The 52,531-nt window shown below is 68.6% G+C and carries 39 protein-coding genes and 2 pseudogenes; 27 read left to right on the top strand and 14 right to left on the bottom strand.

The genetic code is table 11. The annotated features are described in order from the left end of the window. Positions 1-175: 175 nt before the first annotated feature. Positions 176-619: an ester cyclase gene (locus B0E53_RS04525; protein ID WP_107074809.1), complete on the top strand. Its 444-nt coding sequence runs from the start codon at positions 176-178 to the stop codon at positions 617-619. A 47-nt stretch (positions 620-666) separates the two neighbouring features. Here the strand turns inward: B0E53_RS04525 and B0E53_RS04520 are convergent, their stop codons facing one another. Beyond that, complete coding sequence (locus B0E53_RS04520; protein ID WP_107074806.1) at positions 667-1,635, bottom strand: FAD-dependent oxidoreductase; 969 nt, start codon at positions 1,633-1,635, stop codon at positions 667-669. Between the two features lie 112 nt (positions 1,636-1,747). On the opposite strand from B0E53_RS04520, the gene B0E53_RS04515 reads away from it, so the two are divergent. The 4 genes from B0E53_RS04515 to B0E53_RS04500 all read left to right on the top strand — a co-directional run bounded on the left by B0E53_RS04515 (position 1,748) and on the right by B0E53_RS04500 (position 7,598). Beyond that, a complete protein-coding gene (locus B0E53_RS04515) occupies positions 1,748-3,388 on the top strand; it encodes a RecQ family ATP-dependent DNA helicase (protein ID WP_107074805.1) in 1,641 nt (546 codons plus the stop codon). Positions 3,389-3,740: 352 nt separating this feature from the next. Next, positions 3,741-5,057 (top strand): serine/threonine-protein kinase, encoded by a 1,317-nt coding sequence (locus B0E53_RS04510; RefSeq protein WP_107074804.1) that lies wholly within the window; start codon positions 3,741-3,743, stop codon positions 5,055-5,057. Between the two features lie 247 nt (positions 5,058-5,304). Further along, positions 5,305-6,909, top strand: coding sequence for an extracellular solute-binding protein (locus B0E53_RS04505; protein WP_246835233.1), 1,605 nt, complete (start codon positions 5,305-5,307; stop codon positions 6,907-6,909). Positions 6,910-7,028: 119 nt separating this feature from the next. Next, positions 7,029-7,598, top strand: coding sequence for a hypothetical protein (locus B0E53_RS04500; RefSeq protein ID WP_107074802.1), 570 nt, complete (start codon positions 7,029-7,031; stop codon positions 7,596-7,598). A gap of 580 nt (positions 7,599-8,178) precedes the next feature. On the opposite strand, the gene B0E53_RS04495 is transcribed toward B0E53_RS04500, so the two are convergent. The 7 genes from B0E53_RS04495 to B0E53_RS04465 are packed head-to-tail and all read right to left on the bottom strand — an operon-like array spanning position 8,179 to position 15,200. Continuing rightward, positions 8,179-9,108 (bottom strand): ribokinase, encoded by a 930-nt coding sequence (locus tag B0E53_RS04495; protein ID WP_107074801.1) that lies wholly within the window; start codon positions 9,106-9,108, stop codon positions 8,179-8,181. Beyond that, entirely contained in the window at positions 9,101-10,120 is a 1,020-nt protein-coding gene (locus B0E53_RS04490; RefSeq protein WP_107074800.1) for a nucleoside hydrolase, read from the bottom strand. The genes B0E53_RS04495 and B0E53_RS04490 overlap by 8 nt, the downstream gene beginning before the upstream one ends. After that, the gene (locus tag B0E53_RS04485; RefSeq protein WP_168215220.1) at positions 10,117-11,013 is read right to left on the bottom strand and encodes a dihydrodipicolinate synthase family protein; all 897 of its coding nucleotides are present in this window, start codon (positions 11,011-11,013) and stop codon (positions 10,117-10,119) included. The genes B0E53_RS04490 and B0E53_RS04485 overlap by 4 nt, the downstream gene beginning before the upstream one ends. After that, positions 11,013-11,873, bottom strand: a complete 861-nt coding sequence (locus tag B0E53_RS04480; RefSeq protein ID WP_107074798.1) for a carbohydrate ABC transporter permease — start codon at positions 11,871-11,873, stop codon at positions 11,013-11,015. Before B0E53_RS04480 ends, B0E53_RS04485 begins: the two co-directional genes overlap by 1 nt. A 1-nt stretch (position 11,874) precedes the next feature. Further along, positions 11,875-12,786, bottom strand: a complete 912-nt coding sequence (locus B0E53_RS04475) for a sugar ABC transporter permease (protein WP_107074797.1) — start codon at positions 12,784-12,786, stop codon at positions 11,875-11,877. Next, entirely contained in the window at positions 12,783-14,081 is a 1,299-nt protein-coding gene (locus tag B0E53_RS04470; RefSeq protein ID WP_146167588.1) for a sugar ABC transporter substrate-binding protein, read from the bottom strand. Before B0E53_RS04470 ends, B0E53_RS04475 begins: the two co-directional genes overlap by 4 nt. Positions 14,082-14,129: 48 nt before the next feature. Further along, on the bottom strand, positions 14,130-15,200 hold the full coding sequence (locus B0E53_RS04465) for a LacI family DNA-binding transcriptional regulator (RefSeq protein ID WP_146167587.1): 1,071 nt from the start codon (positions 15,198-15,200) through the stop codon (positions 14,130-14,132). 67 nt (positions 15,201-15,267) lie between these two features. Here B0E53_RS04465 and B0E53_RS39050 point away from each other — a divergent pair, with 67 nt between their 5' ends. Beyond that, complete coding sequence (locus B0E53_RS39050; RefSeq protein ID WP_246835232.1) at positions 15,268-15,966, top strand: transposase; 699 nt, start codon at positions 15,268-15,270, stop codon at positions 15,964-15,966. Next, positions 15,852-16,199, top strand: coding sequence for a cyclase family protein (locus B0E53_RS39045; RefSeq protein WP_246835235.1), 348 nt, complete (start codon positions 15,852-15,854; stop codon positions 16,197-16,199). Before B0E53_RS39050 ends, B0E53_RS39045 begins: the two co-directional genes overlap by 115 nt. A gap of 43 nt (positions 16,200-16,242) precedes the next feature. On the opposite strand, the gene B0E53_RS04450 is transcribed toward B0E53_RS39045, so the two are convergent. Next, positions 16,243-18,660, bottom strand: a complete 2,418-nt coding sequence (locus B0E53_RS04450) for a beta-galactosidase (RefSeq protein ID WP_107074794.1) — start codon at positions 18,658-18,660, stop codon at positions 16,243-16,245. Positions 18,661-18,777: 117 nt separating this feature from the next. On the opposite strand from B0E53_RS04450, the gene B0E53_RS04445 reads away from it, so the two are divergent. From B0E53_RS04445 to B0E53_RS04425, 5 genes are read left to right on the top strand one after another with little or no spacing between them, the layout of a single operon-like run. Next, positions 18,778-19,809, top strand: a complete 1,032-nt coding sequence (locus B0E53_RS04445; RefSeq protein ID WP_107074793.1) for a LacI family DNA-binding transcriptional regulator — start codon at positions 18,778-18,780, stop codon at positions 19,807-19,809. A 34-nt stretch (positions 19,810-19,843) separates the two neighbouring features. Beyond that, positions 19,844-21,112 (top strand): sugar ABC transporter substrate-binding protein, encoded by a 1,269-nt coding sequence (locus B0E53_RS04440; protein ID WP_107074792.1) that lies wholly within the window; start codon positions 19,844-19,846, stop codon positions 21,110-21,112. Position 21,113: 1 nt separating this feature from the next. Beyond that, complete coding sequence (locus B0E53_RS04435; RefSeq protein ID WP_107074791.1) at positions 21,114-22,076, top strand: sugar ABC transporter permease; 963 nt, start codon at positions 21,114-21,116, stop codon at positions 22,074-22,076. Between the two features lie 2 nt (positions 22,077-22,078). Then, positions 22,079-22,927 carry a carbohydrate ABC transporter permease gene (locus tag B0E53_RS04430; protein WP_107074790.1) on the top strand — a complete coding sequence of 283 codons (849 nt, stop codon included), beginning with the start codon at positions 22,079-22,081 and terminating at the stop codon, positions 22,925-22,927. Between the two features lie 29 nt (positions 22,928-22,956). Then, entirely contained in the window at positions 22,957-24,501 is a 1,545-nt protein-coding gene (locus B0E53_RS04425; RefSeq protein WP_107074789.1) for a glucoamylase family protein, read from the top strand. Between the two features lie 221 nt (positions 24,502-24,722). On the opposite strand, the gene B0E53_RS04420 is transcribed toward B0E53_RS04425, so the two are convergent. Beyond that, positions 24,723-26,576, bottom strand: a complete 1,854-nt coding sequence (locus tag B0E53_RS04420; RefSeq protein ID WP_210405920.1) for a xylan 1,4-beta-xylosidase — start codon at positions 26,574-26,576, stop codon at positions 24,723-24,725. A gap of 660 nt (positions 26,577-27,236) precedes the next feature. Between B0E53_RS04420 and B0E53_RS04415 the strand changes: the two genes are divergently transcribed. The 3 genes from B0E53_RS04415 (at position 27,237) to B0E53_RS04405 (ending at position 31,988) form a co-directional block, all read left to right on the top strand. Then, a complete protein-coding gene (locus B0E53_RS04415; RefSeq protein WP_168215219.1) occupies positions 27,237-29,426 on the top strand; it encodes a S8 family serine peptidase in 2,190 nt (729 codons plus the stop codon). A 195-nt stretch (positions 29,427-29,621) separates the two neighbouring features. Then, the gene (locus B0E53_RS04410) at positions 29,622-30,083 is read left to right on the top strand and encodes a YdeI/OmpD-associated family protein (RefSeq protein WP_107074808.1); all 462 of its coding nucleotides are present in this window, start codon (positions 29,622-29,624) and stop codon (positions 30,081-30,083) included. A 525-nt stretch (positions 30,084-30,608) separates the two neighbouring features. Beyond that, positions 30,609-31,988: an FAD-binding protein gene (locus B0E53_RS04405; RefSeq protein WP_107074786.1), complete on the top strand. Its 1,380-nt coding sequence runs from the start codon at positions 30,609-30,611 to the stop codon at positions 31,986-31,988. 81 nt (positions 31,989-32,069) lie between these two features. On the opposite strand, the gene B0E53_RS04400 is transcribed toward B0E53_RS04405, so the two are convergent. The 4 genes and pseudogenes from B0E53_RS04400 to B0E53_RS39040 all read right to left on the bottom strand — a co-directional run. Further along, a complete protein-coding gene (locus B0E53_RS04400; protein ID WP_107074785.1) occupies positions 32,070-33,146 on the bottom strand; it encodes a glycosyltransferase family 2 protein in 1,077 nt (358 codons plus the stop codon). A gap of 35 nt (positions 33,147-33,181) precedes the next feature. Further along, positions 33,182-34,969 carry a hypothetical protein gene (locus B0E53_RS04395; RefSeq protein WP_348639644.1) on the bottom strand — a complete coding sequence of 596 codons (1,788 nt, stop codon included), beginning with the start codon at positions 34,967-34,969 and terminating at the stop codon, positions 33,182-33,184. Positions 34,970-35,541: 572 nt separating this feature from the next. Next, positions 35,542-36,012, bottom strand: a pseudogene (locus B0E53_RS04390) (transposase); the annotation flags it as partial. Between the two features lie 1,079 nt (positions 36,013-37,091). Further along, a pseudogene (locus tag B0E53_RS39040) lies at positions 37,092-37,311 on the bottom strand (IS5/IS1182 family transposase); the annotation flags it as partial. Between the two features lie 234 nt (positions 37,312-37,545). Between B0E53_RS39040 and B0E53_RS04380 the strand changes: the two are divergent. The 12 genes from B0E53_RS04380 to B0E53_RS04320 all read left to right on the top strand — a co-directional run bounded on the left by B0E53_RS04380 (position 37,546) and on the right by B0E53_RS04320 (position 52,233). After that, positions 37,546-38,397 carry a class I SAM-dependent methyltransferase gene (locus B0E53_RS04380; protein ID WP_168215217.1) on the top strand — a complete coding sequence of 284 codons (852 nt, stop codon included), beginning with the start codon at positions 37,546-37,548 and terminating at the stop codon, positions 38,395-38,397. Positions 38,398-38,486: 89 nt separating this feature from the next. Then, positions 38,487-39,269 carry an SDR family oxidoreductase gene (locus B0E53_RS04375; RefSeq protein WP_107074783.1) on the top strand — a complete coding sequence of 261 codons (783 nt, stop codon included), beginning with the start codon at positions 38,487-38,489 and terminating at the stop codon, positions 39,267-39,269. Between the two features lie 567 nt (positions 39,270-39,836). Continuing rightward, positions 39,837-41,204 carry a cytochrome P450 gene (locus B0E53_RS04370; protein ID WP_107074782.1) on the top strand — a complete coding sequence of 456 codons (1,368 nt, stop codon included), beginning with the start codon at positions 39,837-39,839 and terminating at the stop codon, positions 41,202-41,204. Positions 41,205-41,775: 571 nt separating this feature from the next. Further along, positions 41,776-43,215 carry a cytochrome P450 gene (locus tag B0E53_RS04365; RefSeq protein ID WP_107074781.1) on the top strand — a complete coding sequence of 480 codons (1,440 nt, stop codon included), beginning with the start codon at positions 41,776-41,778 and terminating at the stop codon, positions 43,213-43,215. 74 nt (positions 43,216-43,289) lie between these two features. Then, on the top strand, positions 43,290-44,036 hold the full coding sequence (gene uppS, locus B0E53_RS04360; protein ID WP_107074780.1) for a polyprenyl diphosphate synthase: 747 nt from the start codon (positions 43,290-43,292) through the stop codon (positions 44,034-44,036). Next, on the top strand, positions 44,033-45,148 hold the full coding sequence (locus tag B0E53_RS04355; RefSeq protein WP_146167586.1) for a hypothetical protein: 1,116 nt from the start codon (positions 44,033-44,035) through the stop codon (positions 45,146-45,148). The genes uppS and B0E53_RS04355 overlap by 4 nt, the downstream gene beginning before the upstream one ends. Before the next feature lie 535 nt (positions 45,149-45,683). Continuing rightward, positions 45,684-46,220 (top strand): ISAs1 family transposase, encoded by a 537-nt coding sequence (locus tag B0E53_RS38485; protein WP_210405917.1) that lies wholly within the window; start codon positions 45,684-45,686, stop codon positions 46,218-46,220. Positions 46,221-46,404: 184 nt separating this feature from the next. After that, positions 46,405-46,746, top strand: coding sequence for a hypothetical protein (locus B0E53_RS04340; RefSeq protein ID WP_107074778.1), 342 nt, complete (start codon positions 46,405-46,407; stop codon positions 46,744-46,746). Between the two features lie 281 nt (positions 46,747-47,027). Continuing rightward, entirely contained in the window at positions 47,028-48,845 is a 1,818-nt protein-coding gene (locus B0E53_RS04335; protein ID WP_107074777.1) for a non-ribosomal peptide synthetase, read from the top strand. Between the two features lie 510 nt (positions 48,846-49,355). After that, the gene (locus tag B0E53_RS04330) at positions 49,356-50,147 is read left to right on the top strand and encodes a cytochrome P450 (protein ID WP_168215215.1); all 792 of its coding nucleotides are present in this window, start codon (positions 49,356-49,358) and stop codon (positions 50,145-50,147) included. Continuing rightward, entirely contained in the window at positions 50,144-51,205 is a 1,062-nt protein-coding gene (locus tag B0E53_RS04325; RefSeq protein WP_107074775.1) for an NAD(P)-dependent alcohol dehydrogenase, read from the top strand. The genes B0E53_RS04330 and B0E53_RS04325 overlap by 4 nt, the downstream gene beginning before the upstream one ends. After that, positions 51,202-52,233: a GntG family PLP-dependent aldolase gene (locus tag B0E53_RS04320; RefSeq protein WP_281492831.1), complete on the top strand. Its 1,032-nt coding sequence runs from the start codon at positions 51,202-51,204 to the stop codon at positions 52,231-52,233. The genes B0E53_RS04325 and B0E53_RS04320 overlap by 4 nt, the downstream gene beginning before the upstream one ends. The last annotated feature ends 298 nt before the right edge of the window (positions 52,234-52,531 follow it).

The raw sequence follows: 52,531 nt of genomic DNA, 5'->3' as shown, positions 1-52,531 counted from the left end.
GCCGGCCGGGCGCTGGCCCACCAGCAGGCCGGCCCCGTCGGGCGGCTGCGGCAGCGGCTCGCCGCAGCGGTCGCCCCGCTGGCACCGGCCGCCGGTCGATGGCTCGACGAAGCGCCGTACGGCCCGCGCCGCACCGGCCCTTCCGGACGTTACTGAAACGAAAGGAGTGATCGACATGACCGAAGACCTGAAAGCCCGCTACCGACGGTATCTGGAGCAGGCGTGGACAGCCGACGGGGAGCGGCTCGACGCGCTCGCCGCGGAGCTGGTCACCCCGGACTTCGTCATCCACCAGGCCCGCTCCGACGGCGCGCCGGCCGAGCAGGTCCGCGGCCCGGCGGCCCTGGCACAGCTGATCCGGGAGAGCTGCTCCCTGTTCCGCGACGTGTCCACCGTCATCGAGGTCGGCCCCATGGTGGACGGGGATCTGGTTGCCGCGCACTGGCGGTTCCACGGCACGTACGCCGGCGGCCTGCCCGGCGCGACCGCCGAGCCGGGTACGAAGGTGCAGTTCGCCGGCACCGACATCCTGCGCAGCAGCGGCGACCGATTCGCCGAGTACTGGGTGGTCTCCGAGGGGATGAGCCTGATGGCACAGCTCGGGGTCGGCCACGGCTGACCGTACCCGGGCGGGCCCGGTCGCCGGACGGGCCCGCCCCACCGGGATCAGCCGGTGACCAGCGCGGCGACCTCCCGCGCGCAGCCCCAGGAGAGGGTGACACCGACCGCACCGTGGCCGTAGTTGTGCACGCACCGGGCACCGCCCAGGGGCTCCTCCTCCAGCCGCACCGACGGCCGGACCGGACGGAAGCCGACCTCGTGGCGCAGCACCCGGGCACCGGCCAGACGAGGCTCGACCTCGGCGCAGCGGGCCAGGATCCGCTCCGCCAGCGCCGGGTCCGGCGTCGGGTCCCGATTATCGGGCAGGGCCACCCCGCCCAGCACCACCCGGTCGCCATGGGGGAAGAAACAGCACCAGTGTTCGGCGGCGCCCCCCTCGTAGAAGAACTCCGTCAGGCCGGGGTTCGCCACCAGCACGTGCTGCCCCTTCACCGGGCGGACGCTGTCGTCACCGGCCAGCCCGGCGGCGGCCACCCCGGTGCAGTTGACCACCACCGGCGCCTCGGCGGCGGCATCAGCCAGCGCGGTCACCGGCCGCACCTGCACCTGCCCGCCTGCCGCGCGCAGCCGGTCCGTCAGGTACGCCAGGTAGCGCGGCATGTCGGCGAACGGCAGCTCGGCCCAGAACCCGCTGCGGTAGCCGGCCCGCTCCCGCTCGGTGCACGGCGCGAACCCGGCCAGCCCAGCCGCCCACGGTGGCGGCGCGTCGCCCAAGTCGCTGACCAGCCGGCCCCGCCTGATGCGCACCCCCGAGCGGGGATCCTCGGCGAGAGCGGCGAACTCGGCCTCGCCGGCCCGGCTCCACCGGGTGGCCGGGTCGTCCGGGCCGGTGATCGTCGGTCCGCACATGGCGCCAGCCACCGCCGAGGTGGTCCGCTCGACCGGATCGGCGGTCCGGACCAGCACCGCCAGGCCGGCCTCAGCCAGGCAGACGGCGGTGGTGAGGCCGATGACGCCGCCACCGACGACGACGGCGTCGGGACGGGCCGTACGTTGCGTCAGATCTGCACCCATCCCGACAGTGCAGCACAGCGGGAAACGGTGTGCAGCGCACGCGCCGATGAGGCGTACGACGGGCCCTGGGATGATCGAAGCCCGTGTGTGCGGTTGGTTAGCATGCCCGGCGATGATGTTTCTTCTTCGCTCCCTGCGGCTACGCCGCGCCGCCCGTAGGCACTTCGGCTGGCAGAAGCTGCGCCCCACCCAGATGCGCGCGATGCGCACGCTGCTGGCCGGCCGTGACACGCTGGTCGTGCTGCCCACCGGGGGCGGAAAATCTGCTGTGTATCAGGTCCCCGCCACCCTGTTGCGCGGCCCCACGGTAGTGATCTCACCGCTGCTGGCATTGCAGCAGGATCAGATCGCCAACCTCAACGAACGGGGTGATCCGGCGTTGCGGGCGGTTCGGATCAGCTCCGCGGAGAGCCCGAGCAAGCAGGCGGCGGCGCTGGCCGAGCTGCGCTCGGGTGCCGCGAAGTTCCTGTTCATCACGCCCGAGCAGCTCAGCTCGCCGGAGCGGCTGGCCGAGGTCCGCGCGCTGCGTCCGGCGCTGGTGGCGGTTGACGAGGCGCACTGCATTTCGTCGTGGGGCCACGATTTCCGCCCTGACTACCTCACCCTCGGCCACCTCATCCGCGACCTGGGCCGCCCGCCGGTGGTGGCGCTGACCGCCACGGCCTCGCCGCCGGTGCGCGAAGACATCACCGCGCGGCTCGGCATGCGCAAACCGCGGCTGGTTCTATCCGGATTGGACCGGCCGAACCTTTTCGTCGCCGCCGCGCATTGTCCCAGCGAGGATTACCGCTGGCGGAGGCTGCTTACTCTGCTCAAGGAGGCCGACCCGCCCGGCATCGTGTACGTGCCGACCCGGCGTGCCGCCGAGGACCTCGCGCAACGGCTGTCCGACGCGGGTCTTCCCGCGCAGGCCTACCACGGCGGCATGACGGCCGGGACGCGTCACCGTCGCCACGAAGACTTCCTCGCTGACCGGGTGCCGATCATGGTCGCCACCTCGGCGTTCGGCATGGGCATCGACAAGCGAAACATTCGCTGGGTGGCGCATGTGGCGCTGCCCGATTCACCGGACAGCTACCTGCAGGAAATCGGGCGCGCAGGGCGCGATGGCGAGCCGGCCCGGACGTTGCTGCTCTACCGGGCCGAGGACGTTGCCCTACAACGCTTCTTCACCGGCGGCGCGCCTGACCTGCAGGAGCTGCGAACGGTCGCCGCCGCCCTGTACCGCGGCCCGGTGACCCGCACCGCTCTGGCAAGGGCTACCGGCTTGGGCCCCCGCAAGGTCGCCAGTCACGTCAGTCTGCTCGAGCAGGTCGGCGCGGTAGCGACGGGGCCCAAGGGCGAGCTCAGCGTCGCGCGGTATGCGCCCCTGCCCGACCAGGCGGCTCGGGAGGCGCTGGCCGAGTACGCCTGCTATCAGGCCGGGCAGCGTTCCCGCACCGACATGATGCGCCGCTTCGCCGAGAGCCCGGGCTGCCGGATGCAGTCGCTGCTGGGCTACTTCGGAGAGCAGTTGAGCCGCCCATGCGGGCACTGCGACAACTGCCACGGTGGCACCTCGGAGGTGCTCCCGGACGACGGGCCGTACCCACTGCACAGCACCGTGCGGCACGCCAAATGGGGATCAGGCATGGTCCTCGGCTACGAAAGGGACCGCATGACTGTGCTCTTCGACGACGTCGGCTACAAGACCCTGTCAGTCTCCGTCGTGCAAGCACAGAATCTGCTGGCACTCGAGACGAACCGCCGCTGACCGGCGAACCTCTTCGCCCGCCACCGATGGCGCAGCTATCACTACACGAAGGAGGTGCCCGCGCCAACGGCCGGCGGTTGTCGGAGGCCGCCGCGAGCCGACGGTACCGACGTGATCTTGCGGGACGTGGGGCAAGGCGCAGATTAGCGCGCCACCTGTCCGACCTGCGCCGTCAGTTTCGAGACCTCGGATTCTTGGCAACATGGACATCGCCGCTCAGTCGAACCGCGAGACGACTCGACACGCCGAAAGGCGAGTGGTCTTTGTGTTGGCGCGGCCGTGACACCATTACCTCCGTCGTCCGTCGTCCGTCGCATCGGCACGGCTCGTCAAGGGTTTCGGTGGAGCCGCAATGGCCGGGCTGACAGGGGGCAGGATGCCGGGTACCACGCCGCTGAGTTCGCATGATCCGCGCACGGCGGGCCCCTACCAGCTGATCGGGCGGCTGGGTGCGGGCGGCCAGGGCGTCGTCTACCTGGGCAGAGACGGGAACGGTAACCGGGTGGCAGTCAAGATGATCAATGTTGACCTGCGGCAGAGCCCCCGGATCAAATCTCAGTTCGCGAAGGAGATCGACGCCGCGCGACGGGTCGCCCCCTTCTGTACGGCTCAGATCCTGTTCGCCGAGGTAGACGCGGACCCCCCGTACGTGGTCAGCGAGTTCATCGAGGGCCCGACCCTGCAGCGGCACGTCCGTGAGCAGGGTCCGATCTCCGGGAACGCGTTGCACCGACTGGCCGTGGGCACCGCCACTGCGCTGACCGCGATCCACCAGTCCGACGTGGTTCATCGCGACCTGAAGCCGGACAACGTCATTCTCGGGCAGGACGGTCCACGCGTGATCGACTTCGGCATCGCCCGCGCGCTCGACGTCACCGAGACGATGACCAGGCAGGTCATGGGAACGGCGCCATACATGGCACCGGAGCGGTTCCATAACCGCCGGGTGGGCCCGGCCTGTGACGTGTTCGCGTGGGCGGCGACCATCGCCTTCGCGGCCGCGGGCCGGCCACCGTTCGGCAACGATTCGATCGTCGCGGTGATGAACCGCGTCCTGCACGAGCCACCGGACCTGCATGGCCTCTCCGACGCGCTGGACGACCTGATACGGCAATGTCTGCAGAAGGAACAGGATGCGCGGCCGAACGCCGAACAGGTCCTGCTGCGGCTGCTCGGGCACACCGCACGGCCCTCGACGGACCTGCTGCTGGAGACCGTCCTCAAGCAGGGCAACGAAGCCGCCACCGCGCCGGCGCCGTCGTACCCGGCGCCCGGATCCCCGCCCCTGGGCCATGCGGCCAGGCCAACCCTGCCCGACATCCCCGAGCACGCGCCGGTCACGCGCGTGACCGGCGCCCCGGCGCCGCGGGAGAACCGCGAGCCCACCGCCCCGGTACGGCGGGGCCCCTGGTCGGGTCGGCTCCGCCGGGAGCTCGGGGACCCGTGGGGGGTCTCGATCGCGATCTTCCTCGGTGCGGTCGGCATCGCGTCCGGCTACGTCGCGTCGACCGCGGTCGACGCCGCGGCACTCACCGGCGTAGTGACCTTCGTCGTGGTCTACGTCGTCCGCCTGCTGGTCGCCGCCGCGCTGGCCCCAAGCACCGGGCCGGATCCCGGCGAGGCGTCGACAGCCGACCAGACTACGACCGTGCTCCGGTCGCGGCCCTGATTCACGAACACGATCCGGTCGGTCCGCACCGCGGCTCGGCCGGGCTGGTGGCTGATGTCGACGCCGTCAGCTGACACCCTGGAGGGACCAAATGGTTTCAGGTCGACCGACTGCCCGGCCGTGGTTGCCGTACACCGCGGCCATCATGGCCGGAGTCGCGGTCGTCACCGCGGCCTACCTGATCGTCCGGCCCGCGGCGGACGTCGGGTGCACGCCGCTGGAGGTCAGCTCGTCGACGGAGAAGGACGTGCTGCTCGGCGAGCTGGCAGAACGCTACAACAAGAGCGATCGGCGGGTCGGTGGCCGGTGCGCCGTGGTGACCGTACATGGCCTCACCTCCGGTGCGGCGACGGACGCGCTGGCCGGCGACTGGGCAGTCAAGCAGCCCGGCCTGCCACGGCCGCAGGTGTGGTTGCCGACGTCGACCCTGTGGACCGGGCAGTTGAAGTTGCTGGACGAGGCCGCCGGGCACCCGGCGCAGACCCCCGGCCGGTACCCGTCGATCGCGAACAGCCCGCTGGTCATCGCCATGCCGCAGCCGAAGGGCGAGCTGCTCCAACAGCAGGGTCGACTCGGCTGGGGTGAGATCCTGGGCTTGTCCGGGCGCACGGGCTGGGCCACCTTCGGTCGCCCCGAGTGGGGGCGGTTCACCTTCGGCAAGGTCAACCCGTACCTTTCGACCTCTGGGCTGGCGGCCACGATAGCGACGTACTACGCGGCCATCAACCGGGCCAGCGACCTCACCGAGAGCGATCTCGCGGATCCGGCGGTGACCCAGTTCGTCCGCCGCATCGAGGCCAACGTGTCCCACTACAGCGACGACATCGTGGATCTGCTGAAGAACCGCGCCGAGGCGGACCTGTCCGGCGCCGGCACGGCTGCCCCGACCGACATGAGCGCGGTTGTGACGCAGGAGGAGTTGGTCTACCAGTACAACGAGGGGCACCTGAGCCCGACCCGGGGCGAGAAGCCGAGGGTCCCGCTGGTCGCGGTGTATCCGAAGGAGGGCACGTTCAACCTCGATCACCCGTACGTGGTCCTCCCCTCGGCCAGCCCGGAGCAACGTGACGCCGCTGCCGACTTCCTGGCGTTCCTTCAGGAGCCGCCGCAGCAGCGGAGTTTCAGCCGCCTCGGGTTCCGCGATCACGAGCGGAACGCGTCCGACGCGCTGATCACTTCCGTCCGCGGGCGCGGCGCCCAGGATCTCACCTACTTCGACCCGCCCGATCCCACCGTGGTCAAGGCGATCCTCACCGGTTGGGGCACGTTGCGTAAGAAGGCGAACATCCTCGTGGCAGTCGACACTTCCGGTTCGATGAAGGCAAAGATCGGTGACCAGACCAGGTTCCAGGTGGCGACCAGGGCCGCCGCCAAAGGCTTCGGCCTCTTGAACGCCGAGGATCAGGTCGCGCTCTGGTCCTTCTCGTCCGAGACGGAACAGCGGCCGAGGTCGCCGTACAGCGAGGAGGTCCGGCTGTCGGCGTTCGATCCAAAGGCGCTCACCAATGAGATCAACAATCTCCATGTCGAAGGCGGCACCGCTCTGTACGCCACAGTACGGGCGGCACACCGTCACATGCTCGACCACTATGACCAGTCCCGGATCAACGCGGTGGTCGTACTGACGGACGGCAAGAACGAGTACAACAAGGACAACAATCTCGCCCGGCTGCTCCAGGATGTCGCGTTGGATCCGGACCGGCCGGTCAAGATCTTCTGCATCGCCTTTGATGAGCAGTCCGATTTCGGGACGCTGGACCGGATCGCCAAGGCGTCCGCGGGCAAGGCGTTCGACGCCCGCGACCCGGCGAAGATCGACGACGCGTTCGTCAAGCTGGTCAGCAGCTTCTAGGGTCGGGTTATTCGGGCCTTGCGGTGAGGCAGGCAGTCTCGCGGCTGGCCTTCCCGTCGGTGATGGTGGGGGTGGGATGATCCGGATGGCCTTCCGGGCGTGGGGGAAGGTGCCGCCCGATGGAGACCGCTGCCCATGGCGCCCTCCCACTCGACTGCTTGAATGAGTGCGTGACTGATTCGCGCGTGGTGGAATTCCTGAGCTTTGGATACTCGTTCGACGCCGAAGACGCGCGCCGGCTGCGGTTGCTCGACGAGCGCGGTGCTGAGCTCACGATCGTCGAACCTCGCCGTGGCACAGAGAAGGCGGCGTGGCCGCCCCGATCACGGGTTCTGGCTTTCCAGGCCGACACCGTCACGGTCACGTTGACCAACGGTGAACGGTTCGAGTTCGTGAACGGCAGGAAAGCGCCCTGCCGCCGACGCAATGCCGGCACCACATGGACGTTGCAGGGACGCAAGTACGAGGTCGTCCACACGAGCTCACGTCAGGCACAGCTCCGCCGAGACGAGGTGGTCCTCGCCTCAGCGCGCTCATCCTCCCGCCGGTACGGCCCTGTCCGCACGAGAATCGAAGCAGAGTGCGACGTCGCTGACCGCATCGGGATCGCCCTCCTCGAACAGGTCATCCGCCCCGGCCGGCCGATGGCATTCTTCGCAGCTCTCGACATGCTCTTGATGGCAGGGTGACGCCGCTGCCCTCCGTCGAACCGACCGTCACCGTCCCGCTGCCGCCGCGCCTGGCGTTTGCCGTGTCTCGGCCGGGATCCGGATACGGCGCGCCACCACCCCGAAGCCGGTCGCCAGCCCGCCCACTGGCGAGGGGCCAGTGACCTCTACTGGTTCGGCGCGGTGCTGTATTCGATGCTCACCGGCGGCCCGCCGTTCGGGCGGGACGGCCCGTTCAACGAGTACGCCGAGCGGCTGGTCAATGACCTGCTCGCGCCCTGCACAGGCGATGCATCTGGGCGAGGGGACGGATCGGTACCCTACCCACCACCTACGTCGGGGCCACGTTGCCGGGCCATTGCTGGTGAACAATCGATCGGGCGGTCACGTGCCGGGGTGTCCACGCTGTCAAACGATCTGCCGAAATGCGCAAGGCGGATAGGCCCGCACCCCTGGGCATCGCTAGCTTTCGATGCGATGGCCTCGGAGTGAGGTCACCCTGTCGGAGCAGGATGTAGGAGGAACCATGAACGGTCCAAGCAATAGCCCGACCGCCGGGAAGAGATGGCCCAACGGTAGGAGCGCACCCGCCGCGCGCCGGTCACCTTGGGATGACGGTCCGCCGTACGGTGGATCGGAGCTTGTCTAGCTCCGTGTCATCGACGAGCCGGGTCCACCGGGCCCCCGGCTCGGTGGTGGACAGGCTGGCCACGCAAACCGCGGTCTCCGCCGCCGCGACCAGCTCCGCACCGGCCGCGAGCTCGGCGGCCAGCACGCCGCACAGGCAGTCGCCCGCGCCCGTCGTGTCCAGCACCGGCACTTCCGGCGGGGCGATGTGCGTGACGAGGTCGCGCTCCCGCTCGTACACGTAGGCGCCGGTACCGCCGAAGGTCGCGACGACATCGCCGCTCCCTGGGGCCTCCCGCACCGCGGCGGCGGCCTCGTCGGGGCGGATCAGGGTGTCCCGGCGGAGCAGGCTGCGCAGCTCGAACTCGTTCGGTACCAGCACGTCGACCCGGTCCAGCAGCTCGACCACCCCGTCGACCATCGGCGCCGGGTTGAGCACCACGAGTCCGGCGGCCCGCGCGGCGACCACGCGGGCCGTCTTCAGCGGGATCTCCAGTTGCAGGAGTACGACCCGGGCCGCCGCCAGCGGCCCGGGCGGGACGTCGGCGGTGTCCAGCAGCAGGTTCGCGCCCTGGTCAACCACGATCGAGTTGTCGCCCGAGCCCTGCTCGACGAGCACGACCGCCGTGCCCGACGCCGCGGGCTTGACCACGAGGTGGGTGGTGTCGACGCCGGCGGCGGCCAGGTCCGCCCGCAGGAACTCGCCGATGTCGTCGTTGCCGACGGCTCCGACGAAGGTGACCCTGGTCCGGGTGGCGGCCGCGACGGCCTGGTTGCCTCCCTTGCCGCCGGAGTGCCGCGAGCGCGACGACGTCGACAGCACCGTCTCGCCCCGGATCGGTAGCTCCGGCACCGGATAGACCTCGTCCAGGTTGACGCTCCCCACGACCAGGAGGTCACTCACCGCGCGCCTCTTTCTCCATCGGTTGCCCTGGCTGTCCGGTGCCTGCGGCCCGGATCCCGTCCACGAAACATGCCAGCAGCGGGTCCACGTTCAGCCGGGTCGCGACCTCGATCGGCGGGTGCGGGGGCGCGGGCTTGCCGGCGACGAACGGCCGCCGGTCGGCCACCGTCGCGCCCCGGGTCAGGCCACGCGCCAACTCCACCTGGACGCTCCACCGCGAGTACTCCCCGTACTCGGGGTGCAGCAACAGGATCGCGGCGGTCGGGTCGTGGATGGGACAGCTCTGCCGCCCGTAGGCCACCGAGAAGTACGCGGAGAACTTCGCGATGATCTGCTGGGCGAGCCGGCCGCCGGGGGTGGCCAGGGCGTCGATCGCGGCCAGCTCCGTGGGCCGCAGCCAGGTGGTGAGGGTGACGTCCAGCCCGACCAGTACGCAGCGCCGCCAGCCGGCCGAGAAGACCAGGCTCGCCGCCTCGGGGTCGTGTGCGATGTTGGACTCGGCCCAGGGGGTGTTGTTCCCGGGCACGGTCACCGCGCCGCCCATCACGGAGATTCCGGCGATCAGGTTCGGCAGCTCTGGCTCGATCATGAGCGCCAGCGCGATGTTGGTGAGCGGCCCGATGGCGACGATCTCCAGCTCGCCCGGGTGTCGCCGGGCGAGCTGGACGAGCTGCTCGGCGGCGGAGATGTCGGTGCGTACCTGCACCTCCCGGTCGATGGGGATCTCGCCGAGCCCGTCGGAGCCGTGCACCTTGGCGCTGTACTGGACCGGCTGGGCCAGTGGCCGCCGGGCTCCGACGGTCACCGGCACGTCCGTGCGGCCGAGGGCCTTGAGCACGGCGGCCGAGTTGTGCGCCCCCTGCACGGCGGAGACGTTGCCGTGCACCGAGCCCACCGCGACCAGTTCCACGTCGGGCCGTCCGGACAGGAAGATCAGGGTCAGGGTGTCGTCGAGGCCGGTGTCGCAGTCCAGCACGATCCGGCGCCGAGCGGTTACCGTTTCCGGCATCATGCCGCCCCCTGTTCCGTCAGCCGGGTCAGGTCAGCGCGGATCAGGGCCACCTCGGCTGGGCCGAGCGGCGCGAGCGGCGGTACGGGCTGCCCCACGTCGATCCCCAGCGCGGCGAAGAGTCCCTTGACGCCGCGGCCGGGTCCCAGGCTGCGGAACACGTTCAGCGCCGAGTCGAGCCGGTGTTCCCTCGCCTGCGCCGCCGCCCACTCACCCCGGGCGGCGAGGTCGTAGATCTCCACCGATTCGGCGGGGAAGGCGGCTGCCGGGCCGGACATCCAGCCGCACGCTCCGGACAACATCGCGGCGGTGGGGGGTACGGCCGTCGCGGAGAAGTACCGGATCCCGCCCGAGGTGGCGTCCAACCACCGGGCCACGTTGGTGATCCGCCCGGACGCGTCCTTGACATGGTTCACGCCGTGGTCGCGGTGCGCCGCCGCGATGACGTCCGCGGAGAACTCGACGTGGGTGAGATGCGGGTGGTGGTACAGCACCACCGGCACCTCCACGGCGGCGGTGACGGCGCCGATCATGCCGAGGATCTCCGCCGGCCGCAGCGGGAAGTAGGCGAGGAGCACCAGCAAGATGCCGTCGCTGCCGGCGGCCACCGCGGCGCGCACGTCCCGCACCACGGACGCGGTGTCGAAGCCCCCGACCCCGGGCACGACCGGAACGCGGCCGGCCGCGGCGGCGACGGTGCCCTCGATCACTGCCAGCCGCTGGTCGCCGGTCAGGTAGGGCAGCTCGCCGCTGCTGCCCAACGGGGTCAGTCCGTGCACGCCGGCGGTGAGGCAGCGCTCGACGATGTCGGCCAGCGTCGCCCGGCGTACCGTGCCGTCGGCGTCCAGCGGCGTGGGCAGGTACGGGAAGACACCCGACCAGGATTGCTTTGTCACTATTTCACTCCGCTTCTGGCGATCGACGCCACGAAGTACTTCTGCGCATAGAGCAGCAGGCAGAGCGGGATAGCCGCGGTGATGACGGTGCCTGCGAAGATCGCGCCGAAGTCCACGAACGTCTCCTGGGAGAACTGCGCGATAGCCACGGGGGCGACCTGGATCGCCGGGTCCGGCGCGATCAGCAGCGGCCACAGGAAGGCGTGCCACTGGAAGACGAACAGGATGAGCGCCGCGCTGATCAGGGCGGGCTTGGAGAGCGGCAGGTAGATCCGGAACAGGATCCGCCACCAGCCGAGTCCGTCCATCTGCGCGGCCTCGAGCAGCTCACGCGGGATGTTTCGGAAGAACTGCCGCAGTGCGAAGATCGCCAACCCGTTCCCGAGCGCCGGCAGGATCAACCCGTCGTAGGTGTTCTGGAATCCGGCGCCGGAGAGCACCTGGCTGAGGGGGATCGCCAGCGCGTCGAAGGGCATGAGGAACCCCACCAGGGTGAGTCCGAACAGGAACTTCTGCCCCCGGAACTGCAGCACGCCGAGCGCGAAGGCCGCCGCGGAGCAGAGGATCAGCCCGATGACGATGGTGAGCAGCGCGACGATGACGGAGTTCAGCACGGGCGAGCCGAATCCGGTGTTCATGAGGGTCCGGAAGCTGGACCCGGTCAACGTGGTCGGCCAGATCGACTTGACCGACAGCGGGGAGAGGTAGCGGAAGATGTCCCCTTCCGGGCGCACCGAACTGACCAGCGCGAACCACAGGGGAATCACGGAGTAGAGCGTCGCGCCGATCGCCAGGGCCAGCAGGACGCCACGCTTCAGCCGGTTCCCCGACCTCGCCCGACGTTGGTCTGCGGTCGACATGTCAGTCCTCCGAGGGGAGCAGTTTGAACTGGATCGAGACCACCGCGAGGATGATGCACAGCAGGATGAAGGTCTCCGCCGACGCCGCCGGCAGGTCACCGGTGACGTAGGCGCGTTCGTAGATGTCGAACATGATCAGGTTCGTGGAGTGGTCCGGGCCGCCGGCGGTCAGGGTCTCGACCGGCGCGAACACCAGGAAGTTGGCGATCGTGTCGGCCACCAGCACGAACAGCAGCGGCCGCTTCAGTTGCGGCAGGGTCACCTGGAAGAACGTGCGGAGCGGCCCGGCTCCGTCGATCTTCGCCGCCTCCAGCGTGTCGCCGGGGATGTCCTTCAGACCGGCGACGAGAAACATCATCCAGTACCCCACGCCCACCCAGGAGACCAGGATGATGATCCCGGGCAGGGCCTGGAACTTCGAGGTGAGGAACGGTTGGTGAGGCAGGCCCAGCGCGCCCAGCACCGCATTGAGCGGCCCGTCCGGGCGGAACAGCACGCCCCAGATGATCGCGCTGACCACCTGCGGGAGCGCCGCCGGCAGGAAGATCAGCGTCCGCCAGAGCCCGACCAGGGGCAGCCGCTGGGTGAGCAGCACGGCCAGGCCGAGGGCCAGCAGGATCTGGAACGGATTCACCAGGACCGTGAACAACAGGGTCTGCCGTACCGAGGCGTGGAATGCCGGGTCGGCGAAGACCCGGGCGTAGCTGGCGAAGAGCCCCTGCGGGTCGGACAGGCTGGTCCGGATGGCCTCGACCGCTGGTGCGAGCCGGAAGAACAGGATCGCGACCAGTGCCGGCCCCAGCATCAGGAGCGCGGCCAGGCCGGTACCGCGCACCTTCGGGGGACGCCTGCGAGGGGCCGCCCCGCCGGCGCGCCTGGGCGGCGCGCCGGCGGGCTTGACAGACGTCGTCATTTGCCGAACCGTCCCAGCGTGCTGACCAGCTGTGCCTGGCTTTCGGCCAGCGAGCTGTCCACGTTCGCACCGTTGCCGATGTTGTCGATCATCTTGTTCACCACGCTCTCGAAGTCGGTGTAGCCGATGCTGGAGGGGCGCTTCACCGCGGTCTTCGACAGCTCGTCGGCGATCAGCTGCGAGGTGCCGGCCAGTTCGGGCCCGGCGGCGTCGATGAGCTTGGCCCATTCGGCGTACGCGTGGTTGTTGGCCGGGATCCGGGCGATGTCCTGACCGGAGAGCACGGCGCCCTCGTCGTTCAGGGCCAGGAACGAGATGAACTTCTTGGTCTCGGCCTGGTGCTTGGAGTACGGGCTGACGGCGAGGGCCCACGAGTCGGTCGGAGTGGCAGGCTTGCCGCCCTCGAAGGTCGGCGACGGCGCGATGCCGAACTTCAGGTTCGGGCTCTTCTTGAACGTCGCGACGGCCGGGGTGTTCGCCAGGAAGTACGCGATTTTGCCGTTGGCGAAAAGCGCGGGCAGCTGGGTGTACTGGATGCCCTTCGGGGTGATGCCCTGGTTGAACAGCCCCTGGTAGAAGGTCAGTGCCTTCTTCCAGCCCTGGTCCTGGATCGCCGGGGTCAGGTTTTTGTCACCGGACAGCCCGGTGCCGCCGCCTGCCGACAGGATCAGCGGCTCCAGTTGGTAGTAGCGGCCGGGCTGCTCGAAGGCGAAACCGTACTGGGCCCCGGCGGCCTGGGCCTTCTTGGCGTCGGCGGTGAGCTGTTCCCAGCTGAGTCGCTTGTCCGCAGTGTTGGCGGGCTCGGCGATGTTGGCCTTCTTGAGCAGGTCCTTGTTGTAGTAGAGCAACATGGTGGACGTCCACAGCGGCAGGGCGTACAGCTTGCTGTTGAAGGTGGTTGCCTGGACCGCCTCGGCGCTGGCCTGCTTGCTGGCCTCGCCCTTCAGGTCGTCGAGCGGCAGCAGGAAGCCCCGGTCGACCATCGAGGGGATCTTCGGCTCGTCCGCGGTGAACGCGTCGATCGAGCTGTCCTTGCCGCCGAGGCGGGCCTGCAGCACCTGGGAGAGCTGGCTAGCCGGGTTGGACACGTACTTCACCTTGATGCCCGGGTTCGCCTGCTCGAACGCCGCAATCGCCTTGTCGTAGTAGCCGTCGGGCTGGCCGCCGACGAACTGGAGGGTGACGTCACCGCCGCCGCTGCCGCCGCCGGAGACGGGACCGACGCACGCCGTCGCGGTCAGGCCGAGCAGCAAGGGGACCAGATATAGGATCTTTTTTCCGGCACGCCAATTCATGGTGGTGTCCAACTCCCTGTTTCTCGAACCGAGGGGTTTGTTGAAGAGTCAGGCCGCCGGGGCGGCGGTGGAGTCCCGTATCCGGAGCTGTACTGGAATGCACACCTCCCGCGCGTCGGTCGCCGAGCTCGACCGGACGGCATCCATCGCCGCTGCCGCGATCGCCCGTACGTCCTGCCGCACCGTCGTGATTCCGGGTGTGGTGTACGAGGCCACCGGCACGTCGTCGAAGCCCACCAGCGAGAAGTCCCGCGGAATCCGCAGGCCGTGATCGCGCGCGGCGCAGTGCACGCCGATCGCGATGAGGTCGTTCGAGGCGAAGACCGCGGTGAATGGCGACTCCCGCCGGAGCAGGGTGTCCAGCCCGGCACGACCACCCGCCTCGTCGAAGGTGCTGGTGACCACCAGCCGTCGGTCGTAGCGGATCTTGTGCGCCTTGAGCGCCGCCCGGTAGCCCTCGTACCGTTCCAGTGCGACGTCGCAGAACTCCGGACCGCGCAGGTGCGCGATCCGCCGGTGCCCCAGCTCGATCAGGTGCTCGGTCACCGCCCGCGCGCCGGCGAAGTTGTCCGAGTGGATCCGCACCGCGTGGGTGGACGGAACCGCCCGGTCGAGCGCGATGAACCGCAGGCCGGCATCCTCGTACGCCTGGACCTCTCCGGAGTCGGCCCGCAGCCCCATCACCAGTACGTGTTTGATCTTCTTGGACAGCAGCACGTCGAGGTTTCGCTGTTCGATCCGCTCGTCGTCCCGAGTGCTGCACAGCAGGACCGCGAATCCCGACCGCTCGGCCAGGATCTGGATCTCCTTGACGAGACTGGAGAAGAACGGGTTCGAGATGTCCGGTAGGAGCACCGCGACCGTGTTCGACGCCCGGCGGGCCAGATCGCTGGCCAGGCTGTTGCGCCGGTAGCCCAGCCGGTCCGCCGCCGCCAGCACACGCGCCTTGGTCTCCGGCGCGATGCCGTTCGCACCGGCCAGCACCCGACTCACGGTAGAGGCGGAAACGCCAACCGCCTGGGCGACCTGGTAGATCGTCGGCGGTGAACCGGTGGTCACGTCGTCCTCCTGGCAAGATCCTCGCAACCGGTTGCGCAACCGGTTGCGAGGATCGTTCACCTGGTCAGGGGGGATTGTCAAGACCCTGGCGCTGAGGACGTGAGCGGGGCATTCAAAACGCCTCTGGGTGAATCCCAAGCCCGCCAGCTACGGGGTGCACCACCGCATCCGCGACCGTAAGCGCTGGCGGGAGTTCCTCAGCTTCTTCAAGACTCTGCGCCGCCGCTGGCCCGACCAGCGCCTCTACCTGATCCTGGACAACTTCTCCCCGCACAAGCATCCCGAGGTCCGCGCCTGGTGCGCCGCCAACGACGTCGACCTCGTCTTCCTGCCGACCTACGCGTCCCGGCTGAACTGGATCGAGGCCGAGTTCGCCGCGGTGCGGTACTTCGCTCTCAACGGCACCGACCACCGCACCCATGCCGAGCAGGACACGGCAATCGGCGACTACATCCGCTGGCGCAACCAACGCGCCCGACCGAAATCCGGATTCGCGATCAACTCCAAGATCCGCCACCCGGATTACCCGTTCGGTCCGGCTGGCGGCGGCGCGGGCCGTGCGCCACGGCAGGAGCGTGTCGTGCGCATGGGAGGTTGCCGTACCGGAAGACATGGACCGTTCGACGACGACGTGCCCGTGCGCCGCCGACATGCCGGGTGCCGAGAACATGCCGGTGCCCGGCTTCCACGCCGACCGGCGATGCGGTACTCCTGCGGACCGGCCATGGCCGGGTCCGGCACGAGGCCGGTGAGGCCAGCGGTTTCACGCAGGCCGGCTGGCACGCGTCCTGCCTGCCGTGGCTGCATGAACGGGAGGTCGCGCTGATCGGCGCTGACACCCCCCAGGACGTTCAGCCGTCGGGGTACGAGGACTTGTTGATGCCGGTTCACGCCGTGAGCCTCGTTGCGATGGGTCTGTGGCTGCTCGACAACTGCGACCTGGAGGTGTGCGCGACGACGGCGGCCGAGCTCGGCCAGTGGGACTTCCACCTCGCAGTCGCGCCGGTCCGCTTCGCCGGTACGTCGGGCAGCCCGGTCAACCCGATCGCGACATTCTGACCGGGATTCGCAAAGATCTGTCGGGCGTCGCCTCGTACGGCGGTCAGTCAATGCTGACCCGGACCGGTTCGCCATCTGAGGCCTGGACGGTCAGAGTCGCCCTTCCCTCGGCCAGGGTCACCTCACCCCGGTCCGCGCGTACCGGCCGGTCGGTGGCGAAGACCGCGACATCCTCGGTCTGGGTCGGCCGGAGCAGCACCTCCGAGCCGCTCCGGGCTACCAGTTCGCAACTGCTCTCCAGCAGCGTGGCCGGTCCGACGCGGATGCCGGCGGGCAGCATCAGCCCGGCGCGTGCGCCGATGCGCAGGCGCCGGCCGGACAGTACCGGCTTGTCCCGGTGCCACAGGCCGAACTCGATCGCCGACGGCGCGACGTTGACCAGGTGAAGCAGCCGCTGGCCGGACCGGTCCACGGTCGAGGTGAGCACCAGCCCGGGGTCGCCTGCGTCGTGCCGGAGCCGGGGCCGCACCCCGAGCCGCTCCAGCGCTGCTCGCCAGAAGTCCAGGTGGCACGGGTAGTCGGTGGCGATCACCACGGCCCGGCCGGCGCCCGCGGTCACCTCGGCGCCGCACGGCCGGCCGGAGCCGACCTCGGTGAGCAGGCGTTCACCGGCCCCGGCCAGCAATTGGGCGTAACCGACCCGGACCTCGGCGGGGCCGGCCGCCCACTCGCGGCCCACCACCGACGGGAAGTAATGTGGCCCGCCCTCCAGCCAGCCGTCCGGCCGGAGCCCGAGTGCGTCGGCCAGCAGGGTGCACGGCGTGCCGTCGTGGTCGCGAGTGGGCAGCGGTCCGTGCAGCAGCAGCCGGCCCCCGGCCCGCAGGTGGTTGACCAGCCGCTGCTGGACGTCCGAACCGAGGGTGGGGGCGGTGGCCAGCACCAGCACCGGCGGCGTGCCGCCCGGCACCTGTCCTGCGCCGCCTGGGGCCTGCAGGTCCGCTGCGGGAAACGAGTAGCCGGCGAGCAGCAGCGCTCGCGCCAGCACGTCCCGCGCGCCCATGCCGCGGAACCGTTCCAGCTCGGCGACCTGCTCCGCCCGCTTGGTGGACGCCGGGTGGCGGTACTCGGTCAGGTAGTGGTCGGGAACGAATCCGAGGGCGAAGCCGTCGTGTTCCTCGTCGCCGTCGGCGAGCAGGTCGGCCACCCCACGTACGGCGTGCAGTGCCCGCCTTGCCGCGGCGTACGTCGGGTTGAGCCGCCCCTGAGGGCCGACCGGGGCGGCGAAGCCGTGCCGCTCGCCGGTGAACGCGATCCGGTCGTTGCCGTCGCCGACTGGCTCGGCCAACGGCGGGTTGTGGCCGCCGGCGAACAGGTAGAGGTTGAGCAGCCGGTTGCCCTGCGCCACGCAGAGCCGGGTCTTCAGGTCGATCCCCTCCGGCGGGTAGAGCGTCGACAGGTCCTCGTCGTAGTCGCCGTTGCCGGCCTCGAACTCCAGGCAGGTGAGCGGCTGGTCGCGGTCGTGGGTGGCGGCCAGGAAGGCGTTGGACACGTACAGGTCGGCGACGTTACCGACGGTCAGGTCGCCGAGGTAGTAGTCCGAGCCGGAGGTGAGCTGCGGCTGCCCCCGGTACGCCTCGAACAGCTGGCTGATCCCGATCGGGAAGGTGCGGCCCCGTCGGCCGGCGGTGCCGTGCACGTTGACCAGGAACGGCACCCCTGTCACCCCGTGCCGCTCGGCGCTGTGCCGCAGCGCCGCCACGAACCGGCGGTAGCGGTCGCGCATGTAGCGACCCAGGTCGTCGTGCAGCGCCAGCGACCGCTCCTCAGCCGGGGTACGCAGGGCGGCAGACCACGCCGTCGGATCGGCCGGATCGGCACCGATCCGCGCCGCGGCGGTGTCCTTGCCGTACCGCTGGACGGCCCAGCGGGCCAGGTCGCCGCAGAGGCCGTCGGTGAGGTCGGGGGAGTTGGTCACCCACGAGAGCATCCCGATCTCGTTGTCGAGTTGGACCGCCACCACCGGTCCGCCGCGCGGCGCGAGTCGCTGCGCGATAAGTGGCATCACCTGGGCGTACCAGCCGTCGGCTGCGGCGAGGAACTCGGGCGCGAGGTAGTCGATGGTGCGCGTGCTGATCGGCGCGCCGTCCCAGGTGGTGGGGAGCAGATGCGGGTGCTCGTCGTACACGCGGTAGGGGAGGCCCTCGTTCTTCAGCTCGGCCATGACGAACGGGCCGGGGCGGACCACGGCCCGCAGCCCGCGCTGGTGGGCGAGGTCGAGGAAGCCGGCCAGGTCGCGCTGCTCGTGGGTGCGCCCGGTCAGGTCGACCGAGCCGTCCGGCAGTTCGTGCCACAGCCACGGCACGTAGGTGGCGACGGTGTCGCCGCCGCAGTCCTGGAGCTGGTCGAGCCGGTCTGCCCAGTCGGCCCGGGCGAGGCGGAAGTAGTGCACCTCACCGGCGAGCAGCAGCTCGGGCCGGCCGTCGATGAGGATCCGGCGATCCCGGAGTAGTACTTCTGGCATGTGGGGCAGACCTCCCTACGCAGGAGATTGTGGACCCGAGGGTTGTGAAGTTCGTCCCGGCTGCTTATGGTCGCCTGAAACCGGTTTCTGTGATGCACGTTACGGATCGAGGAAGCGATGGGCAACAGCCGCATGAACGTTCGCGAGATCGCCAAGCTCGCCGGCGTCTCCGTGGCCACCGTCTCCCGGGTCTCCAACGGCACCGGACAGGTCTCCGAGGAGATGCGCCGCCGGGTGTTGGAGGCGATCGAGAAGCACGGATACCGGCCCGACCACCTCGGTCGGGCGCTGGCCGCCGGCCGGCACGGCGCCCTCGGCCTGGTCTTCCCCGGCCTGTCCGGCCCCTACTTCACCGAGCTGATCCAGGGCTTCGAGTCCGAGGCGGTGCCCTCCCGGGCCAGCGTGCACATCCTCTGCACGCACCTGCGCTCCGACTCCGACGACCAGGTGCTGGAGATGGGCCGCCGGGTGGACGGCGTCGCCGTCATGGGCGGCACCATCTCCGACGAGGCGCTGCTCCAGCTCGCCAGGATGGTTCCCGTGGTGGTGGTCGCCGGCGAGGGACCCGGCGACATCCTCTCGGTACGCGCCGACAACGCCGGCAGCATGCTGGCGCTCACCCGACACCTGCTCGCCGACCACGAGCTACGCGACCTGGCCTTCGTCGGCAACCCGGCAGGCTCGCCCGACGTCAGCGAACGCTGGACCGCCTTCCGGCGGGCGCACCGTGACCTCGGCGTCGAACCGCCCGCCGAGCCGGTTGCGGTCAGCATGCAGCAGGCCGACGGGGTGCTCGCGGCCGACCAGTTGCTGGCCGGCGACACGCCCCGGCCCGCCGGGGTGGTCTGCGCCAACGACGAGATCGCCCTCGGCGTGCTGGTCGGCGCGCTCGGCCGGGGCCTGCGAGTGCCGCAGGACCTGGTGATCACCGGCTTCGACGACATGCCGGCCGCCGCCCTCCTCACCCCCTCCCTCACCACCGTCCGGCAACCCGTACGCGAGCTCGCCGCCGAGGCGGCCAGGCTGATCCTGCATGCCGCCGACCAGCCCGGCAACGCCTCCACGGGCGGTCTCGTGCTGCCCACCGAACTCGTCCTGCGCCGCAGTTGCGGCTGCCCGGTGCCCCCGACTGGAGATACCGGCAGGTGAACCAGGTCCCACCACCAACCCCTGGAGGTACGACATGAGAAGTAGGCGGTTAGCCGCCGCGGCCGCGGTCGCCTTGGCCGCGTCGGTCGCGCTGGCCGGTTGCGGCCGTGACTCGGGCGGCAGCCAGGAAGAGGCGAAGTCCGTCGGCGCAGGCAAGGCGAGCGGAGACATCACCGTCTGGGCGATGGGCACCGAAGGCGAGAAGCTCGCCGAGTTCGCCAAGGAGTTCTCCACCGAGAACCCCGACGCCAAGGTCTCCGTGACGGCGGTGCCCTGGGACGCGGCGCACCAGAAGATCGCAAGCGCGATCGCCGCGAAGCAGACGCCCGACGTGTCGATGATCGGTACCACCTGGCAGGGCGAGTTCGCCAAGTCCGGTGCGCTCGACCCGACCCCGCCGGAGCTGATCAAGAAAGACGACTTCTTCCCCGGCGCCTGGGACACCACGATCGTCGACAGCACCTCGTACGGCGTCCCGTGGTACGTCGAGACCCGGCTGATCTACTACCGCAAGGACATGGCCGCCAAGGCCGGGTTCCCGGACGGCCCGAAGACGTGGGACGACCTCAAGGCCATGGCCAAGGGCATGAAGGACAAGGCCGGCGCCAAGTGGGGCCTCAACCTCCAGCCCGGCAAGACCGGCAGTTGGCAGTCGGTCATGCCGTTCGCCTGGTCCAACGGCGCCGACGTGGCCAGCGCAGACCAGCTCAACTTCGACTCCCCGGAGATGACCGAGGCGCTCAGCTACTACCAGTCCTTCTTCAAGGAGGGCCTGTCCCCGACGGCCCTGCCGGACGGCTCGCTCGAGCCCGGCTTCGTCAAGGGTGAGATCGGCGCGTTCATCTCCGGACCGTGGCACATGGGCATCGTCGAGGAGCAGGGCGGGGCCGGCTTCAAGGACAAGTACGCGGTCGCGCAGATGCCGATGAAGAAGTCGTCGACGTCGTTCATCGGCGGCAGCAATCTCGCGGTCTTCAAGGACGCCAAGAACCGTGACGGCGCCTGGAAGTTCGTGCAGTGGCTGAGCAAGCCCGAGGTGCAGGTCAAGTGGTACCAGGCGGTCAAGGACCTGCCCGCGGTGCAGTCGGCCTGGAACGACTCGACGCTCTCCGGCGACACCTTCCTGGCCACGTTCGGCCAGCAGCTCAAGAGCGCCAAGGCGCCGCCGGCGATCACGACCTGGGAGCAGATCGCGGCCGCGTTCGACCTCGAGGTCGAGAAGCTGTGCAAGCAGAACGCGGACCCGGCCGCGACCGCCAAGGCGATCCAGGAGAAGGCGAGCGCCATCGGGACCGGGAGCTGACATGGTCGACGCCTCCGCGGCGACGGCACCGGCGCGACCGGTCGGGGCGCCCAGCCCCGACCGGCCCGCCGGGTCGGTCCGGCGGCGGCAGCGCCTGCGGCGGGCGCTGACCGGCTGGGCCTTCTCCGCGCCGTTCACCGTGCTGTTCACCGTGTTCATGGCGCTGCCGGTGGTGGTCTCGCTTGCCATGAGCTTCACCGACCTGCGCTCCACCGACCTGCGCAACCCGCTCGCCGTCAACGTCGTCGGCATCGACAACTACACCCGCCTGTTCTCCGATCAACTGTTCCTGCGGTCGTCGGTCAACACGCTCGTGTTCGTCGTCATCGGCGTGCCGCTGACGATGGTGCTGGCCCTGGCCGCCGCGACGGCGCTCAACTCCGGGCTCGTACGCTTCCGCGCGCTGTTCCGGGTCGGTTTCTACCTGCCGGTCGTGACCAGCATCGTGGCGATCGCGGTGGTCTGGCGCTTCCTGCTCGACCCCGAGATCGGGCTGGTCAACAACCTGCTGCGACTCATCGGGATCGACGGGCCGAACTGGCTGTACGACAGCAAGCTCGCGCTGCCGTCGCTGATCGTCATGGCGGCGTGGCGCAACTTCGGCTTCCTGATGGTGATCTTCCTGGCCGGACTCCAGGCGGTGCCGGCCGACCTCTACGAGGCGGCGACGCTCGACGGCGCGACGCGGTGGCAGCAGTTCCGCAACGTCACCCTGCCGATGCTGCGGCCGACGCTGCTCTTCGGCGGGGTGGTCACCGGCATCGGCTATCTCCAGTTCTTCGAGGAACCGCTTGTCATGACGCAGGGCGGCCCGCTCTCCTCGACGCTGTCGGTGTCGTTCCACATCTACAACCAGTTCGGCTTCGGCAACTACGGCTACGCGGCCGCCGGCAGCTACGTGCTTTTCCTGGCGATCGTGGCGCTGTCGGTGGTGCAGTTCCGCCTGCTGGGGGAGAGGAACTGACGATGGCCACGAAGGACACCGCCCTGCGTACCCGCGACCGGGTCGCCAGGACCATGCTCTACGTCGTCCTGGTCCTCGGGCTGCTCGCCGTGGCCGGACCATTCGTCTGGATGGCCCTCTCGTCGCTCAAGCCGGAGCGGGAGATCCGCGACGTGCCGCCGACCTGGTGGCCCGAGACGGTCACGCTCGACAACTTCCGTGGGCTGTTCTCCCGGCTCGACTTCCCGCTCTACTTCTTCAACTCGGCACTGGTCGCGACCCTGGTCATGGTCGGCAACCTGCTGTTCTGCTCGCTCGTCGGGTACGCGTTGGCCAAGCTGCGGTACCCCGGCAAGCGGGTGCTCTTCCTCGCCGTGCTCGGCATGCTCATGGTGCCCGGCATGGTGACGTTCGTCCCGCAGTTCGTGCTGGTCAGCAACATGGGCCTGACCAACACGTACGCCGGCCTGATCCTGCCGTTCCTCGTCGGACCGTTCGGCGTGTTCCTCATGCGGCAGTTCCTCCAGTCGATCCCCGACGAACTCATCGAGGCGGCCCGGGTCGACGGGGCCGGCGAGTTCCGGATCTTCTGGCGGGTGGTGCTGCCGCTGTGCCGGCCGGCACTTGCCACCCTCGGGATCCTCACGTTCCTCGCGTCTTGGAACAACTTCCTGTGGCCCCTCGTGGTCGCCACCACGGAGGACAAGTACACGTTGCCGGTCGCCCTCGCGCTCTACAGCGTCGGCGAGAACGAACGCAACTACGGCCTGCTCCTCGCCGGCGCGGTCGTCGTCGTGCTCCCGGTGCTTCTCGTGTTCCTGGTCCTCCAGCGGCACTTCCTGCGCGGCATCGCGACCACCGGAATCAAGTGATCCGTCCCCGGAACCAGACAAGGAGACCCATGCGACGCCTTCTCGCACCGCTCCTCGCGCTGGCGCTCGTGCTGACAGGCGGCTCGGCCGCCGGCGCGGCACCCGACGAGCGCGACCCTGACACCACCCTGCTCCGCTATGCCCAGGACACATGGCGGTCGATGGCCGCCATGACCGACCCCGGCACCGGCCTCATCGCCGACAACATCACCGGCGACCTCGCCGCCGACGGCCGCGCCACCTACACGTCCCCCACCAACATCGGCGGCTACATGTGGTCCGCGGTGGTCGCCAGCAGGCTCGGCATCATCTCGCGTCCGGAAGCCCGCGAACGGATCGCCAAGACCCTCGACACGCTCGCCCGGCTCAAGCACCACACCCCGTCGGGTATGTACTACAACTGGTACGACCCGCGGAACGGCTCGGTTGTCACGGTCTGGCCCGACAACGGCGACACCGTCTACCCGTTTCTGTCCAGCGTGGACAACGGCTGGCTCGCCGCCGCGCTGAACGTGGTCAAGGGCGCCGTGCCGGAACTGCGCGGCAAGGCCGACGCGATCCTGCGCAAGATGAACTTCGGCTTCTACTACAACCCGACGGCGACAACACCGTTCGGGGCCAGCGGCCTGATCGCCGGCGGCTTCTGGGACGCGCCACCCCCGGGATGCTCGCGGCAGCGCGACGGCGTGTGGTTCACCTGCAACCACTACGACATCACGGTCACCGAACCGCGCATAGCGACGTACCTCGGCATCGCGATGGGCCAGATCCCGCCGAAGGCCTACTACAACACCATGCGCACCCTGCCGGCCACCTGCGACTGGAGCTGGCACGAGATGCAGCCCGTCGGCTTCGACACCAGCTACGAAGGCGTTGCGGTGTACGAGGGCGCGTACCGGTACCGCGGCATCCAGTTCGTACCCAGCTGGGGTGGCGACATGTTCGAGGCCCTGATGCCCGACCTGTTCGTGCCCGAAGCGAGGTGGGCGCCCAACAGTTGGGGCCGCAACCATCCCGCGACGGTCGCCGGCCAGATCGAGCACGGGATGAATGACGCCGGGTACGGCTACTGGGGCTTCTCCCCGGCCAGCGACCCGGCCGGCGGTTACATGGCCTGGGGTGTCGACGCGATGGGCATGGACACCGACGGCTACCCGTCCGACGTCGAGCGCTCGAAGTATGACGCGGGATTCGGCGACTGCCGCCCGGCCGGCCCGGACCCCGACTACGGCGACGGCGTGGTGACCCCGCACGCGGCCTTCCTCGCCCTCCCGTACGCCAAGGCGCCGGTCGTCGACAACCTCGCCCGCCTCAGGGCCAACTTCGACTCGTACGGCCCCGGCGGCTTCTATGATGCGATCGCGGTCGGCAGCGGCACCGTGGCCAAGCGTTACCTGTCGCTCGACCAGGCCATGATCATGGGTGCGCTCGGCAACGAACTCGCCAACGATCTCGTCCGCCGCGCGTTCGTCTCGCCGGAGTTCGAACGCCGGATCCGTCCACTGATCGCGAAGGAGACGTTCAACGTGCCGGCCAACCAGCACCTTCCGCAGCTGCGCGGGGCCGCTTCATGACATGAGCTACCTCGCGACGCAGGCGCCGGCCCGTTGACCCGGCGGCGCCGCCGGAGCTGGTGTATCCCGTAGATCAGGGAAGTAGGGCCCTCGGCCGCCCGCCGAGGGCCCTACCTCCCTGATCGAGCACGATCTTGCGCCGTGGTGCGAGCGCGCGGAACCGCGCGGCCGCAGACACATCCCGGCGTCGGTGGGACGGCGCCGGCCGGGGAAGACCCGCCTCAGGCCCCGCGGACCTGGACCAGCACCGCCCCGGGCTGCGGCACGTCCAGCTCGATCACCGCGGCCCCGGCCTCGGCAGCCGGCTGCACCTTCTCCACCGGCAGTTGGTCGGCGGCACGCAACGCGACCCACTGCTCGTCGGTCGGCCACTCGGCAACCCCCAGCCGGTCGGCGAGGGCGGTGATGTCACCGTGCTCCCGGTCGAGCCGGGAAACCAGGGCGAGCCGGCCGGCCGCGCCGTCGATGACCAACCGGATCCGCCGGGCCAGCGCCGGGTCCCCGTCCCGCTTGTCCTGGTCGAGGGTGGCCACCCAGACCAGGATCGCCAGGCTGCCGTCGGCGCGCCGGCTGGCCCACGTCTGCACCAAGCCGTCGGCACCGTCGCCAGCGGCCCGTACCGGCAGTTCGATCTCGCCGAGCTGGGCGAGCATCCGCAGGGCGTGGTAGCGCGGCTTGGCGATGCCGCCGACGGTGAGCAGGCCGAACCCGCCGTGCAGCAGCCTCGGCGGCCGGCCGAGTTCCTCGAAGTGGTCGCTGGCCACCCAGTAGGACAGCGCGTCGACCCTGCCGGCGGCCGACCGCATGCCGGTGAGCAGGAAGGTGCCGGCCGAAACGCCGTCGTTGACCGGGTGGAAGTGGGTGGGGGTGACACCCCACTCGGTCCACAGGATCCGCGCATCGGGAAAGCCGAGGCGGGCCAGGGTGGGCCGCAGGTCCAGCGGCGGGCTGCCGTACGTGTGGGTGGAGACAAAGTCCACCGGTGTCCCGGACCGCGCGGCATGCTCCAGCAGCGCGTCCACCCAGCCGGCGGCGGCCGACGAGGGTCCACCGACCGGGATCCGCGGGTCGACGTCCTTGACCGCGCGGGCCGTCACGTCGTACAGCCGCATCCATTCATCGCGGCTACCCGACCAGAAGACCTCCAGATTGGCCTCGTTCCACACCTCGAAGTCCCAACCGAGCACCTGCTCGCCGTACCGGTCCAGCAGGTGGGCCACCAGCGCCCGAACCAGCCCGGACCAGCGGTCCCAGTCGCGCGGCGGGGAGATGATGCCGCGGTAGGTGAAGACGGTGCGGTCCGGGTCGCTGGCCAAGTCGTGGGGCATGAACCCGATCTCCACCACCGGCGTCATTCCGATGCCCAGGAGCAGGTCGTAGATCTCGTCCACCCGGCCGAAGTCGTACACCGGCTCGCCGTCGACCTCGCGATAGACGCCGAGGTCGTCGTGCAGGATCGAGTGCGCCCGCACGGTGCTCACGCCGATCTCCTCGCGTACCCGGCGCAGCGCGGCCAGCAGTTCGGCGCCGATCTCCCGGCCGCCGGAGCGTTCCCGGCAGAGCAGTTGGGACAGTCGCTCACTGCCGATCATCAGCTGCCAGGGCCGGTGCAGGGTGGTGCCCGCGGCGTCCGCGTCGAGGCGCAGCGTGACGGTGGGCGGTTCAGGGGCGGCCGGCAGGGCGGCCGCCGAGACCGGATCGCTCAGCGCGCCGGTCACGGTCACCTCGGGTACGGCGGCCACCGCGTACGCGTACCGCTCGCCCGGGGTGCCGGTGGTGTCGACGTACCAGGTGTCGGGAACGGAGAGGACGTCTCCGCCGAGGTGATCCACCGGGGTGAACGGCCCGGACACCCGGTCGCCGTCCAGCGGTGCACGATGCACCAGGTAGCCGACCGCGCCGTCGACGGGCTCCCAGGAGAGGCGGACGTGTCCGTGGCCGGGGGTGGCGGTGAGCCCGGCCGGCGGTGGCAGGTCGGGTAGCGCGGCCGTGCCGCCCTCATCGCTGCGGCGAGCGATCCGGGCTTCCCAATCGGTCCGGGCGTCGGACGGCTCGGGTCCGCTGGCGTTCCTCACCGGGTACCTCCTGACGGTCGTGAGTGAGCCGGTTCGAGGACTGTAACCGGTTACCGCCGGTCGTGCGATCCGCTGTCGTCGGCGGCTGACTCGCGCCGCGCACCCCATAGCCGACAGTGGAACGCCAGCGAGACGTCGCGAGCGGCCAACGTTGAGAGCGACCGGCAACAAGGGCCGCCGACCGAAGAGCATCAGGTGCTCCCGGTCAGATCCGGACGGCAAATCTGTTTGATCGTTCCTCGCCACGTTCGCCCTGTTTCTGGGCGGCGCCGGCCTCTACGCGCTGCGCCGGTGGCGGGCCCAGCGTCACTGGATCTGCCCGGCATCGGCACCGAAAATCGGGCGAAAATTGTTCTGCCGCACACCGCCGAATTTCGCGGCCGGCAATATTGCCCCGGTTGACCGCCTTCTCGCCGACCCCCCGGGCCGGTGGCCGTCCTGCGCGGGTTCCGCCTGCTCGGCGTCGGCTCGATCCGATCTCGCGGGCACCGCCCGAGGCGTCGCGCAGAGCTGCCGCGTCAGGAGCGGATGGCTGCCCGGCGATTACCCGGGAGGTAGATGGAATTGTGCCCGACGGCGCCTTGCTCCGATGTGGGGGGAGGGATAGTATCCGCGAAAATCGATCTTGCAAAGGGGCTGAATGTGTCGACCGGGAAACGAATGAGAGCGGGGCTGACCGCGGCGCTCACACCGATAGTGGTGCTCGGCGTCGTCGCGCAGCCGGCCCGGGCGGAGGTGGCCGCACCCCTGCCGATCACGTCCTACGAGGGGGATCCCGGCCGGCTCGGCGATCCCGCGAGCTGGCGCACCCCCGAGTTCAACCGGGACCCCGGCCTGCTGTCGATGGGAGCGGAGTTCGCCTACGCCGCCGGGTATTCCGGCACCGGGATGAACATCGGTGTCATCGACTCGGGCGTCTTCGCCGGGCACGTCCGGGAGCACGGCAGCCTCGCCACGGACTACGCGACCGGGGACCGCTACTTCTCGGTCGAGGCCGCAGGTGGCGACACCGGCCCCACACCCGGGTTCTACGACCCCGCGTTCAACGACAGCCACGGCACGCACGTCAGCGGGACCGTCGGCGCAAGCCGCGACGGCGTCGGCCAGACCCAGCCCGGGGGACCTGCCGCGAACATGCACGGGGTCGCGTTCAACAGCAACGTGTACGCCGGCAACACCCACAAGACGGACGGCGTGCTCTACGGTCTCCTGCCGGCGACCGCGACCCCCGCGCAGCGCCCGGACAACGCCTACCTCGGCAACGTCTACCGGGCTGTGAACTCGGCCCAGACGAAGAACGGCCAGCCCGTCAGGATCATCACCAGCAGCTGGGGCAGCCAGCCCAACACCGAGAACTACAACACGTACGACACGCCCCCCGGCAGCCCGGCCGGCTTCGGCTTGAACACGGCCTGGCGCCTCTGGTCCACCCCGGACGGCGTCGTCGACGCCAACGGCAGCACCGTCCGCTGGCTGAACGGCGCCATCGAGGCCGGGCGCACCGGCACCATCATCCAGTTCACCGCCGGCAACAGTGGCTACGTGAACCCCTCGCCGCGAGGCGCCGCGCCGTACTTCATGCCGGAGCTGGAGGGCCGCTGGTACACGACGTCGGGGATCAACCCGAGCATCGGGCGGACGCTCAACCCGGACGGTTCCGTCCTGGTCCCCGGCCAGCAGGCGTTCAACCAGTGCGGTGTGGCGAAGTGGTCCTGTGTGACGGCACCGAGCAACGGCATCAACAGCACGACCGTGTCGGTGGTCAACGGGGTGCCGGAGGCCCGCTACGGCAGCTCGTCCGGCACGTCGATGGCCGGGCCGCACTCGGCGGCGGCACTGGCATTGATCATGCAGCGCTTCCCGTACATGACGAACGAGCAGGCGCTGTACACGATGTTCACCACCGGCCGGCAGAACAGCACGATCAACGACGCGGCGGGCAGCGCCGTGCCGAACCCCACCCGGGGCCAGATCGTGCAGGTTCCCGACAGCCGCAACGGCTGGCACACGGTCAGCCTGCGTGAGGCCATGAAGGGCCCGGGCCAGTTCCTGGGGCCGTTCGTGGCCAACCTGCAGGGGCAGGATGACGTCTGGTCGAACGACATCTCCGATGTCGCAATCCGGGCGCGGCAGCAGGAGGACGTCGCGGAGGCGGCCGCCTGGCAGGCCACCAAGGCCGCCAAGGGCTGGACGAACGGGCTGCCCGCCGACGCGAGCGACGTCGACAAGTCGGACTACGCCATCGGCGTCCGCCGCGAGCAGGCCCGCAACGCCCGCGTCTACGAGGGAAGCCTCACCAAGCGGGGCGGCGGCACGCTGTTCCTCACCGGCGCCAACACCTGGCACGGGACGAGCACTGTCCAAGCCGGCAAGATGTCGATCGTCGGCTCGCACGCCAGCACGATCGACGTGGTCGGCGGCGTCCTCGGCGGCAGCGGCAGCGTGGCGGGCGGCATCGATGTCACCGGCGGGGTGCTGCAGCCCGGCCTCTCGTCGGACGAGGCGGCGCGGATCACCGACGTGCCCGCCACCGCCGGCAACGTCCTGGCCGTGGGCGGGGACGTGACCATCGGCCGGGCGGGCCGCCTCGCCGTGACCATCTCGGGCCAGCATGACTACACCAGCGTCCGGGCCGCTGGTGCGCTGGCGCTGGCCGGCGAGCTGGACCTGGACGTCCGCGGGCGGCTGACCCCGGGCACCGTGCTGACCATCATGAGCGGCAGCTCGATCAGCGGCAGCTTCCACGCCCTGCCGGAGAATCGCGTCCTGAACGCGGGCGGTCACCTGTTCCGGGTGTCGTACCGCAACAACAGCGTGACCCTGACCGTCCTGCGCGGCCTGCCCGGCTAGGCAGAGCAAACCGTCGGCAGGGAATCGGTGGGCCGCGGCGCCGGAATCGGCGTCGCGGCCCACCGCCGTGCAGGACCCTGCCGGCGCCGGACGTCATCTGGCCGTCACCAGGACCGCCGTGGAGCAGCAACTTCAGGCCGACCGTAGGTGATCCGGCGGGGATTCGGCCGGACACCTGAGGACTACGATGGCGTCATGGCCGAGACCCTCACGTTGACGTTGACGTTGGAGCAGCGTGGTCCGGCGGGGGCGTTCGTGCTGTCCGACGAGCAGGTAGCCGTCGTGGGGGAGGGACGCAGGACGTTCCCGGTGCGGGTCAGCGTCAACGGGGTGACGTTGCCGCTGCGGGTGGCTCGGATGGGTGGCGAGAACCTGGTCGGGTTGTCCCGCGCGGCCCGGGAACGGGCTGGGGTCAGCATCGGGTCGGCGTACGAGGTCGGCATCGCCCCCGACGTGGGGACGCGTGCTGTCGAGGTGCCTGAGGACCTGGCCGGCGCTCTGGTCGGCGACGCCGAAGCGCAGGTGGCGTTCGAGGCGCTGGCCCCCTCGCATCGGAAGGAGTTCGTCCGCTGGATCACCGAGGCCAAGCGGGAGGCCACCCGGGCGCAGCGCGTCACCAAGACCATCGAGATGTTACGTGCCGGCACGCACCGCTGAGGCCACCGGATCCCGGCGCCGTTCAGTCGCCGGTGAACAGCGCCGGCTTGGCCGACACGCCCTTCGTCATATCGATGATGGAGTGCGTGCCTGAGTGGGGTTGCGCCGCGAACAGCGTGTCCCGGTCGATCGGTTGGGTCGCCGCTGGGCGGCGCGCCAGTCGTCGAGTAGGCACTCGTTGATCCCGCTGTCGTCATCGGCGGGATCGAGCCGCGCAGGGAACTCGTCCTCGGTGACGTGCATCCTTTCCCGCCCCTGACCACCGTGGTCCGCCCAGAGCCGGCGGCCCGGGGGACGACTGACCGCTAGTCGACTGAGATGTCGGTCACCGCCGCACCGGCCGAGCCTGAAGACAGGGCCTGACCAGGGGTTTCACCCACCTTCGGGTGATCGGCGGACGGTCGGAGCGGGCGGCGCTCCTGACCGGAACTTCACTGTCAGCTAGTCGTCCGCCAATTCGCTTCCCTTCCGGACACGGCGTGCCGCTGACTGGAGGCATCCATTGAAAACGAAACGGAGTCAGCCGTGTCCACCACCAACCAGACCGGGCGGGCGATCGTCCTCGGCGGCAGCATCGGCGGCTTGCTCGTCGCCCGGGTGCTGAGCAATTCGTACGCGACGGTGACCGTCTTCGACCGGGACGAGCTGCCGGCGGAAGCCGCCGACCGCAAGGGTGTGCCGCAGAGCGAGCACTCGCACGGCCTGCTCGCCCGGGGTCGCCAGATCCTCGACGAATTGTTCCCCGGCCTGACCGCCGACCTGACCGCCCACGGTGCCGTCCCCGTCGACATCCAACGGGACTGCCTCTGGATCAACGACGGCCACCGGATCCCCCGGGTCGCCTCCGGTTTGGCGGGGCTCTGTGTCAGCCGACGTGCCCTGGAGGCGTACGTCCGGGATCGGGTCCGTGCGCTGCCCAACGTGGAGATCCGGGACCGGTGCGAGGCGGTGGGGCTGCTCGCCGACGGCGGCGCGGTGACCGGCGCGCGGGTCCTTCCCCGGGGCGGCCGGGAGGAGCGCCACGACGCCGACCTCGTCGTGGACGCGACCGGCCGCGGCAACCGCGGTCCCACCTGGCTCGCCGAACTCGGCTACCAGCCGCCCGCTGAGGAGCGGGTGGACCCCCGGACGGTGTACGTCTCCCGCGACTACCGTCGCGTCCCGGGGGACACCGACTTCGCCGCCGTCATCAATAGCCCGTCGCCGGCAGCCCCGTACGGCGGGGTGGCCATCTCCGCGGAAGGCGACCGGTGGATGGTGACGCTCCTCGGTGTCGGCCCGGACCACGCCCCGCCGGTCGACTCCGAGGGCTACCTCGCCTTCGCCGGTCGGCTGCCCGCGCCGGAGCTGCACGCGCTGTTGAGCCGGGCCGAGCCGCTCGGCCCGCCGAAGCGGATGCGGCTGCCCACGAGCCTGCGCCGCCGCTACGAGCGCCTCGCCCGTCTCCCGGAGGGGTTCATCGCGGTCGCCGATGCGGTGTGCAGCTTCAATCCCGCGTACGGGCAGGGCATGACGGTGGCCGCGGCGGAGGCGATCGTGCTGCGTGACTGCCTCCGCCGAGGCCGGCGGGACCTGCCCCGCCGTTTCTTCGCGGCAGCGGCGAAGGTGGTGGACGTGCCGTGGGACATGGCCGTCGGCGCCGACCTGCGCCATCCGGCCGTGGTCGGGCCGCGCAGCGGCCGGACACGCTTCCTCAACGGGTACGTCGCCCGGCTGCACGCCGCCGCCGCACGGCACCCCGTCGTCGGGCGGCGTTTCCTGAGCGTCGCCAACCTGATGACGCCGCCGCCGGGGCTCTTCGCGCCGGGGATCGTCGCCCGGGTGCTCTGGTCCGGCCGGCGCACCACGCCGGCGCCGGGCCACCGGCCGCTGGTGCCGCAGGTCGAGGAGTTGGTCGCCCGGTAGGTCGGCCCGCGCGGGTCGGCGGCCGGGGAGGGCCGCCCACCTGGCACGGCCGCCGCGCCACCACGTCCTCGTCGGAGGCGGCTACGGCCCGTCGCCCCGCACGGACCGGTCGGCGGCGCGACGAAGGTGGTCGTGCCGGGAGGAGACCTCCCGGGCCGGCATCCCTTGCCGGACCCGGTCCGCCGACCGCACCGCCGGCTGAGCCGGCACACGCGGTGCCTGCCCGCTCTCCGTGAGCAGGTTCTCCGTCTCCTGGACCAGGTAGTGCGGCCGGCGTTTGGCCTCGTAGTAGATCCGGCCGATGTACTCCCCGATGACGCCGAGGATCATCATCTGGATCCCGCCGAGACCGATCACGCTGACGATGATGGTCGTGTAGCCGGGAACGTCGATGCCCTTCTCGACGGCGTCGGCGACCACCCAGATCATGTAGCCCAGCGCGATCAGGGTGAGGAACAGGCCGCCGTAGATGGCCAGCCGCAGCGGCCGGTTGTTGAACGACAGGAGACCGTCGAAGGCGTAGTTGAAGAGCTTCCCGAACGTCCACCGGCTCCGGCTGGCCTGACGGGTCTCGTTGCGGTGCGCGACCACGACCGTCCGGAACCCGATCCACGAGAACAAGCCCTTGGAAAACCGGTTGTATTCGGGCATGGCCAGCACGGCGTCCACCGCGAGCCGGGACAGCAGCCGGAAGTCACCCGCCCCGTCCAGCAGCCGTACGTCGATCCACCAGTTGACCACGCGGTAGAAGGACCGCGAGGCCAGCATCCGCAGGAACCGGTCACCGTGCCGGTCCCGGCGGGCGATCACCTGGTCGAACCCCTGGCGGTACAGCGCCACCATGTCGGGCAGCAATCGCGGCGGGTGCTGCAGGTCGGCGTCCATGATGACCACGGCGTCCCCGGTGGCGCGCTCCAGGCCGGCCAGCATCGCCGCCTCCTTGCCGAAGTTCCGGCTCAGCGAGGTGTACCGCACCGTCGGGTCCGCGGCGGCCAGCCGGCGCAGCGCCACGAGGGTGCCGTCCGCGCTCCCGTCGTCGACGTAGACCACCTCGACATCGACGTCGGACAGTTCGGCCAGCGCGGCGGTCACCGCCCGGTGCAGCCCTTCCACCGACGCTTCCTCGTTGAAGCAGGGCACCACTACCGACAGCCGCACGTCGTCACCCCGTCCGACCCGTACCCGGAGAGCCGTTACCCGAGGTGGTAGACCAGCACACCATCGAGCTCCTCCCGGGTGATGCCCAGACCGTCGACCGGCCGGGCCGCGATGCCCTCCCACGGCGTCCCGACGGCCCGGTCGGGGATGGCCACCACCGACCGGATCCCGATGTTGCGCAGGTAGGCCACGCTGCCGGGATCGGGGAAGGAGGCTGCCGCCGCCCGGGTCTGCGCCTGGGTGGCGGGCTCGAAGCCGGCCAGCCCGTTCGCCACCCGGGGGAAGCCGTCGGTCGTCCACAGCATGTAGTGCAGGTCGTTCGTGCCGCCGATCGGCAGCAGCAGGACCGGCTCCTCCGCCACCCGCATCGCCGCCGGTGGCCGCGGCACCACCGGGTGCGGCGTCCGGTTGACCCCCTCCAGCCCGACCAGGGCCAGCGGTATCAGGAGAACCGCCGGCGCCAGCAGCCGCGTCCGCCTCCGGGTGGGCGACCGTCCCGCCGACTCGGCGATAGCCGTCACCAGCCCGGCCGCCAGCACTGCCAGCAGCAGGCTGGTCCAGTGCATCATCCGGCCCGGCGTCCGCAGCGCGTCCCAGCCGGGCAGGTGCCGGGACAGCGTGAGGTAGCCGGGGTCACCGTCGCCACCCAGCGTGGAACCGAGACCCAGCAGCACCGTCCCGAGGACGCCCAGCCCCAACGCGACCCGCTGCCGGACCGGATACACCGACACGAACAGGCCGGCCATGGCCATCCCGATCAGGGCCATCCCGGGCAGCAACGCCATCTCGGGGGGCCAGGACAGCTGTTCCCGGGCCGCCGCGTGCGGCTCACCCCACAACCAGGAGTCCGCCGGGGCGGTGACGAAGCCGATCAGCGGCGGCGAGAACATCTCCGTCCAGTCCAGGGAGCGCACGGCCTGCGGATTGAGGTCCACGACCCGCAGGTAGACCAGCCCCAGGAGCAGCGTCACGGCGCCGAAGACGAGCCCACCGGCCAGATCGGCCAGCAGCAACCGACGGCCGAACGGGGCTCTCTCCCTCCGCCGCCACCACGACCAGCCGTAGCAGCCGGCGGCCACCAGCACCGCGGCGAGCAGGAAGTAGACCAGTGGCAGCCCGATGCCGAAGCCCAGGGTGACTTGCCAGGCGGCGACCATCCACCCGGCCAACGCCCACCCCGGCCGGCGTCGCTCCGGCCGGTACCCGTGCCGCAACGACCAGCCGTGCCCGCGCGCCAGCATCGCCAGGGACAACGCGATCCCACCGCTGGAGAGGATGTTCAGGTGACCCGCGTGCGCCAGCCGCCACGGCGCGTACGCCCACGCGACCCCGGCGACCGTGCCGCCCCACCGGCCCGCCCCGAGCTGTCGGACCAGCGCGTACGCCCCGACGAACGCCAACGCGTGTACCAGCACGTACATGACGTTGTAGTGGACCAGGGCGGCCTTGAAGCCCGAGCCGAGCGCGCCCATCGGGGCGTATCCGAGGAGGGTGTCGCTGTAGGCGAACGTATACCTCTCCGGGTAGAACGTGTTCGAGTGCCAGAGGTCGAAGGGCTGGCTCAGCAGGGCGTGGCCCGACCAGGCGATCTGCCACGCCTGCAACGTCGGATCGCCGAGGTCGCCGGGCACCGTGCTCGCCGGATGCCGCATCGTTGGCCAGGTCAGCGCCACCGCGAGCAGCAGACCACCAACCATTGCGCCGGTCCATTCGTGGCGCAACCAGCGCCACCGCGCCCAGCGGTCTGGGCTCGGGGCGGCGGGGGTCGGGCTGTGGCCGTCGCTCGCGGCGACCGGCGGGCCGTCGGCGGCTCGGGTAGGCATAGATATGCATGATCCTCGATGCTGGGAGCGTTGTCGACGGGCGGTCCGAATTGTGGACTCGGCACGTCGACGCAGGCGGGGTGAGGGTCCGGGCCACCCTCAGCCGTCCGCGGGCACTGGCCGGTATCGGGGTAGCGGTCGCCGAACTGGACGCGCTCTTCTGCGTCGCCCTGTCACAGTTGGACGACGTTGGTGTAAAACCGGAGATCGAGACACGCAACCTTGACGGAATGTCAGCTGCCTGTCCTCGGTGTGCTCCTGCAGTGTCAGGTGGTCCTGCCGTCCATGAGACGGCGTAGTGCCTCCCCGGCGGTGGGGAACGCGAGTCGCAGTGTGTGGCCGGTGAGCCGAACTGCCCACCAGGTGAGGGCGACGAGGTATCCGACGGTGAGCGCGCCGCTGGTGTCGTTGGTGAGGACGATGGCGTAGCCGATTCCGAGGCCGGGTGCGGTGATGGTGCGGATGGTGTGGCTTCGGCTTGCGGTGAGGGCGGTGGCGACGCCGAGGAGCGCGGCTCCGGCGCTGCCGACGAGGCCGGGCACGCCGGTCAGGTCGACGGGTGCGGTGATCGTGAGTGCTTGTTTCCAGCCTTGGACGGCGACGCCTCGACGAGCCGGCCCTGGGCCCGTCGCTGTCCGGCAGGCAGGCCTATCTCCTTGGCGCGGGCCCGCGCGCGTTTGTCCTCGATGTCGCGGATGGCGAGCCAGAGCAGCATGATCGCGGCGTCGTCGGACGGGAAGTGCCAGCGGTTCTTGATGACTTTGCGGAGCTGGTAGTTCAGCGGCCCAGATCGCGTTGGTCGTGTAGATGATCTTCCTTGGTTCGGGCGGGAAGGCCAGAAACGGGATGAACCGTTCCCACGCGTTCTCCCAGGTCGCCACCGCGGCCGGACACCGTTTGCCGAAGTCGGACTCGGCGAAGACGAGCAGCTCGCTCTCGGCGGCCTCGACGGTCGGCGCGGTGTAGATCGGTTTGAGCGCGGCGGCGACGTTCTTGCGGTCGGCGTAGGAGACGAACCGCATCGCGGCCCGGATAAGGTGGACCCGCCCAGATGGCCGGGTAGCTCCGCCGCCAGTCCGCGTTTCAGGACCGCCTTGACCAGCTCCGCCAGCAGGCCGCCCTCACCGGTCAGCGCCAGTCCGCCCGTTTCGACTCGATCCATCAGGTCATCGAGCAGGCCGGCCTCGATCATGCCGTTCAGCGCGTCCCGCGCTGCTCCGCCCGGCCCGGCCACCGCGAGTTCAACGGCCCGGCCCAACTGATCGTGGGTCATGGTCACTTGGGTGTCCGCGACATGGAAGACTATCAATTACACAAACCAGCTGACACGCCCCCGCCCCGCCGCAGCGCCATCCACGCATGGCGCGGTCGCCACGCTGGTGAGCTCTCGCGTTGCTAATAGGTATTAGCGTCTTGACGCCGCCGAGGCCACGCGCGCAGACTCGTCAACCAACGAAACCGTCCACACCAGACAGCCGCCCAACAACGTCGAACACCACCCGCTGACCCGTCACAGCCCGCCCCGCTTCCGCTACCCTCTTCGGCCCGTCTCACGAACGGAGGAACCGTGATGGCGCGTGTCCCGGAAGGCTCCTGCACCCGACGCGCCCTGCTACGCGGCGCCGCCGCCGGCCCCGCAGCGACCGGCACCGCCCTCACCGCCACACCCACACCCACACCCGCACTCGTCGCACCAGCCGCCTTCCCGAACTGGCGATACGTCCGCGACGCCTTCACCGGACCAGTAGTGCGCTACAACCGCCACCGGCGAATTCATCTTTCTCGGCGTCCGTGGCGTCTACGACAAAGTCGACACCTGCCTCGGCCGCTGGGCCTGCACACCATCGGACCCGGCGCACGCAACATCCTCTGGGGCTGGTCACCCAACGGCTGTAGCGGCTGGCAGTTCGACCCGAACCTCCTCGTCTCGCCATCCGGCGACGGACTCACCGACATCTCTGCAGCACACCTGCTGAAGCGCAACGACACCGCCTACCTCGCCTACCACGGCAATAGCGGCAACATGTACCTGACCGAAATCGGGTGGGGCTTCATCGCTGAGGCGTTTGGTGAGGAGAACCCTCTGGCCTGGGGATTCTCGGCGACAACTTCGACGTCGATGCACGGCGAGGAGCAGGCCGAGGGTGTCGGTGACGATGCCGTGTTTGCGTCCGACGATCTGCTTGCCGGCGTCAACGCCCTGCGTGGCCGCGGGTGCGTTGGTGGAGGTCTTCACGCTCTGGATGTCGATCACGCAGGCCGACAGATGTGGAGCGCGTCCGGCCTTGGCGCGGGCCGGGCCGGGCCGGGCCGGTGAGGTGGTAGTTGAGTTGGGTGAAGATCGATGCAATATCAGTCGGGGCAAATGGTTGCCGGATACGCAGCGGTTGCGCGCCGCGCGAAACCGCACGATGAGACGAGGGTCTATTCCGTTGATCGTCTCTGGGGTATGGTGAGGCAACAAGCGTTGCTGCTCTTCGTGTTTTCCACTAAGGATGTCCAGCCCTATCGCTAGGGCGGACTGCGCCTGCCTACTAACCCGTTGGTCACTATCCGTAGAAGGTGGTGCGGCGACAATGGTCGACTTGAGCACGTTTAAGGATCTGGATTTAACCTCAACGCCTTATGGTCATCTTCTTTTCATGCACAGCAACAATGCGGAGGCGGAGCGGTTGACCGCCCTGGCTGGAGCGTTCGACCAGGACACCATTCACCGGCTCGAACGCTTCGGCATCCAGCCCGGCTGGAACTGTTTGGAGATCGGATCTGGCGTCGGCACCATCGCACACTGGCTGGCGACCCAGTGTCCTCACGGCGAGGTAATCGCAACCGATCTCGATACCAGCTTGATCTCCGAGGTGGGACGTCCGTCGAACCTGCGAGTCATTGCGCACGATGTGACTGTCGACGACTTCCCGGAGGGCAGCTTCGATCTGATCTGTTCCAGGTTTGTGTTCGAGCACCTCATCGACCGTGACGCCGTGCTCGCCAAGGTGGTGCGCTGGCTGGCCCCAGGTGGCTGGCTGCTCCTCGAAGACACGGGGCCGTTCCCGTTCGACTCATCGCCGAACCCGCTGTACCGCAAGGTCAGCAAGGCGATCATGGCGGTCGCCACCGAACGGATGGGAAGTGACTACGGCTGGTCTCGGTCGTTCCCCGCGCAGTTGCGTGCGAATGGGCTGATCCATACGGGAGTCCACGCCTCCAGCCATGGTGTTGGAGGCACGCCGATGGGACGAGCGTGGCGGCTGACCGCCGAGCACATCGCGGCCGACCTGGGTGCGCAGTTCGGGATCACCGCAGCCGATTTTGCGGAGTTCGCCGACCAGGTTGAGAGTCCTTCGTTCGATGACCTGTGCATCGCAAGTGTCGCGGCATGGGGGCAGCGTCCCTCCGTACCGACCATGCCCGCGCCGCGACAAAACTGATTTTACAGACATCGCCGGTGACCAGTCGGGCGGTCACCCTCGTAACACGTCAGTCCACGTGCTCACGTGCTCTATCGCGGAGAAGATTTATGGACCTCCAGCTGAAGGATCGAGTGATACTCGTCACCGGAGCATCCACAGGCATCGGGCGCGCCACTGCGGAACTGCTCGCCGCGGAAGGCGCCACGGCAGTCGGCGTGAGCCGCAACCCTGCGCCGGGAATCTCTGATCCGCAGGTCGACTACATATCCGCCGATCTAACCGCGCGGGGAGCAGGTGATCGTATTGTCGAGACAATACTGGAACGCCATGGCCGCCTCGACGGGCTGGTCAACAACCTAGGCGGCCCAGATCTCCGAAACGGCTTCCTTGGCATCACCGAAGAACAATGGCTCGACATGTTCGACCTGAACTTTCATGTCGCACGACGCATGAGCAAGGCCGCATTGCCGGCACTGCTCGCCGCTGGTGACAGCGCGATCGTCCATGTTTCCAGCTCCTCAGCCCACCTCGGCACAAGGCTGAACCCCGACTACGCCGCCGCGAAGCTCGCGCTGCTCTCCCTGTCGAAAACCTTGGCGGCCGAATTCACCAGCAAGGGGACGAGATCGAACGTCGTCACCCCGGGACTGACCAGGACGGCGATCTATGAAGCACCTGGTGGTTTCGGCGAGAAGGTGGCAGAACTTCACGGAGTCGAGTTCGACGAAGTCGTCGAACACATGAGCACTTCCGTGCGCCCACAACTAGCCAAGCGGGTAAGCGAACCCGAGGACGTCGCGAGAGTGATCGCCTACCTCATCTCCCCGCTGGCCAGTCAGGTCACCGGTGCGGAGTGGGTGGTGGATTCCGGCGTCCTCATGCAGGTCTGAACCCGAAGAGAGCAAATTTCGACACTCAGCTTGTCCTGCCGTCCAAGCGTGGGGTCTGAGCCGGTCGTTCGGGATGCATGGCGTCGAGGGTGCTGCGGAAAAGGCGGACGTTGGCCAGCGGATGCCGGGGATTGTCGGCGAGCGGCACCCGGCGCATCATCACGTTGGGGGAAGGCATCGACGATCTTGGGGCGGTGCGCGAGGAACGGCTCCGCGGTCCGGTCCGGGGTCGCGTTGGTGACGAAGACGATGGCCTGCCGGCCCGGAACCCCCGGGCGCTGACACAAGGGAATTGACAGCGACTCACGCCAGTTTTGTGAGCGGCGGCTTCAAGGACAGAGGGTCTTCCCTGGTGCGACGCACCAGGTCGAGGCTAGGCTGTGATTCACATTCGTAACATCAGGAACTTGTGACCCTCAAGTGTGCTCCCATCCCCATCCCACGTAATCGAGACTCGGCGCGGGTTCGCGTACGAGGTGACGATCAGAATCTCCTGGCCGACGGCGGGCCCCTCCGGGCCGCCCTCACCCCTCCGGCACTTCGCTCTACTAGGCGGTGATGGTTGCTATGACGCGCGAATCCGACCGCGCAGTGATCCGCTCGGGCTCCCTCATACCCGAGGCTCCGGGGGCGTACCCCCTGGTGGGGCATGCGCCCTACCTGGCGAGGAATCCGCCGCCCTGGCTGGCTGCCTGCCGGCAGGCCGGCTCCATCGTGCGAGTTCGCCTCGGCCCACGACCCGCTTACCTCGTCTGTGCCCCCGAACTGGTGCACCGCATGCTGGTGATTGATGTCGAGGCGTTCGACAAGGGCGGCCCCATCCTGGACAACGCGCGGCCGTTCGTCGGCAACGGGCTGGTGACCTCGGCACACGCCGACCACCGAAGGCAGCGGAGAATCATGCAGTCGGCCTTCAGCCCCGACCGCATCGACGGTTACGCCTCTGTGTTCCAGCAGGAAAGCGACGCCATGATCTCGTCCTGGGCAGCAGGAAAAGAGATCGACTTTCTTGCCGAGGCCCACGCATTGGTCGCGCGGACACTCGCGCGGACCCTGCTGCCCGAAGCCGAGCTGCCCGAGTCCAGCTGGCTCGCGGACAAGATCGCTGATTTCCAGGCCGGACTGCTGATCCGCACCGCCCTGCCTCATCCCTGGATCCGCCGGCTCCCGCTCCCCGCCAACCGGCGCTTCGAGCAGGCCCGAAGCCAACTACAGTCCTCGGCACGCCGGGCCATCACAGCGGCTCGCACCCGGCCGACCGCGGGAAGCCTGGTGGACAACCTCATGGCAGCCCGCGATACCAACGGGGACTCCCTCAGCGATCAAGAGCTGGTCGACCAGATCATCACCCTCCTCCTCGGCGGAACGGAACCCACGGCCTGCACCCTCGCCTGGGCCGTACACCTCCTCACCCAGCACCCCGACATTCAAATGCGCCTCCAAGACGAAATGGACAGCGTCCTGAACGGGCGCACGGTCGGCCCGGAGGACTTCAGAAAGCTCCGGCTGACCCGCAACGTGCTACAGGAGACCCTGCGGCTGTACCCCATCGTCTGGATGATGACCCGGGTCAACACACAAGAGGTCACCCTCGGCGGCCACCGCTTCCCCGCCGGGACCGATTTCCTCTTCAGCGCCTACCAGCTTCAACACGATCCCGCTCACTTTCCTGAACCCGAGCGGTTCGACCCTGACCGCTGGGACACACCCGTCAGCGCCTCCACACGGCAGGCGCACATACCCTTCGGCCAAGGGCGCCGAAAGTGCATCGGCGACACCTTCGGTATGGCAGAAGCAACCATCGCTCTGAGTACGATCTTGACTCGGTGGCACCTCCGTCCGGCGCCGAGCAGCCGTGTACGCAAACGCTTTCGCTCAGATCTGAGCCCCACCGAACTACGGATCACTCCACACCCCAGACATTCCAGGACCTGATTCTCCGGCGCCGTTCTCGGTCTTCATCAGACGTTTCGTTCAGGGCAGCATGAAGCCGACCGGATCCCAGGCCTCACCACTCCATGGAGTCCTGCCTTCTGTCGGCAATCGCGCACGCAAGGAGCTGAACAATGAAAACTTGACGGAACTTCAACAGATTTTTGTATTCAGCTGTATTCAGTGGCCCTCCCCGCATATTCGGCGATCCCCCGAAAGCTTCGTTCTCGACTGCACTTGCGCCCGGCTCCGCCACAGAAACAGGGTGGTGCACGGGTGCCGCGCCACCAGGAACTAGCGTGCGGGCACAAGGGATCGGAGACAGCGTGCGCGAGGGTGCGGAATCCGGGGGTGAGGGCCCATGTGCCGAACGGGCGACCGCGCGGAATGCCCGTGCACTTTCGTGAGAGTGCGGCGAATCGGCACACTCGGAGCCGAACAGGAGCCGGCTACGCAATGGTCGCTTCGCTATTCACCCGCGCACGTGATGCGTAATGTGGTGCGCCCGCTGGTGCGCCTTATGAACCAGGGCGTGGCCTGCTGAGCCAAGTCCGCTCTTCATACGAGGAGTTCGATGACTGATCGGCTGAAGGAAGTTCCCTATCTGCCGAGGAAACTGCCGTTCCTGGGGCACCTGCCGGGAATGGCCTGCGACCCCTTCGGTTTCTTCGACAGAGCAGCTCGGTACGGCCCTCTGGTCCGCGTCAGACTCGGCCCCAAGACCGCCTGTGTAGTTAATGACCCCGCCCTGCTGCGGCACATGCTGGTCGCCGGTCGCGGCGACTTCGACAAAGGGGGCGGGGTCGTCGAGGCGTTTATCAAGCTGTGGGGCGGAAACGGCGGCCTCGCGGCGTGCCCGAACGAGGCGCACCGGGTCGCAAGGCCGCTGATGCAGCCCGCTTTCCACCCCAGCCGAATACCGGATTACAACCGGCAGATGGTGCACAACGCGACGGAAATCGTCGGGCGGTGGCGACCGGGTCAGGTAGTCGACATCGACCGGGAAATGACGCGCCTGACCACGAAAACGCTGACGAACTCACTGTTCACCGATCCCGTCTCGGTCCGGTGTGTCGATCAGTTCCAGCACGACCTGCCGATCATCAGCAGCGGTCTCCTTGCCAGGACGATCCTGCCGGCCTATGGCCGACTGCCGCTGCCGGCGAATCGCCGATATCGCGAGGCGCAAGCGCGGACGCGCTCGGCCATCGACTCGATGATCCGCCACCGCCGGGAGGATCCAGGTGACTACGAAGACCTGTTCAGCCTGCTTCTGGTACGTGGACCGGACGGCACCGTCGCGCTGAGCGACGAAGAGGTCCAGGGCCACATCTGGAGCTTCATGATCGGAGGCATCGACACCACGGCCGCGCTGCTGGCCTGGACCCTCAGCCTTCTGGTCCGCCATCCGCACTGGTACACACGGGTGGAGAAGGAGATCGACACGGCGCTCGACGGAGCACCGCCCTCCCATGCCGACCTGGCACGACTGCCCCAGCTACAGCGTGTCCTGACCGAGACACTGCGTCTGTACCCACCGGGCTGGGTGGTCAGCCGGGTGACCCGCGCGCGGACCGCGTTGGGCGGCTACCGGATTCCCGAGGGCGCGGAACTCTACTTCAGCATTCGTACGTTGCTCCGCGATCCGACGATCTACGCCGATCCTGACCGGTTCGATCCCGACCGTTGGCTGCAAGGGAGCTGTACACGCGAACAGCGCGAGGCGTACCTCCCCTTCGGAGCCGGAGCCCGCAAGTGCATCGGTGACGCCTTTGCCCTGGCCGAGGCCGCCTCGACCCTGGCCGTGCTCTTGCAGCGCTGGCGGGTTCAGCCGGTGGCCGGATCGCAGGCCACGCTGAAGGTCGGCGTGGTGCTGCATCCCAAGGGGCTGCGCCTGCGTGTCACCCCAAGAACGCCGCCCCGTCCCCTCCGCTCCGAGACGGAGGATCCCGTGCCCGCACGGGGGCAGGAGGGATCGACCGGCACCCCGCATGAGACCGGCCAAAGCTCGTGACGCTCTCGCTGACCGAGTGCTCCAGGTGCCCTGGCGCGCGCACCATCAGAACGCTTGAGGGGACGTGAAGTGTTATGAGCGAGCAGAAAGCGTTGGGCAGGCTGCAGGGTCAGAGTTTCGATATGCCGGAACATGTGGCCGTCATCCTCGACGGCAATCGGCGCTGGGCGCAGCGGCACGGGCTGCCCGCTGTCGAGGGGTACCGGCGGGGCGCGGTGCAAGTGGGTAACTTGTGGGACTGGTGCGAGGAGTTGGGCATCGGTTATGTGACCGTGTGGGTGTTCTCGTTGCACAACCTGCGCCGGTCCGATGAGGCGGTGCGGGCGCTTCTTGAGGTCATCACAACTGGGCTTCGGGAACTTGCCGATCAGCGGCGTTGGCGGATCCGACCCATCGGCGCACTGGAGGCCCTCCCCGATCGCACCCAGGATCTGCTGTCTGAAATAGAGGCCGATACGGCTGACATACAAGGCACGGTGGCGAATGTGGCAATCGCCTACGACGGACGCCAGGAGATCGCGCAGGCGGCCCGCGCCCTGATGAATGAGCACTCTTCCGGTTCCGTGTCACCGGGGAGGGCCGGGCCCGGTCCGATGGTGGACGAATCGGGGCTGGCCCGGCACCTGTATACGGCCGGGCAGCCGGACCCCGATCTGGTCATACGCACGTCGGGGGAGCAACGGCTGTCCGGCTTCATGCCCTGGCAGACGGCGTATGCGGAATACCACTTCGTACCCGTGTGCTGGCCCGACTTCACCCGAGGGGACTTCGACGACGCTCTGTCCGTGTATGCCAAACGCCAGCGCCGCAGCGGTCTGTGACCGGCAAGGAGATTAAAATGTCCGTTCCGCCCAGCCCCGATGTCTTCGGACGCTCTTTCGTCGTACCGGAACTGCTTAGCGGGCTGGAGCCGCAGTTCCACCCCGAAACCGCCGAGATGGAGCGGAAGATCGACGCGTGGACTCGCCCTTATCTGGAACGAATGGAATTCGATGAGCAGAGGATCGTCGCATTTCTCGCGCGACGCCAGCCCTGGTGGCTGATCCTCATATATCCTCACGGCGTTCCCGACCGTCTGGTCGCCATGGCCAGGCTCATCCAGTTCATGTGTGCCTTCGACGACCTGACCGACCGGTTGGACGCCGAGGAGGTGTCGGAGCGCACCGCCAGCCTCGCAAAGCGGTTGGTCTCCCTCTCGTCCAGCTCGTCGATCCCGGACCTGGACCCCCTTACCGGGATGCTGGCCGATGCGTGGACGTCCGTCACCTCGGACATGACCGCAGGGCAGATGGCCCGGATCACAGCCGCCCTGAAGGAGTTCGTCGAAGCCGAACTGCGGGGCATCGAAATGGCAGACGCGGGCGACATCTTTCGGTTCGAAGACTACCGGCGCTTCAGGCGGTTCAATGTCGGCACACCGGTTTATGTGAGAGTGGCGGATTTCGTTCTCGGGTTGTCGTTCCCGGAGGAGTTCTTCACGGACCCTGACGTCGTTGAAGCGCTGGCGCTCGTCTCGGAGCACACCGCGTTCGTCAATGACCTGCTGTCCTTCGGTAAGGAGATTGCCTGTGGCCACTGGCAGACCAACGCGCTGGCCGTGTGGCACGTGGCCGAGGGACTCGACCTCCAGGCGTCCGTGGACCAGCTTGCAGCACATCTGCGCAAGCTCCAACAGGAGTTGGCACTACGCTCGAACCGCATCCGCGAGGGGCGGTGGGCGGGCCTCGAAGGGCTGGAGAGTTACCTCACCGAGCTCAGCCTGATGGTCCCCGGCGACGTCCTCTTCGAGTTCGCCACATCCCGCTACCGGGGAGACGGCTTCATCTGGGACGGAATCACCTCCGGCATCGCGACCTACCATCGCAGCCACTTCGACATCAGAAAACTTCCGCAGACCGAACAGCAGGATCCATTGCCCGTACGCGCACCCTGAACGGCAGTCAACCCCGTTGCGACCGTCTGAGCCAGGTCCGGGTGATCTCCCGCGGGGCACCGGGCCGCGGCTCGTCGGACAGAACCTCCAGGCCCCGTTCAAGGAAGCGCCGCCGCCAGGTGCGGACCATGTCCGCAGTGACACGCAGCTGGCGTGACACCTCCGTGCTGGAGTGTCCCTCGGCGCACTCCAGCACTCTTGAGTGTTGAACCAGAGCCTGAGCCTGAGCCTGAGCCGTCGAACAACGACGCACGCAGCCCTCCAGCACAGCCCGCTGAACAATCGGCCGTGTGCTGGGGGCTGTTGACGGTGGAGGTCGGCGCGAAGACAAACGAAACCACGCACTTCCAACCGCTGCTGGCCCCGCTGGACCTGGCTGGCACCGTCGTCACCTTCGACGCCCTGCATTCGGTCAAGGCGAACATCTGCTGGCTGGTCGAGGCCAAGAAGGCCCACTACATCGCCGTGGTCAAGACCAACCAACCAACCGACCGCCCACCGCCAGCTCGCGGCCCTGCCGTGGCGGGACATCGCCGTGCAGCACACCGCCTCCGCCTCCGGGCACGGCAGGCGCGAGTCTCGCTCGATCAAGACCTGCACCGTCGCGGACGAACTCGGCGGGATCGCCTTTCCCCACGCCCGCCTGGCCATCCGCGTCCACCGCCGGCGCAAGCAGTCCGGCAAGCACGAGACCCGTGAAAGCGTCTACGCCGTCACCAGCCTCGACGCCCACCAGGCCAGCCCGGCCGACCTGGCCGCCGCGATCCGCGGGCACTGGGCAGTGGAGAACTCCTCACACCACATCAGGGATGTCACCTTCGCCGAAGACGCCTCCACCATCCACCCCCGAACTGCACCCCGGGCCATGGCGGCTTGCCCGCCTGACCCTTGGCCAGGTGTGGAGGGGGCCCTGCTCGAACACCGCGCCGATCGCAGGACCCGCCCCGCCTGTTCCTGCGCCATCCGCAAGATCCGGTCAATGACCCTCACCTCTCCGGGCAGTGACCGGCCAGCCCAGCCCCACCGCACCTCGCGGCACGGCCGCCACGCCGGTGAGCTCCTGCCTTGCTAATTCGGATTAGCATCTTGACGCCGCCGAAACGGCGCGCGCAGACTCATCGATCAAAGAAGCCGTCCGCGACCAGCGTCCACACCGCACGGCCGCTCGGCGAGGCCGAATGACACCCGACCGACTCGCCAGGCCAGCCCCGCCCCACCGCCCCCCGTCGACCCGTCCCACGAACGGAGGGAACGCCATGACGCGTACCCCGGAAGGCGCCATCTCCCGACGCACGCTCCTAGGTGGCAAGGCGGCCGCCAGCGTCGCGATCACCGGCGCCCGCCTTGCCGCAACGCCCGCGCCCGCGCTCGCCGCACCAGCCGGCTTCCCCAACTATCAATACGTACGCGACGCGTTCGCCAGCCCCCTGCGCTACAACCCGACCGGCGAGTTCATCTTCCCCTGCGTGCGCATCGCATCAGACAACGGCCGCGTCGCCGCCCCAGCATTCGGCACCGACGGCGGCGTCCAATACATGCGCTACGAAGCCGGCCCCCGCCTCGACGCCAGAATCTGCGTAGCCCGCGCAGTCGAATAAACCTCTGCCGGTTGGTATTCCGCCGGGTGGTCAGGAACGTCCTGATCTTCCTCGGCTCATGCGGCTTGGCGCGAACCTCGACACCGACGCTGCCTCTCATCCCGGACCCGACAGGCCAATCCGAGTGAGGTGACGTGCGTCAATCACGGATATTTGGCCTGCGGTTTGTGCACCGATGGCGGGGGAGCATCTTTGCTCGCTCTCAAACTCATGTGCTTTGTGGGCTCCGAACTAGCTAGTGCCGCCAATGAGACCCTTTGACGAAATCCCCTAGACGTACGATGCCACCACCACGAGTCAGGCGGGTGCTCGAATTGGTTACAGGAGATCATATCTCAGTTGAGCCGGAACAGCGTGTCTGTGATGAAGTGATGGCCGTTGCGCGAATGCGCCCAAGCGACGACGCAATCGTGTGCGGCGACGAACGTCTCAGCTACAGCGACCTTGGTGCCATGGTTGGCCAGATCGTCGGCCAGCTGCCAGTAGAGCCAGGCCAGCGGGTCGGAATAATCGGTTACCGGGACATAGCGGTGCCCGCATGCATGCTCGCGGTGCACCTTCGTGGTCATTCGTTTGTCGTCCTCGACCCTGATGCACCGCCCGAGATTGACGAGTATGTACGGGAAACAACTGGGATCAACCACGTCCTCGATCCGCGCTCGGTCAGCCACAGCACCCCGAGCGCTGAAAAAGGCTGGCCGTCTTGCGACTACCACCACCATTCCCGCGACGAGGCTTACGTCCTGTATACCTCCGGCAGTACAGGAAAACCCAAAGGTGTTTCCGTTTCACAGCGCAATCTGACGAGTTCGAACCAGGCTCGTCTCGAGGTTTACCGCGACTTCGGTACACCGCGCTTTCTGCTCTTGTCGCCCTTCTTTTTCGATTCATCTTTCGCTGGCATCTGGGGAACGCTCGCCGCCGGCGGCACGTTGGTGATCGCGACGGAAGACGAGCGCCGGAATCCGGCTGCAATCGCCGCGCTGCTCGACGCCCATCGCGTTACCCACCTGCTCACGATCCCAAATTTCTACGCAGAGGTGCTCCATTGCGTGAACACTCGGCGGAGCCCGACTGGCGTCCCAACGACGCTTCGAGTTGCCGTATGCGCAGGCGAAGCCCTCGCCGCGAGCGTAATAGAGGAGCATTTTCGCGCCCTCCGCGGTGTCGTGCTCTTCAATGAGTATGGGCCAACCGAATGCACGGTCTGGTCTACGTTCCGCCGCTATGACACACCAGCAGCGCCGACGATTGGGAACGCGATCCCCGGAACCGATATCTACCTTTTCGACGAGGGTCTTTCCCCGGTGCCGGCCGGAGCGGTCGGCCAGATTTCGATTGCTGGACCGGGCGTGGCGAACGGGTACGTCGCTGATGCCGTCGAGACGGGCCGGAGGTTCGTCACGGTCGCGTTGCCGGACGGTCGGACGCGTCGCGTGTATCTCACCGGCGACCTTGGACGTTGGAACGCGGATGGAGAGCTGGAGTTCCTCGGGCGGCTGGATTCACAGCTGAAGATTCGTGGCGCCCGAGTGAACCCTGAAGCCGTCGAGCAGGTGCTGATGGCCGACGCCAGTATTCGGGCAGCCGCCATGGTCTACGACGCCGACGCGTTGATTAGCTATGTCTTCGTAGTACGAGCCACAGACGAGCAAAGCCTTGACGAGGCGCAGGCGCGCTCGCTGGTAGCGGGATCGCTGGGCCGCGGACACGTCCCCGATCGAGTGATCTTCGTTGACGAACTTCCGCGAACAGGACGCGACAAGGTCGATCGAGTCTCGTTGCTGTCGGCTGCGCGAACTTCGCGGCCCAGTGGCAGGCGCCAGGTGGGCACCATCGAAGCGCAGGTCACTCACGCCTGGGAGCGGATACTTGGCGTCACGCTTACCGAAACTCATTCGGAAACAAGTTTCTTCGAGCTGGGTGGCAACTCCATCAGCATACTGCGGCTCTCTCGCGAACTCGCCGCAATCATCGGGTCACCGGTTTCCGTGGCAAAAGTGTACCGATGTGACACCTTGTCGCGACAGGCTGAACTGCTGCGAGACCTGATCGAGAGACGGCCCGAATATGCCGATGTCAGTCAGGAGGCGTCCTGACCGATGCAGGGCGACCGGTGCAGAACCACGTAGACCCTCCGTAGGCCTCGTTCAGGCGCATCTGGGCGATGAAAGCGCGAAAATGAGGGCACCGAAATGGAACGGAAAAGACCCGATCTATGCTCCCTTGTCGACGGAGCGACCTACCGCTACGGGAACCCATTCGACACCTGGCGTTGGCTGCGTGAGAACGAGCCCGTAGCATGGCAGAACGGCGGCGAGTTCGGCGATTTCTGGTCGGTTACTCGCCACGCTGACGTCGATCGAGTGCTCCGTGATCCTGATATGTTCAGTTCGTCTTCAGGGATTCTCTTGAGGCCGCAGGCCATGGGTGCGGATCCAGGGGGAAACCGCACTCTCGCTCTGTCTGACGCGCCGCGTCACGGCGTACTGCGCAAAGCTGTCTCATCATGGTTCGCCCCGCGAAACCTCCGCTCGTTGGCTGAGTCATTGACAGTGATGGCTCGCGAAGACGTCGCAGCGGCCGTGCGCCGACGTGACGTTGATTTCGTGGCTGACGTTGCCGCCAGACTCCCGGTGGAGGTGGCGTGGATCTTCCTCGGCATTCCGGAAAAGGATCGTCCGGCGCTGACGAGGTGGTCGCTCGCGGCGTTCTGCTCCGACTCGGCCGTCGAGCGTGCCGTGGCGCACCTGGAGATTCTTGACTACTTCCACACGCTGGCGGATGCGCGCCGGGCGCGGCCAGCAGACGACCTTGTCAGCGTCCTGTCCCGTATCGAAATCGACGGCCGCCTGCTCCCGTTGGACGAGGTGGTGCTCAACTGCGACAACCTGCTCGTAGGAAGCACCGAGAACGTCAGACTGGCCATGGCCGGGGGCGTACAGGCGCTACTCGACCGAGCGTCGCTCTGGCAGCGGGTCCGCCGCGAGCCCGATCGGCTCATGCCCACGCTCGTCGAGGAGATGCTCCGCTGGACGTCGAGCGCGACCCACCTCGTACGAACGGCGCGGCGGGATGTCGAATTGGGCGGGCAGCGCATCGGCGCTGGACAGCGCGTGGTGCTCTGGCTCCCCTCGGCCAACCGTGACCCGATCGCGTTCGAAGCACCGGAGGTGTTCGACGTCGCGCGGTCGCCGAATCGACACATCGCACTTGGTGCGGGCCCGCACTACTGCCTCGGCGTGCAGTTGGCTCGGTTGGAGATCCAGGCTGTGGTCGCGGAGCTGATCCGGCGTGTTGGCCGCCTACAGGCGAACGGTGAGCCCGAACGGCTGGAGTCCATTGTCGTCAATGGGTACCGGACCTTACCCATCAGACTCGAAGCGGAGGAGATCTTGTGACTATCACTACACGGGCCCTGGTCGCATCTGCACCACGCGCCGAACTTCAGCTGACGACGATCGAGCGGCGGGATCTTCGACCCGACGACGTCCTCATCAACATCGCGTACGTTGGCATCTGCCACAGCGATATTCATCAGGCGCGGGAAGAATGGGGAACGGCAATCTTCCCCCTGGTGCCCGGCCACGAGATAACGGGTACCGTCGCCGCCGTCGGTGATCAGGTCACACGATGGCGCGTCGGCGACCGTGTCGGCGTCGGCTACATGGTCGACTCATGCGGCGAATGTGAGTACTGCGCCGATGGAACCGAACAGTTCTGCGTCAAAGGACAGGTCTTCACGTACAACTGTATCGACTACTACGGCGAGCCGACCTACGGCGGCTACAGCCAGATGATCGTCGTCCGCGATCGCTTCGTCTGCGGGCTCCCGGACGGCATCGACCTCGCCGCCGGCGCGCCATTGCTGTGCGCGGGGATCACGACCTACTCGCCCCTGCGGCGGTGGGGCGTCACATCGGGGACGCGCCTGGCGGTTGTCGGCCTCGGCGGGCTGGGTCATATGGCGGTCCGGCTGGCTAGCGCCATGGGAGCCGAGGTTACCGTTCTCAGCCGAACCAACGACAAGCAGGACGACGCCCGCCGGCTGGGTGCAAGCGACTTCTTCGCGACCGAGTCGTCGGGGACGATCGGAACTCTCCGCGGCCGGTTCGACATGATCCTGAATACGGTTTCGTCGTCGATGCCGCTCGATCCGCTCCTCAAGACGCTCCGGGTCGGCGGGGCCATGGTACTCGTGGGACTGCCGGGACAGCCGTTGGTGTTCGATGCCGAATCCGTGATCAACAGCAACGCCGTACTGGCGGGGTCCCTGGTCGGTGGCATCGGTGAGATCCAGGAAATGCTCGAGTTCTGCGCACAGGCCGGGATCGGTGCGGACATCGAGATCATCTCTGCCGATCAGGTCAACGTCGCCTACGACCGGGTGGTGCGCGGCCAGGCGCGATACCGGTACGTCATCGACGTCTCGACGATGAGCTTGGACGGCTGCCAGTGAGTGGCGATGCGTCCCACCGCCCGCTGGACCTCCGCTCCGACACCGTGACCCGGCCCGACGAGACCATGCGGGCTGCCATGGCTGCCGCCGAGGTTGGTGACGACATCCTCGATGGTGACCCGACCGTGCGCGCTCTGGAGGAGAAAGCAGCGGAGATCCTCGGCACCGAAGCAACGCTGTGGGTCCCAAGTGGCACGATGGGCAACCTGATCGCGCTCACGGTGCACCTGCGGCCCGGGGATAGGTTCCTCGCCCCCGCGCTTGCCCACGTCGTCGAATTCGAACTCGGTGGCTGGGCGTCGTTTGCGGGCGGCGTTCCCCATGCGCTGCCGTGGTCGGCCGGTCCGGGCCGGGTCAGCCCGGCCTCCGTACGAGCGTCGGTCCCGCCGAGTCAGCCGTACGATGCGCTTCGTGATCGGCTGCTCTGCCTCGAGAACACGCACAACGCGGCCGGCGGCACGGTGACGGGCCCAGGTGAGCATCGGGCGGTGACAGCCACCGCCAAGGAAGCCGGCCTGCTCGTCCACTTGGACGGAGCGCGAATCTGGAACGCGGCAGTGTCGCTCGACGTGCAACCAGCCGAGCTCACCTGGGGGGTCGATTCAGTTCTCGCGTGCCTGAGCAAGGGATTGTGCGCTCCCATGGGCTCGGTGCTCGGCGGCTCAGCAGAGTTCGTCCGTGCCGCCCGGCGCCTGCGCAAGATGGTCGGCGGGGCTGTCCGACAGGGCGGCGTGATGGCGGCCGCCGGCCTCGTCGCACTCAGTCGGATCGAGCTCCTCCGCAACGATCACAGCAACGCGCGGGTCCTCGCATCCGGACTCCGGGACCTCGGCTGGGAGGCCGCCTCACCCGAGACGAACATCGTCCTGGCGAGGGTCACCGACGCTGAGCGCCGAGTGTCGGAGCTGCACAGGATGGGCATTCTGGCGACAACGATCTCGGGAGCGGTTCGCTTTGTGACGCATGCTGATCTGTCGGAGAAGGACATCCAGGAGGTTATCTGGCGGATCTCGTCGATGTCGCCATAGCGGCTCTTCTGATGAGCCTGTCTCACCTGGCGGGGTAGCGCCTGTGGCAGGTCAGGGCGGCGGCGAGGGTCACGGATGCGCGGTACGGGCCGGTTCGCGTTCGTGGCGGTCACGCCGGCCATCGCTCCGTTTGCGGCGGGTGGCGGCTTGTCCGTGCGCCTGGCCCGCCGCAGGGGGCGCCCAGCGGCGACCCCGGTGCGGGAAAGTATCGATTCCGGGTGCCGGTCAACTTTTTCCGGCTCGCAGCCGTGTAACGGATGTGAGCACCAGACCTTTCCGGCGGCCGGCCCGCCGCAAC

This window comes from Micromonospora sp. MH33 (assembly GCF_003013775.1).
Taxonomy (GTDB): domain Bacteria; phylum Actinomycetota; class Actinomycetes; order Mycobacteriales; family Micromonosporaceae; genus Micromonospora; species Micromonospora fulviviridis.
Note: the sequence above shows the minus strand (reverse complement) of the source record. Positions and strands in the feature narration are given on the sequence as shown.

Excerpts from the sequence above, each read along its gene's own strand:
- B0E53_RS04525 (WP_107074809.1), top strand. The coding sequence starts at position 176 with ATGACCGAAGACCTGAAAGCCCGCTACCGACGGTATCTGGAGCAGGCG.
- B0E53_RS04520 (WP_107074806.1), bottom strand. The coding sequence starts at position 1,635 with ATGGGTGCAGATCTGACGCAACGTACGGCCCGTCCCGACGCCGTCGTC.
- B0E53_RS04515 (WP_107074805.1), top strand. The coding sequence starts at position 1,748 with ATGATGTTTCTTCTTCGCTCCCTGCGGCTACGCCGCGCCGCCCGTAGG.
- B0E53_RS04510 (WP_107074804.1), top strand. The coding sequence starts at position 3,741 with ATGGCCGGGCTGACAGGGGGCAGGATGCCGGGTACCACGCCGCTGAGT.
- B0E53_RS04500 (WP_107074802.1), top strand. The coding sequence starts at position 7,029 with ATGGAGACCGCTGCCCATGGCGCCCTCCCACTCGACTGCTTGAATGAG.
- B0E53_RS04490 (WP_107074800.1), bottom strand. The coding sequence starts at position 10,120 with ATGATGCCGGAAACGGTAACCGCTCGGCGCCGGATCGTGCTGGACTGC.
- B0E53_RS04480 (WP_107074798.1), bottom strand. The coding sequence starts at position 11,873 with ATGTCGACCGCAGACCAACGTCGGGCGAGGTCGGGGAACCGGCTGAAG.
- B0E53_RS04475 (WP_107074797.1), bottom strand. The coding sequence starts at position 12,786 with ATGACGACGTCTGTCAAGCCCGCCGGCGCGCCGCCCAGGCGCGCCGGC.
- B0E53_RS04470 (WP_146167588.1), bottom strand. The coding sequence starts at position 14,081 with ATGAATTGGCGTGCCGGAAAAAAGATCCTATATCTGGTCCCCTTGCTG.
- B0E53_RS04450 (WP_107074794.1), bottom strand. The coding sequence starts at position 18,660 with ATGCCAGAAGTACTACTCCGGGATCGCCGGATCCTCATCGACGGCCGG.
- B0E53_RS04445 (WP_107074793.1), top strand. The coding sequence starts at position 18,778 with ATGGGCAACAGCCGCATGAACGTTCGCGAGATCGCCAAGCTCGCCGGC.
- B0E53_RS04440 (WP_107074792.1), top strand. The coding sequence starts at position 19,844 with ATGAGAAGTAGGCGGTTAGCCGCCGCGGCCGCGGTCGCCTTGGCCGCG.
- B0E53_RS04435 (WP_107074791.1), top strand. The coding sequence starts at position 21,114 with ATGGTCGACGCCTCCGCGGCGACGGCACCGGCGCGACCGGTCGGGGCG.
- B0E53_RS04430 (WP_107074790.1), top strand. The coding sequence starts at position 22,079 with ATGGCCACGAAGGACACCGCCCTGCGTACCCGCGACCGGGTCGCCAGG.
- B0E53_RS04425 (WP_107074789.1), top strand. The coding sequence starts at position 22,957 with ATGCGACGCCTTCTCGCACCGCTCCTCGCGCTGGCGCTCGTGCTGACA.
- B0E53_RS04415 (WP_168215219.1), top strand. The coding sequence starts at position 27,237 with ATGAGAGCGGGGCTGACCGCGGCGCTCACACCGATAGTGGTGCTCGGC.
- B0E53_RS04410 (WP_107074808.1), top strand. The coding sequence starts at position 29,622 with ATGGCCGAGACCCTCACGTTGACGTTGACGTTGGAGCAGCGTGGTCCG.
- B0E53_RS04395 (WP_348639644.1), bottom strand. The coding sequence starts at position 34,969 with ATGCCTACCCGAGCCGCCGACGGCCCGCCGGTCGCCGCGAGCGACGGC.
- B0E53_RS04380 (WP_168215217.1), top strand. The coding sequence starts at position 37,546 with ATGGTCGACTTGAGCACGTTTAAGGATCTGGATTTAACCTCAACGCCT.
- B0E53_RS04375 (WP_107074783.1), top strand. The coding sequence starts at position 38,487 with ATGGACCTCCAGCTGAAGGATCGAGTGATACTCGTCACCGGAGCATCC.
- B0E53_RS04370 (WP_107074782.1), top strand. The coding sequence starts at position 39,837 with ATGACGCGCGAATCCGACCGCGCAGTGATCCGCTCGGGCTCCCTCATA.
- B0E53_RS04365 (WP_107074781.1), top strand. The coding sequence starts at position 41,776 with ATGACTGATCGGCTGAAGGAAGTTCCCTATCTGCCGAGGAAACTGCCG.
- uppS (WP_107074780.1), top strand. The coding sequence starts at position 43,290 with ATGAGCGAGCAGAAAGCGTTGGGCAGGCTGCAGGGTCAGAGTTTCGAT.
- B0E53_RS04340 (WP_107074778.1), top strand. The coding sequence starts at position 46,405 with ATGACGCGTACCCCGGAAGGCGCCATCTCCCGACGCACGCTCCTAGGT.
- B0E53_RS04335 (WP_107074777.1), top strand. The coding sequence starts at position 47,028 with ATGCCACCACCACGAGTCAGGCGGGTGCTCGAATTGGTTACAGGAGAT.